The sequence below is a fragment of the Indolivaga capnocytophagoides DSM 22835 genome (assembly GCF_000426485.1).
In the GTDB taxonomy this organism is placed as follows: domain Bacteria; phylum Bacteroidota; class Bacteroidia; order Bacteroidales; family Dysgonomonadaceae; genus Dysgonomonas_A; species Dysgonomonas_A capnocytophagoides.
The window spans coordinates 173,014-230,684 of sequence record NZ_AUFL01000009.1 but is presented as its reverse complement, the minus strand read 5'-3'; the positions used below and the strand labels follow the sequence as shown (position 1 = coordinate 230,684).

The following is a 57,671-nucleotide window of genomic DNA, read 5'->3' as shown; positions in this document are numbered from 1 at the left end:
ATGTATACTGTAGGGCAAACCCTTCCTGATGTATTCGGAGCAACATCGCCTAAAGGTAATTATGCTGATTTGACTACCAAAGGATGGGAATTAAGCCTTACATGGAAAGATCAGTTCTCATTCGGAAATAAGCCTTTCAATTACAATATACGTGCAACTTTAGCCGATTATATTTCTACAATAGACCGATATAATAATACTACCGGAGACCTTAATGATTATTATGCAGGTAAACGGGTAGGAGAAATATGGGGATATGTGACAGAAGGCTTATTCGCCGACCAGGCAGATATAGATAGCCATGCTAAGCAGACTTTGATACAATCGTCATCAAAAAACATTACTTATCCGGGAGATGTAAAGATAAAAGACCTGAATGGAGACAATGTAATTGATTACGGTAATAATACTATCGATGATCATGGAGATAAAAAAGTAATAGGAAATATGTTGCCCCGTTATACCTATAGTTTTAACCTGGGTGGAGATTGGAATAATTTTTTTCTGTCAGTATTTTTTCAGGGAGTCGGAAAACAGGATTGGTATCCAAGTTCCGAAAGTATCTTTTGGGGACAGTACAATCGTCCATACAATAATTTACCGAAATGGCATTTGAATAATTATTGGACTGAAGACAATAAAGATGCTTATCTGCCTCGTTATGCTGGTTATAACAATTCATTGAAAGCAACCCCTCAAACCCGTTATTTGCAGAATGTAGCCTATATACGTCTGAAAAATCTTCAATTTGGATATAATATTCCTCAACAGATTATATCGAAAGCTAAAATCCAAAACCTGCGTGTATATTTTTCGGCAGAGAATATTTGGGCATGGTCTCCTCTATACAAACATACCAAAGACTTGGACGTCTCAAATATTTATGGATCGGATCCCGATCTTACAGATGCTAATATGTCATCAGGCTTAAACGGGAATCGGGGTAGTGGTGATGGAAACAGTTATCCTTTGATGAAAAGCTTTAGCTTAGGTTTATCTGTAACATTTTAATAAATATAACTATTAATAATAATATGAAACGAATAATATATTTCGCGACAGCCTTCTGCTTATTATATCTTTCATCTTGTTCTTTAGATGAAATACCTCAAGACTCTGTAACCAAGGAGACGATATTCAGTACCGAAAAAGGACTTGATACATACTCCTACTCATTTTATAACATGTTACCGTCTGTAGACGATGGATTCAGACAAGATGCAATGTGTGATTACGGGGCTGTTACGAGTTTCGACAACTTTTTGAGAGAAGGTGCTTATTCTGCAGAACTGAGTTCCGGTTGGTCGTGGACAGACCTTCGAAACATTAATTACTTTATCGAAAATTGCACAAGTGAGGCTGTTGATGAATCTGTAAGAAAACATTACATCGGGGTGGCACGTTTTTTTAGAGCTTATTTTTATTACAATAAGGTTGTCCGATTTGGAGATGTACCATGGATTGACCGTCCATTAGCTGTTGACGACGAATTATTGTATGCAGGACGCGATTCGCGAACAGTAGTTATGGATCATGTTCTGGAAGATCTGAATTATGCCTGTGAAAATATATCACGTACAAAAGACGATACTGGAACACTTATAACTAAATGGGTCGCTTATGCATTGAAATCGCGTATATGCTTGTTTGAAGCGTCATTTCGCAAGTATCATACCGAACTCGGATTAACAGATACAGCCAATAAGTGGTATCAGGAGGCTGCCGATGCATCAGAAGCTGTAATGAAGCAAGGCAATTATACGATTTATACAGGGGCAGGAGAAGATGCATCACTACGCTCATTGTTTATAAGCGATAAGCCTGCAACAGCCGAAGTAATGCTTGCCAGTTGCGCTGATGCCGGATTAGCTGTATTAGGGCAGGCTAATTGGTGGTGGACATCCGGAACATACGGTTCACGTTTCAGCATGACACGTACCTTTGTGAATACGTTTCTTAATATAGACGGCACTCCTTATACCGATCGTACAGGGTACCAAACCATGGAATTTTATGACGAGTGCCAGAATCGTGATAAAAGGCTTGCTCAGACAATCAGGACTCCGGGATATAAAAGAGACGGAGCCTATGCCGCTCCTAATTTCAATGGTTATTCCTATACAGGTTATCAGCCGATCAAATACACTCTTGATGCCTCTAAATACGATGCCGGAGCATTAAATACAAATGCAATACCATTGTTCCGATATGCAGAGGTATTACTTAATTATGCAGAAGCCAAAGCCGAATTAGGAACTATCACTGATGCCGATTGGGCGAATACAGTCGGAAAACTGCGTGCCCGTGCCGGTATTACCTCTGGTTTGACGACCAAGCCTACAAAAGTTGATACTTATTTACAACAGAATTATTATTCAAATATTACTAATCCTGTAATTCTTGAAATACGTCGCGAACGTTCTGTGGAACTTGCATTGGAAGGATTTCGTTTTACAGATCTGAAACGCTGGAAGTGCGGAGAACTGATGACTATGCGTTGGACTGGAATATATGTTCCTGCTCTGAATGTACAAATGGATCTTGATCGTGATGGCACTACCGATGTGATTTTTTATAAAGGAGAAAAACCTTCGGGATTACCTGCAAGTTGTACGCCTGTTGCTGTCGGTAATGGAACACAACAAGGATTAACAGGAAGCACCTCAGGGAATCTTACATGGTCTGACAATGACCCTCGTATCTGGTATAGTAACGGACGTCAATATTATTATCCGATCCCCCAATCAGCAATCAATAAAAATAAGAATCTGGCACAGAATCCCGGCTGGGAGTAATTTAATATTAAATAAAAATGAGAACTAAACTAAAATTATATTTTTCGTTTCTTTTATGCGTGATTGTGCTTTCTTCATCAACACTACCTGCTTCAAAAGAGAGTAAAACGAAACATGAGTTAACGATTGCTACTTTCAACTTACGGATGGATACTCCTAATGATGGAAAAGACGCATGGCCCAACCGTAAAGAGATGGTAAAGGGACTCATCAGATTTCATGATTTTGATATATTCGGAACTCAGGAAGGTTTTAAGCATATGTTAGATGGAATTGTAGAGCTTGAAGGATATACATATATCGGAGCAGGGCGTGACGATGGCAAAGATGCCGGAGAGCATTCAGCTATCTTTTATAAAAAAAGCCGTTTCAAGCTTTTAAGCAGTGGCAATTTCTGGTTCTCGGAAACTCCCGATGTTCCGGGTAAAGGATGGGATGTGACATGTTGCAACAGGATCTGTTCGTGGGGTAAATTCTATGACGAAACAAGTCGAAAAGAATTTTACTTTTTCAACGTTCATTATGATCATCAGGGAAAGGTTGCCCGTCGTGAATCCTCTAAGCTTTTATTATCTAAAATCAGGCAGATATCGGGAGAAAAATCGTTGGTTTTTGTAACCGGAGACTTTAATGCTGTACCTACTGATGAACCAATAACTATATTATCGGCTGATGGGTTGTTGAAAGATTCGTATACCATTAGTAAACAGCCTCCATACGGAACAACGGGAACTGCTAATGCTTTCAAAATAGAGGGCGAGAAGAATAGTCGAATTGATTATATCTGGGTAACATCCGGTGTTAATGTTGAAAAATATGGTGTGTTGAATGATATGCAGAACGGACATTTTCCTTCTGACCATTTTCCGGTATTAATAAAAGTGAACTACTAAACTGTCGGTTTATAACCATTTCAATTAAAATATATCCGGTTGCAACATTGTTTGCAATCGGATATATTTTAATGATTTGGGGTAATTATGTATGTGTCCTTGATAAAAAAGCACAGCTATGATGAAATAGCTGTGCTTTTTTTATAAATGGCTGACTTCAGTTTCAGTCAAATCCACATAACAAGCATATCATAATATCAATAAACATCAAACCAGAGTTTGGTAGTCAGCAAGTCAACACCCTGATTGGCTATTGCTTTCTTGTAGCTTTCTCCATTAAGAGATTGTTCTGTTGCCGGATAATAATATCTGGATGGTAATTTGCCTTCCAATACACTCGCAGGGCCTGCTGTTAATACGGGATAATCGAGGCGTCTCCATTCTGCAAAAGCATCTAAGCCTTGTCCGAAGAAAGCAATCCATTTTTGTTCACCTATTGATTTTTTATAATTCGAAGCATCATATTTTACTCCCGATTGAGCCAGATAAGCCGCTATAACGTCTGTATCGGTAATTCCGAACTGGTTCAATGAGGCAGTGATAGCTTTTTGGTAATATTCTTCGGCATCTCCGGAAATATATCCTCTTGCTACCGATTCAGCCAATCCGAATAATACCTCGGAGTATGAGAATAATACAGCGGGAGAGACATCTGTCAGGAAAAACGTTCCGGGTTTGGATGTTTTTCCGAATCCCTGATTATTTGCATCACTATTCGAAAGTCCGTTTGCCGCTCCTACATAAGTTCCAACCGATGTATCGGAAGGAAGTTGTGCATATACAGGCAGGCGAGGATCGGATAATGCCTTCAATCTGTCGACTATACTTTTTGATACACGATAATCATCACGGGTCTCGAAGCGGGCTGCTTGCGGATTCTGCTGAGGCGAACTTGAATATGTAAACTTAAATGTTTCGCTATTACTGCTTATCAGCCCGGCGGCATCATTAACGACACTTGTTATGGTCTCTTTGGCAAGATCACTTTCCCGATCGGCAATACGTAAGGCGATACGTAAGCGTAAGGAATTTACAAACTTTTTCCATTTATCGATACTTCCGCTATATACGACATCCCCTTCGATACTTCCCGATGCTGTGCTCAACAAACCTTGAGCTTCAGATAAATCAGCTAATATGCCTGTATAAACTTCTTTCTGGGTATTGTAGGCAGGAGTTATGCTTTTTCCTGTTTCCTCATAAGGAACATCCCCATAGGCATCTGTAAGTATAAGGTAAGTCCATGAGCGTAGAGCCAGAGCTACCCCTTTATAGTTATTGTTGGCTGTGCCGTCATCCGACAGGCTTATTATTTTATTCAGATCCGCAATAATTGTTGCATAGCCGGTATTCCATAGGGTTGTTACACTGGTACTGGTGTTTGCAAATTCATAACGGTCGGTTTCTGTATATTGGATCGATGCCCAATGCTGTACAAAGAGCAATGAAGTATTAAATCCTGCATCGGCTCCCCAATATAAGTCGGCGGCATGCTTAAGGCTTCCGGTCAGGAGATATGCTGCATTTGGATTTTCAGTTGCATTCGGATTCTCATTAATTTCGTCCAATTGATTGTTGCACGAACTGAATAATATCAGGGTAAGTGCCAATAGTGATAATATATTTTTTTTAAACATGATCTTCTTTTTTTTTAAGTGAGGAACTCATCAGAATCTTAGATTCACATTAAAACCATAGGTGCGTGTCGTTGGAAGAGACAAGCTTTCTACTCCTTGACCATTGCCTGTATTGAACGCTGATTCGGGATCGATATTCGGAGCATCTTTATAGATGAAGAATAAATTACGTCCGACAGCAGATACACTGGCTCCTTCCAAACCTATTTTTTTTACCAAACTGCGGGCAAATGTATATGTTACTTTTATTTCTCTGAATTTGATGTAAGATGCCTTATAAGTGAATGCTTCTGAGATATTATAAAGGGATTTGTAATAATCTTCTGCACTTGCGATAGTTGTATTTTTTTGACCATCGGCAGTAACTCCGTTTACTATAATTCCGTCTTCATATACAGTTTGTCCGTTTGGCGAAATTCCATCGGGAGCTAGAACTTTGCTGCTTCCATCTACGTAATAGTATAGACCGCCATGATCAGCGTCACGTCCTGGAAGGGTTGATTTCAAAACTCCGGTGTAAACTCCTGTTCTGTTTGTTCCCGAATAAATCTTGCCTCCGATACTTGCATCGATAAGAGCCGAAAGTTCTATGTTCTTATATGTGAAGGTATTGCTTAAACCTCCTGTCCATTTTGGGGTGTAATGTCCTAATATTTTATTCTGAGAATCTTTTACGGGTAAGCCTTTCGAGTCTACAACTATATTTCCGTCGCCGTCGCGCAGATAAGCACTACCATACAAAGTTCCGTATGCTTGTCCGACAGATGCGAGAACTTGAGTTGTTCCTGAAGATGCAATTTCGAAACTTGTTAATTTGCCTGCATCGTCGAGAATCTTTACTTCACTTTTATTTATCGCATAATTAAGTCCGATATTCCATTTAAAACTTTTTAGGTCTACAGGAACCAGATCTAACTGTATTTCGAGTCCTTTGTTGTTGATTTTTCCGGCATTCAGGATCTGGGTGGTGTATTCGCTTGATGCTGATGTTTTTACAGGTAGTATCTGATTGATACTGTTTGTATTGTATACCGCAACATCTAAATGTACGCGGTTTCCGAATAGACCCAGTTCAGCTCCGAATTCAGTAGATCTTGTTGTCTCCGGTTTTAGATCGGGGTTATTCTTAATCTTGGAAGATGTAAGAATCGGATTTCCGCCGAAATTTGTTTCTATATCATATACAGTAGCCAATTGATAAGGATCTGCATCACTACCTACCTCAGACCATCCTCCACGGATTTTTAAGAAGTCTAATACTGAACTTTTTATATCCAGAGCTTCGCTCAATACTAAACTTGCATTAACAGAAGGGTAAAAATAGGATCTGTTGCTGCGGGGTAGGGTCGAAGACCAGTCGTTACGGGCGGTAAGATTCAAAAAGGCAAATCCTTTGTAGCCTAATTGAGCTGAAGCATACGTACTGTATACCCGTTGTTTTGTATATGAATTTTTGGAGATTAGATCGTCTCTTGAATTTGTAAGTGTATATAAATCAGGTACGGCTAAGCGTGGAGCTTGTTGATAATTGTTCTCATACGTTTTATTTCTGATATTAAATCCGGCTAAAGCGTCCAGATTAAAATCAGCACTAAGCTCTTTCTTATAATTCAATATAGCCTCTGTATTATTCTCATTGATTGTATATCGGTCTTCTGCATAAGATCCGTAAGGAGTACCATTAGTTCCGTATTTGATTTTATATTTGCGGGCATCATTATAATAGTCAGTACCTGTGCGAAATCTGAAATCGAGACCCTCTGCTAAATTTACTTCGGCATGTATATCTCCGATTATCCGGTTTCTGTTTTGTTCTACGGTATTGTAGTTGGCTCGCCAGTAAGGATTACTGTAGTAACTGTTGTTCCAGTTATTTGTCCAGTCCTTTTTTAATTCTTTGGTATCAACTTGACGTCCGAACCATAAGAACTGCAACATAACACCCGCAGCCCTGTTACCCGAAGGTCCTCCGGGGAGATTGGGCACATCAGTTACAATGTAGTTGGCTGTTGCTCCGATCTTAATGCGTTTAGTCAACTGGTAATTGGTATTTAACGAAAAGTTGGTCTTTTTGATTTGAGTATTAGGTACTGTACCCTTCTGATCCTGATGGTTTACTCCTAAACGAAAATCGTACTTTTCGTCCGATCCGGCAATAGAAATACCATTGTCATAGGTAACACCAGTGTCGAAAAAATCTTTCACATTATCAGGATGAGCCACAAAGGGAACAGCTTCTCCGTTCGAAAAGAATTGGGGTATCAACCGTCCATCCATCTTTGGTCCCCAACTTTCATCCACACCATCATTTACGCCGCCGCCTTTACCGTCGACATAACTGAATTTTCCACTGGCACCTTGTCCGAATACATCCTGAAATTTAGGTAAAGTAGTCACCCTGGAAAAGCTGATACCCGAGTTAATGGTTACACCCAGACCTTTTTTACCTTTTCCTGACTTAGTCGTGATAAGTACTACTCCATGTGCTGCACGTGATCCATAAAGGGCAGCGGCATTAGGACCTTTCAAAACGCTCATTGATTCTATATCAGAAGGGTTCAGGTCGGCTATGGCATTTCTAAAGTCACGAGTTGCTCCACCTACCGAAAGCTGCGAGTTATCTACAGGAATACCGTCGACGATAAATAATGGATCATTACGACCTGCGATAGAAGTTTCACCTCGGATAACGATACGTGATGATCCCATATCTCCCTGAGAATTGGTAATACGTACTCCTGCCAGTTTTCCGGATAGGCCATTCAAAAGATTCGTTTCTTTATTACCCTCCAAGGCATCACTCTTAATCTCCTGAGTTGTATATCCCAGTGATTTTTTTTCACGGTTTATACCTAAGGCTGTTACTACAACCTCATTCAATACATTTACATTATCAGACAGAGTTATATCGAGTGGTTCTGCTGCATCATATACATCTACCTCTTGAGTACGGTATCCTAGAAAAGTGAAAACCAAAGTAACAGGCAGATTGTCTGTGATTTTTAAAGAGAAGTTTCCGTCAATATCTGTTACTGTATTTGTTTTAGATGAAGATTTCAGTATAACAGAAACTCCCGGCAATGGTTGTTTCTGACGGTCTACGACAACTCCCTTTATAATATTCTGGGAGAAAACTGCCAGGGGCAGTATGAATAGGATAAGGGTGAAGAACGCCCTGTACGCTATTCTGAATAGCGAATCAATAGTTATTTTCAGCATAATTATATAAGTGATTTTACTTGAACTAAATGGAGTTAATTTATTTTTTATTGAAAAAAAGATGGCAAAGCTTCAATACAGGACGATAATCACATGCACATTCGCATATTAGAGGAAGAAAGAATCAACTGACAATTTTTTAAATCTATTATTTCAAACGTGTCCTGATTGCCAAAAGGCAAATACGGGAGAATTTCTTTAACAAGAAAATAGGCTTTTTTACTTAATGCAAATTTCATAATTATAACCTTAATGTGTACGACTGTTCAAGGTCTCAGACCTGTTCGTTTACTATACAAAATCATTAAACACTAGCTGTTACTTAATATTCCTGTTTTGGATGTTTTAACTACAATGCAAAATAATCTAAAATTTAGAAACTAATACATACCGTACATATGGTATATTTAATGCCAGCCGTTTTGAAGAAGGAAGTATGGATGTGTAATGAGGTTTTGTCTGGACAGCTCAACAGAAGATTATCGAACTGTTTATTGCCATGCGGATTACTTTTCTAATCATTGGACAACATGCTTCCTTTAAGTATTTTTGTTATTTAATGTATAAAAAAAATACATACCTTTGAAGCATCTGAAGTATATAGGCTTAAGTTTATGAGACGGATTATATCAATATTTCTTTTACTGACAATGCTTGTTATGGGAGCACATCCTGTATTGGCTATGCATTTTTGTGAAGGTAAATTGTTTTCTGTCAATTTGACTGATACCCAACAGGGGCATTCATGCTGTGGAAGTATGTCCAAGATGGCAGAAGAAGACTGTGATAATAAATTACAAGCAAAGAAAGACATATCTTCAGTGTTTTCTTCAAATAAAGCAGGTTGCTGCGATTTCAGGCAAGTGAGGTTATCGACTGATGACTTTAATAACCAGCAGCACCAGTTTAACCTGAATAATATACAGCTGTCTTTTGACAATGTATGGATGGTTTTATATTCAGTTCTGAATTATTCCGGATCAGATTATTCGGTTACAACTCAACACATTTTTCCTCCCGGAGGTTTGAACAAGTTAAATATAGACTTGCTCACCTATATTTGCATCTATCGTATTTGATTTATTAGGCTAGGCTCTGGTAATATAGTTTATCAGTAAAAGTATTTAGGCTTTGACAGAACAGCTATTGTCGTTGTTTTGTTAAAGTTATATCTACTTCGCATATCCGTTTATGTTTGAGACATAAACATGAAATGAATTAACAAAATATTAAAAATACGACCAACTATGCTAAACAAAATTATTAAGTATTTTCTGAACAACAGGCTGATAACAATGCTATTGCTCGTTATTCTGATTGTTTGGGGATTATCAACAGCACCTTTCAACTGGCATGGAGGATTATTGCCTCGTGATCCGGTTCCGGTAGATGCGATACCGGATATAGGAGAAAATCAGCAGATCGTTGCCACCGAATGGATGGGACGTTCGCCTAAAGATATTCAGGATCAGATAACTTATCCTCTGACAACTTCTTTATTGGGTATCCCCGGTGTGAAGACTATTCGTAGTACCTCTATGTTTGGTATGTCTTTCATCTATATTATATTCGATGATAATGTTGAATTTTATTGGAGCCGTTCCCGTATTCTTGAGAAATTAAACTCTTTGCCTGCCGGAACACTTCCCGAAGGTGTTCAGCCCACTTTAGGACCTGATGCAACTGCTTTAGGTCAGATATTCTGGTATACATTGGAAGGGCGTAATCCAGAAACCGGACAACCGACAGGAGGATGGGATCCCGATGAATTGAGAACTATACAGGATTTCTATGCAAAATATTCCATATCATCTGCCGAAGGTGTTTCAGAAGTAGCATCCATCGGAGGATATGTTAAAGAATATCAGGTTGAAGTAAATCCCAATTCGATGCGAGCCTATAATGTATCCATTATGGATGTGATGAATGCTATCCAGAAAAGTAATCTGGATATAGGCGCGGAAACTGTAGAGATAAATAAGGCCGAGTATCTGGTGAGAGGATTGGGATATATCAAGAAAGTTTCCGATCTGGAAGAAGCTGTAGTCACTGTCCGAAACGGAGTGCCTGTTAAAGTTAAAGATGTAGCTTTTGTCAATTTAGGACCTGCTACCCGTAGAGGTGGTTTGGATAAAGAAGGAGTCGAAGCTGTAGGGGGTGTTGTGGTTGCCCGTTATGGTTCTAATCCGATGCAGGTTATACAAAATGTAAAGGATAAGATTAAAGAGATGGAAGCAGGTCTTCCACAGAAAACATTGGCTGACGGTGCAGTTTCTAAGGTAACGGTGGTCCCTTTTTACGACAGGTCGGGGTTGATACAGGAAACAATAGGTACGCTTGAAACGGCTCTGTCTCATGAAGTCCTTATTTGTATTATAGTGGTCATTGTGTTGGTTTTTAATCTGCGGGCTTCGGTTGTAATATCGAGCATACTACCCATTGCCGTACTTATGACGTTTATTCTGATGCGCTATCTGGGTATCGAGGCCAATATTGTAGCTTTGTCAGGTATTGCGATAGCTATAGGGGTAATGGTAGATGTCGGTGTCGTATTTGTCGAGAATATTATCCGGCATATGGAGGAAGAATCCAATAAAGGTGTAAGGAAAGGAAAAGCATTTATAGATCTTATATATAGAAGTGTAAGTGAGGTTTCGGGAGCACTGTCTACAGCAATGCTTACTACCATCATCAGTTTTCTTCCTGTATTTGCGATGGAAGCCCAAGAAGGTAAATTATTCAAACCTTTGGCTTATACGAAAACCTTTGCCCTATTATCGGCTTTCTTGCTTGGTATAGCTATGCTGCCGACATTGGCATATTATATTTTCTCATTCAAGATAAGTTCTAAACTTATTCGTAAAGCTGCGAATATAGCCCTTGTCGTGGGTGGAATAGTCCTGTTTATTCTGACTGGTATTGTGCCTGTTATAGGACTCAGCCTATTCGGATTGAACAATTTATTTGCCTATAAATGGAAGAATGATAAAATCCCGACTTACCTCAATGTCGGAATAGCTATTCTGATAGCAGTATATTATCTGACAATAGAATGGTTGCCGGTTGGTACTCAGGAAGGTATTCCCATTAATTTTATTTTTGTTGTTCTGGCTATTGCTGTTATACTGGGTATGCTGTGGGTATTGGTGCTTTATTATGAACGGATTTTACGATGGTGTCTTGCACATCGTTGGAAATTTATGATGATACCTGTTGTTACTGTTTTCTTTGGTTTGATTATCTGGATGGGATTTGACAAGACTGTCGGATTTGTAGCCAATGGATTTGAGGCTATAGGATGGAAAACATTCAGACAAACCGGTTTTTGGCAGGCTTCAAGCAACAGATTTCCGGGTATCGGAGAAGAATTTATGCCCAGTCTGAATGAAGGCTCTTTCCTTTTGATGCCTACAAGTATGCCTCATACCGGTATAGAGCAGAACCTTAGTTATATAGAAACGCTTGATAAACGTATTTCAAGTATTCCTGAAGTTGAAATTACTGTCGGTAAATGGGGACGTGTTAATTCGGCTCTTGACCCTGCACCGACTCAAATGTTTGAAAATACAATAAATTACCGTTCGGAATATATTCTGGATCAAAATGGGCATCGACAACGGTTCAAAGTAAACAGAAAGGGTGAATTCTTGCTTGCTAATGGCTCAACTTACAATCCCAAAAACGGATTCAGGCTTATTCCTGCGGATAGTCTTGTTATCGATAAAAACGGCGATTATTTCCGCCAATGGCGTCCTCAGATAAAGAAGACGGATGATATCTGGCAGGAAATTGTGAATGTATCACATATGCCCGGGCTTACTTCTTCTCCTAAATTACAGCCTATAGAAGCCCGTCTGGTAATGTTATCGACCGGAATGAGAGCGCCGATGGGTATAAAAGTATCAGGACCTGATCTCGAGTCTATAGAGAAAGGAGGTAAAGCTCTGGAAACAGCGTTGAAAGATGTACCATCGATACTTCCTTCCACTGTATTTTACGATCGTGCGGTGGGTGCTCCATATATTGAAATCAAACTGAACCGGGAGAATATGGCTCGGTATGGTATTACTGTTGCCGATCTTCAGGAAGTGATCGGTGCGGCTGTGGGTGGTATGCCTTTGACAACTACGGTAGAGGGACGTGAGCGTTTTCCTGTCAGACTGAGGTATCCCCGTGAACTGAGAGAAAACCCCGAAGAACTGTCCCGGCTTATTATTCCCACTGCCACAGGTGCACAGATACCTCTTAGCGAAGTGGCCGACATAGAGTATACCAAAGGTGCGCAAATGATACAAAGTGAAAATACTTTCTTGTTGGGGTATGTTATTTTTGATAAAGTTGCAGGTAAGGCCGAAGTTGAGGTCGTAAAAGAAGCAGATAAGTTATTGAAAGAAAAGATTGCTTCGGGTGAAGTGCAGCTTCCCAAAGGAGTTTCCTATAAGTTTGCGGGAAATTATGAACAGCAGGAACGTGCTGCAAATCGTTTGCTTATTGTAATACCATTGAGTTTGCTGGCTATTCTGCTAATCCTTTATTTCCAATTTAAAACGGTTACAGCGTCGCTGATTCACTTTTCGGGTGTTATAGTTGCTTTTGCCGGAGGATTTATTCTGCTTTGGTTGTATGGTGAGCCATGGTTTATGAATTTTTCGGTAGGAGGAAATAATCTGAGAGATATGTTCCAGATGCACCCCATTAATCTGAGTATAGCTGTATGGGTCGGTTTCATAGCTTTATTTGGTATCGCAACTAATGATGGTGTACTGATGGGGACTTATATACATGATACCTTTCTAGAAAGAAATCCTCATACTAAGGATGAAATAAGAGAAGCTGTTGTACATGCCGGATTAAGGAGGGTGCGCCCCGCAGCTATGACTACAGCCACTGCGTTGATTGCTTTACTGCCTGTGCTTACATCTACCGGAAAAGGAGCTGATATAATGGTGCCTATGGCCATTCCTACATTCGGAGGGATGCTTATCCAGTCTATGACTATGTTTGTCGTTCCCGTATTCCAGTGTTGGTGGAGAGAATCGGTTATCAAGAAACATGGAAGTATTAAAGAATAAAAAAACGAAGATTATGAAATATATCAGATTCAAATACTTAGCAGTATTACTTATAATGGTCATATCCGTTGCCAGTGCATTCGGGCAGGCGACAGATTCATTGAACTATTATCTGCAAATCGGAGCACAAAATAATCCCGGAGTGAAGGCCGACTTTTTGGCGTATAAAGCATCCTTGCAGAAAATACCGCAGGCAGGGGCTTATCAGGATCCTAATCTAGAGATGGGTTTCTTTCTCGAACCTATGGATATTATAGGCGGAAAGCAGGTTGCCGAATTTAAGCTGATGCAGATGTTTACTTGGTTCGGAACCAAAAAAGCTGCACAAACGGAGGCTGCTCATATGGCCAGAATGTCTTTCGAAAAATTCAGGGAAACAAGAGATAATCTTTATCTGGATATTTATACACAGTGGTATATCTTATGCAGCCTCCAGCAGCAACTGAATAATAATCGGGAGAACCGAGCTTTGCTGACTCAACTTGAAGAGTTAGCTATTCGTAAATTCTCATCACCTGTATCTGGTTCATCATCGGGGTATTCGCTTTCATCACCGATATCATCCACTGCCAATAATGTTTCTGGTGTGTCCGGAGGTGGTATGTCGGGAATGTCCTCGATGGGAGGAAGCGGTAATGTCTCCGCAAAATCTTCTCCGCAGGGTATGTCGTCTATGGGTGGAGGTTCGGCAGGAATGTCTTCCTCTTCTCCGGGTATGTCGGACGTATTGCGCGTTCAATTGGAAATAGTGGAAATAGATAATAATATAGCCAGTTTGCAGTCGGAGATAAAAGCCGAAAAAGCGAAGTTTAATACTTTGTTGAATCGGGATGTCGAAACCGAAGTTGAGATTCCCGAATCGTTTAAGCAAACTCCTTATCTTTTCGATGGAGAGTCTGTAATGGCTAAAATTGAAAACCAGAATCCGATGCTTGGCATGATAACCGAGGAGGGACTGGCTTACAAAGCAAAAGGAGAGATGGACAAAAAAATGAGTTATCCGATGTTCGGGATAGGAGTACAGTATATGCTTAATAAAAAGACGGATGAGTCTATGCTTGTGATGGGTGATATGAATGGTAAAGATATGATCATGCCGATGGTATCTGTCAGTATTCCCCTGTACCGAAACAAATACAAAGCTCAGCAAAGGGAGAGTAAATTGTGGTGGCAGTCGAGCCGTGAAAAATACGATAACACCCGCAATGCTTTGGAAGCTGAATTGTATAAGACCAAACATTTATTGGACGATGCAGGCCGTAAGGTAGATTTGTATAAAAAGCAGGAAGAGCTAGCCAAAACAACGTACAATCTGATTGTGCAGGAGTTTGTTTCGGGAAAAAGTGATCTTACCAATGTGATACAGGTACAAAGGCAGCTCCTCGACTATAAGTTGAAAGGAGCCGAGTCGATAGCTAGCTATAATACAATGGTCGCTTCTATTGAGAAATTAATTTCATCGAAAAAAGATACAGAACAATAAAATAACTACATATTATGGATACGAATAAAATAAAGGAAGTGTTCAGAAATAATTATATAAGATACGGGCTTATCCTCTTAGTTGGAATTCTCTTAGGATGGCTGATTTTTTCGGGAGGTTCTAAGGGCATGCAGGCTGCAGATCATTCGGAACATAGCCATGAGGCGACTACCGCCGAAAATGGAAAGCAAATATGGACATGCGCAATGCACCCACAGATAAAAATGGATAAACCGGGTAAATGCCCTATCTGCGGAATGGATTTGATTCCGTTGAAGACCACGGGATCGGGAGGTACAGCTGTTGATCCGGATGCCATACAAATGTCGAAAGAGGCGGTAGCCTTGGCGAATATACAAACGACTGTAGTTAGTAAACAAAATCCGGTGAAAGAAGTGAGACTCTATGGAACAGTACAGGCTGACGAACGTTTATCTCAATCTCAGACTTCTCATGTCAACGGGCGTATAGAAAAGCTGTTTGTGAATTTTACCGGAGAAAGCGTGCATCAGGGACAGACTATTGCCACTATTTATTCGCCCGAGTTATTGAGTGCGCAGCAGGAATTACTTGAGGCAGCGAAAATGCAGTCTGTCCAGCCTGTATTATTACAGGCGGCAAGAGAAAAGCTCAGGCTATGGAAACTTACCGATGACCAGATTTCGAGGATAGAGCATTCGGGAAATGTTTCGCCCTATGTGGATATAAAAGCAACCACAAGTGGTGTTGTCGTAGGTAAGAAAGTAAGTCAGGGAGATTATGTTAATCAGGGAAATGTATTGTTTGACGTTGCCAACTTTTCGAGAGTATGGGTTATGTTTGATGCTTACGAGTCGGATCTTCCTTTCTTAAAGGTAGGGGATAAACTTGAATATACACTTCAGGCATTACCCGGAAAAACATTGTCTGGAAATATTGCTTTTATTAATCCTATATTAGATCCGGTGACACGTACAGTCAAGGTACGTATCGAAACTGCTAATCCCGGTATGCAGTTAAAACCTGAGATGTATGCCAATGCTGTTATTAAATCGCCGCTGAAGCAATATAATAATCAGATCGTGATACCTAAGTCTGCCGTTTTGTGGACGGGTAAACGTTCTATTGTTTATGTAAAGCAGCCTAGAACAGAGACCCCTGCATTTATGTTGAGGCAGATAGAATTAGGGCCATCTTTGGGTGATTCTTATGTGGTTGTTGCAGGGATAAATGACGGGGATGAAATTGTTACCAACGGGGTGTTCTCTATTGATGCAAGTGCACAGTTAGAGGGTAAGCGCAGTATGATGAATGAAGAATCATCCCGTCCCGTAACAGGGCATGAAGGGCATAATATGAATGCCGGCGGAATGAAGATGGATGAACATGCACATCATGAGATGTCGTCGATGTCGGGTGGTATGTCTTCAAAAGCATCAGAGAAATCAACTCATACGATGATTTTGGTGCAGGGGAAATGCGAGATATGCAAAGACCGTATAGAGAAGGCTGCAAAGTCGGTGAAAGGTGTATCTTCTGCTAATTGGGATCAGAAAACCAAGCAATTGCATCTGAATTTTGATCCTGCTCAGACTTCAGTTGATGCTATAAGCAAAGCTGTGGCTAAAGCCGGACACGATACTGATAAATATAAGGCAGATAATGCAACATATAATGCGCTGCCATCTTGTTGTAAATACAGATAATAATAACTTTATAAGAATGTTTAAATTAAGACGAAAATGAAAAAGATTTTTATTGTAACAATGATTTTAGGAACTTTCCTGTTTGCCGCATGCGGTCAGGGAAAAACAGAAAAACAAGCTGAACAGGAAACCGCTTCAATGGAAACCGCAAAAGGGGAAGAACATGCTATGCTGGGGGTACAAGGCAAGTGCGAAATGTGTCAAGAACGTATAGAAACTGCAGCTAAAAGCGTGAAAGGAGTTTCTATGGCACATTGGGATGTGGATAAAAAGGAACTTCATCTGAATTTCGATCCTGCCCAGACTTCGGTTGATGCTATCAGCAAGGCTATTGCTAAAGCCGGACATGATACAGACAAAGATAAAGCGGATCAGGCAGCGTATGATGCTTTACCTGATTGCTGTAAATATCGGTCATGATGTATTGGATGTGGTAAAAGTAAAGGCTTAATCTGTCAGATTAAGCCTTTGCCATGTTATTTAAATCGAGAGACAATTCTTTGTTATAAACGGTAGTCAAACCAATCGAAATAAGCTTTGGCTTTGCTTGATTTACCGTTGGATGAAGTATATAACCCGATCATTACTCCCGTAAATCCTCCTGCGACCTCAGTACTTAGATAACGGGTATCTAACCGACCGAGTTCTTTTTCTTTTGAACTTTTCGGGTCTGATATATAAAAGGAGTATTGAGAAGGGGTACCTGTTATTTTCATCTGTATCTGATTACCTGATACTTTTTCTTCGGCTGCAATGTATGACTGAGATCCAAGGCGGACACGTAACTGAACAATAAACTCTTTGCCGGACTTCTTCAATATAAAATCATAATGATGTGTATTATTTTGTATCAGAGTCATTCCTGCTTCTTCATTATCTGTCGACGAATCCAACATTAGCAGGGTAGAAGCTGTGAAATCGTGTTCGGTCTGTCTTCTGCAAATCATAGATACAGATTCTGTTTGATCTAAAGTATAAGGTGACGAACTGATCCTTAAGTACCCTTTCTTTTCCGTCAATGAATAGTTGTCTTTTATGGGATTTCTGAGGTACTGCCATTCAAACCCGAGTTTGTCTCCGTTGAAATCAGTTCTTTCAGGTGCTTTTTCGACCGGAAAAAGCGGCAATGTCGGAACTTCCATATTTAGAGAAACAGTTCCGTTTCCGTTTACCTGCGGCCATCCGTTTTTAGGCCAGTCCACAGGAGCCAGAAATGTCTCCCGTCCTAAGATATGATAATATGCCCATTGGTGAGTCACTCGAAAACCAAGAAAGACCATCCACCACGATCCGTCTTTGGCTTGAACAAGGTCGGCGTGTCCGACACCCTGTATGGGGTTCGACTGCCCTTTTCTGTTGGCATGTGTGAGTATCGGATTCAGCGGGCATGATTCGTAAGGCCCGTAAATATTTTTGCTGCGTCCTATTGTAGCACTGTGCATATATTCCGTACCTCCTTCTCCTAATAAGAGATAATAATATCCATCTTTTTTATAAATGTGGGGAGCTTCGGGAAAACGTCCTCCTATACCGCCCCAAACAAGAGTTTCGGGTCCTATAACTTTTCCTGTTTTGATATCTATTTCGGTTACACGGATGCCTTCATCTCCTTGTGTCACAAAATAAGATTTGCCGTTTTCGTCCCAAAAGATGTCGGGATCGATACTTTTTATGTCTACCCAGATCGGTTCGCTCCAAGGACCGGCAGGGTCTGTGGCTGTACAATAGAAATTGCCGCCTGCCGAAACATTCGTGCAAATGACATAAAATAGACCATCGTGATACCGCAGTGATGGAGCAAACAATCCTCCCGATGAGGGCACCTGATGCAGCGGAAGTTGAGAATCACGGGTCAGGCAATGACCTATTTGTTTCCAGTTTATGAGGTCTTTACTCTGATAAATAGGTAATCCCGGAAAATATTCGAAGGAAGAGGTTACCAGATAGAAATTATCGCCTACTCTGCACACACTCGGATCGGGATTAAACCCCGGTATCACGGGATTTTTGTATCCGCTTTGTCCGTGTAATGAACCCGAAAAACAGCATATTGTTATAATGCTCATCAGCAGAATGATTTTACATAATCTCATTTGTGTTTCTTTTAAGTTAATAATATAATGTTATGTTTTATTATCAATGCCTTATCTTGGTGAAGATATCTCCGAAAGACAAACTTACACAAATAAAGTGATAATTTTATCCTCTCATTGTTGTTGCTGGTGGTATGTCTTTCGAATATAAAGTTTATTGTGAAAAAGGAATCTTATGGTGATTGTAAGTGTTTTATTATCTAGTATTTATGGGTAGTCCTTGCTTTTGTTGTCTTTAAGTTTTATGATATGAAATTATAATACTAAGTTTGATAGAGAATAGGAGAGTAAAGTCTTCCTTTGCATTTATCTTTAAAACTTAACTGTTATGTTTATTTTTACTTTGACTTATAAGAAACCGTTGTCGGAAGTTGAAAAATATTTGGAGGAACATTGTGTCTATTTAGACCTGAACTATAAAGCCGGAAATTTTATCGCTTCGGGGAGGAGAGAACCTCGTACCGGAGGTGTTATTATTTGTAAAGTCGAAACCAAAGATGCGGCTTTGGATATAATGAAAGCCGACCCGTTCTATATAAATGAGATTGCTGAATACGATGTTATCGAGTTTATACCTTCGAAATATGCCGATGGTTTTGAACAGTTTATCTGATTTCAGAAAGTACAGGTATTGATCTAAAATAAAAAAGGAAACCATCTGGTTTCCTTTTCTTATATGAAGTAATATGCAATTATTTTAACGTTAACACGCTGCGTTGAGCAGTTATAGATGCTTTAGCAGGTGTTGTTGATTTTCTTGTACAATAGTTAAACTCAGTCGATTTGTCTCCACTGAATGATTTCCATTTCAGTTTTAGCTTTACAGTTTTTCCTTTCGTGTCAGGAAGGGTGTTCAGGTTGAAAGCCACCAAACCGTCTCCTTCAACCCCGTAAGTATCGCCATACGCATTGTGTCTGAATTCGACTTCGTAAGGATTCTCCGGATTTGAAGTGCTTATTAGGTTGACTAAATGAGATTTACTGAGGTTTCCGTACACCGTTCTGAAACGGAGGGTCAGATAGCCGTCTTCTGCGATTGTCACCCAGTCGTTAATTATTTCCACGGGATCGGTGCCATATATGCTGTCATTTTTAGTTGCACCCAAATCGGGAGCAATAGGTTTAGTAAGTATACTGTCTATCCAATTGATATAAACAGCCTTGCTGTAGCCTTCTTTCTGATCGTTTGTTTCGCTGTAGTTGACAAGGGCTCTGGTCTCTTTGTTTCCGAAAGGAAGAGATTTCATATTTGTAGGCAATAGTGTTGTACTGTCATCTAACTGCAGAAAGAATGAGTTGTCATTGATCGGCTTTACAGTCACCAATGCGTTGGGATAACGGAGATCCCAGTTATTATCATCATCCAGACAAGATTGAAAGGTCATGGAAATGTATGTGACACTCATGATCATTAAAATAAATCGAAACGTCTTCATAGTTCTAATATCTAGTGTGTTTATTAATTATACTACTTATTTCTAAGATGAATAAAGTTTAATAAAAGTTGCACTGTTGTATGATAAAATATATTAAAATAGAATAAGTTAAATTTACTTTTATCCTTCGATAGTTACTTTACTGTGTATATCAGCTGCTTTCTTTCCCCACTCTGATATAGCATACAAAAGGGGGATGAGGGTTTTACCGAATTCGGATAGTTCATAATCGACTTTCAGCGGAGGTTTGCTGGTGTGTACCGTTCTTATTATCAGACCGTCTTCTTCCAGTTCTTTTAATTGGAGACTAAGAGTACGTTCTGTTACCATCGGTATGTCTTTTCTTAATTCGCTGTATCGTTTTTTTTCGATAAGATGAATTAATATCACAGTTTTCCACTTGCCTCCTATGTATCTCATAGCCAGACTCGTGCTGCATGGGAATTCTTTGTTGTCGATGCAATACATTATACTATCATTTTTGACCGTTCTTGCAAAGATAAAATACTATACTTATGTTTGCAACTATAAATAGTATAGTTTAATTAAAAATTATCAGATATGAACTTTTTAGATTTATCAAAGAGCCGCTACACAACGAAAAAGTATAATCCGGAGTTGAAAATTTCGGAAGAAAAGATTCAACAATTAAAAGAAATACTAAGGCTTAGTCCTTCGTCCATAGACAGTCAGCCTTGGAAATTCACATTCGTTTCCGACAAAGCCCTGAAAGCAAAATATGCGGAAGTATCTTTTTTTAATGAACACAAGGTAAAAGACGCCAGCCATTTGGTGATATTCAGTGTGATAGATGATATCTCGAAATTTGAAACGCAGATAGAAGAAAACCTTCCGGAAGGATCTGTCGGTTATTATAACAAGAATCTGAAACCCCAGCCCGAAAGTGCTGTTAAATCATGGATGGCACATCAGGTATATCTTTCTTTGGGATTTTTTCTTGCAGCTTGTGCTTCTATGGATATAGATTCTACTCCGATGGAGGGGATTGATATAGACGGATATACTAAAATTTTAGATGAATCCGGTTATAAACCGTTATTTGCAGTTGCTATCGGATACAGGAATCCTGAAGATAGCAACCAGCCATCAATAACACCAAAATCACGCTTGAATATTGATCGAGTGATCGAATCTCGTTGATATGTAAGAGGTTATTGCGATTCGTAATGCCTTTGTATGATTTGGGCTGCAATGGTCTTTAATTCTTCAGGGTAAGTGATCAGGGCTATGTCCATGTATGATAAGTACCAGCGAGCCAACCGCTCTAATGAGAAAGTCATGAAATGCAGTTCGGTTATCTTTTCTTTCTGAGTTTCAGATACCAGACCTTGATAGTATTTGCTGTCATCGATATGAGGCAGGTCATCAGTCTTGACACAGATGACCGCTTTGTGTAAATCGGTCTGATCTTTGAGGTCTTTTAAGAATGAATCCAAAGGAGGATGTTCTTTTTTTATCGGGAGCCCTGTCGGTTTGATCAATTTAATCCGATTTACTTTAAATGTTCTGTAATCGAGTCTTTCATTGCAAAAAGCTATAAAATACCAATTGGCCATCGAAAAGAATATTCCGATAGGGTCGACTATCCGCACCGTTTCTTCGTGTTTGCTGTGGGAGAGGTAGCTGAGTTCTATTTTTTCATGTTTTGAGATGCTGTCCAGTAACAGTTGCAATCGGTCTTGGGACGACAGGTATAGAGGTGTATTGAAATCGAGATGCCCGATTTTATCATCTATTGAGCTGATAGTTTCCTTTTCGGACAGACGCATTACTGCTCTGATCTTGCTGACACCCGATTGATAGCCTTTGCGTAATCCAGCATCTGTGAATTTATCGACAAGCCTTTCGGCCGCTAAAAATGCGAAAGCTTCTTCCTGTGTAAACATCAATGGGGGAAGTTTAAATCCGTCTACGAGTGAATAGCCCGAACGGGAGTCTCCAGCAATCGGGATTCCGGCTTCTTCCAATGCTTTGATATCCCGGTACATTGTACGGATGCCTATCCCGAAGCGTTGGGTAATCTGCTTGGGTTTTACTCCGACGGATGATTGCAGCATAACGAGTATTGCCGATAATCGGTCTATTCTGTTCATAAGTAGATATTTGAGACAAATATAAATATAAGATTCGGCAGAAAGCAAGGTCTCAGACCTTTTTATTACTTGTCAGTAAACAAGATAAATACTTTCTGCCCGATCTTAAGGTTTCAAATTTTTTTATAATCTTGCTTATGCAGAATAACCTTCGTCAGTAACCATAATAAGCCACGGTATACCGTATTTGTCGGTGATTTCTCCTATACCATCGCAGAAAAAAGTTTTTTCGAAAGGCATGGTAACCGTTCCGTTTTGAGCGAAAATGTCGAAAACCCTTTTACATTCGGTAACTTCCTGAAATACCAGAACCAGCTTGTTATTATTGCCTGCGATCACTTCCTGATCCGAATTGGCATCTTCTCCTGCAAGCTCGAAATGAGGGGTCTTGATAACCATATGAGAGATGCGATCTTTATCAGCATCGGCCACAATGGAGTCTTCTTCGTCTTTTTTATGGAAAACAAAATCTATCTTTCCATTCAGAGTTGTACTGTAAAATGTCAATGCCTCTTTGCATGTTCCCGGAAATACCAAGTGAATTTTTAGTTTCATACCTTTTTTTTGTTTTTATGTCTTTATATAATTAACGAGAGCAAATGTAGGGTGGGGTAGTGACAACCCTATGTCGCGGTTTTTCGGAAAAAGAAGATTTGTTGATCTGATTCCTTGTCTTTACATTTGTACTTGTTGCGGATGTGTAATTTAAACCTTAGATCGTATGTCACCGGAAAAAGCGTTACAGTTGTTCAGGGACGAAAATATTGAGCCCGTATTGCCTGTTTTAGAGGCTGTTTTGAGTAAAGAACTTTATGGAGTTTATCTTCATTTGATGGAAATAACTCAATCCGATTTGGATTTGCAGCCCGAATGGAGGTATTACAAAGATGGCAAAGCCTGGCTGTGTAAGTTTGTCTATAAGAAAAAGACTATTTTGTGGCTGTCGCTCTGGGAAACATATATAAAGGTGAGTTTTTATTTTACAGAAAAGACCCGTGATGGTATTTTTAATTTGAGTATTGATGAGTCTTTAAAAGCAGATTTTCGAAATACAACTCCTATCGGAAAATTAATCCCTTTGATTCTGGATATCCGTAAGGATGAACAACTTTCGGATTTTGGGGTAATTATAGAATATAAGAAAAGTTTAAAATAGTTTATGTTACGTGATTTTGCAGCCATAGATTTCGAAACGGCCAACGAACAGATGTGCAGTATTTGCAGTGTGGGAGTTGTAGTTGTGAAAGATGGGCATATTTCGGATCGTTTTTATCGTTTGATACAACCCGAACCCAATTATTATAAATACGGGAACAGTATGGTACATGGGTTGACCTACGAAGATACAAAAGATGAGGCTGTGTTTTCGAAAGTCTGGACAGAAGTGCAACCCCTTATCGAAGGTTTGCCCCTTGTCGCTCACAATAAAGGCTTTGATGAGTCGTGTCTGAAGGCGGCATTCAGAACTTACGGAATGGATTATCCCGATTATCGTTTTTACTGTACGTTGGCAGCTTCCCGCCGTTTGTTGAAGTATCTACCCAACCATCAATTGCAGACAGTTGCAGCCGACTGCGGATATATACTAACTAACCATCATCATGCATTAGCTGACGCTGAGGCTTGCGCCGAGATTGCCTTGCAGCTTTTATAATACACTTGCCCTATTTTTTCCTGATCTGCTCTATTATATTTTCTAACGAACCTTTTACTATTAGCTTGTGAAAGGGCTTTACCGGAAGAAAATAAGCTTTCCCCAATAAGTTATTGAATCTTACGACCGTTGTTATGCTTATTCTTTTATTATCGGGATTGGTATCAGGATCTAACAATAAAGACACTTTGAAATTGAGGTGTTTATCATTCTCTCCTAAAATGATTTCATTATCCGTCTTATCGAATATTTTGAAAATGCCGTGTTGGCTGCCCGGCTCATAATTTTCAGATTGTTGAGGTAGAGTGTCTTCGGATGTTTTGAGTCCAAATGGTTTTACTATTTTGTCTCTTAGGCTCATTAGCCATCCTGCCCAACCAGGCCCGCATGTTATAAATAGTTTCATGATTTCGTTAATGCCATACTCGTTGTCCGGATCCGAAAAACATGTAGAAAAAGAATCTATATAATTGAAAGGTTCATTTTGTTTTCTGAGAATAGAAGAATCCGGAATAGTCGATTTCTGGGTGATCATTTTGCTTGAGTTTACAGGTTGTTTGTAAAGATACAAAAAGGGGACTATATTTTGTTTATATAATCCCCTATTGGTTAAGAGCAAAAGAATCTTTTATCCGTTTATCCGTTTCATGGTAGCAATGGAATCAAGAACTTTACAAGAGAATCCCCATTCGTTATCGTACCATGCGACTACTTTTACAAAAGTAGGACTGATCTGTATTCCTGCTTTTTCGTCGAAGATGGCGGTATTGGAGTTTCCTATCATATCAGATGATACCACATCGTCGGCAGTATAGGCGAGATAACCTTTTAGCGAACCTTCGGATGCTTCTTTCATTGCTTTACAGATTTCGGCATAAGTAGTTTCCTTTGACAGGCGGGCTGTCAGGTCAACTACTGACACATCGAGAGTTGGTACTCTGAATGACATTCCGGTTACTTTTCCATTCAATTCAGGTATGACTTTACCTACGGCTTTTGCGGCTCCTGTTGTTGATGGAATAATATTTCCGGATGCGGCACGTCCTCCACGCCAGTCTTTCATGGATGGCCCGTCTACCGTTTTCTGTGTTGCGGTTGTAGAGTGAATGGTACTCATCAGAGCTTCTTCTATCCCGAATTTATCATTCAGAACTTTAGCTACTAATGCCAGACAGTTGGTTGTACATGATGCGTTGGAAATGATTTGAGTTCCTTTTGTATATTTATCATCATTTACACCCGGAACAAACATCGGTGTGTCGTCTTTAGATGGACCTGACATAACTACATATTTAGCTCCTGCTTCAATATGTCCCTGCGCTTTTTCTTTTATAAGGAATAAGCCTGTTGATTCGACAATATATTCGGCTTCTATTTCATTCCATTTCAGGTTTGCCGGATCTTTTTCTGCTGTAATACGTATTTCGTTGCCATTAACTATCAGTTTACCGTCTTTGGTGCTGATCTCTCCTGTAAACTGTCCGTGAATACTATCGTATTTTAACATGTATGCGATATATTCTACATCGAGCAAATCATTTATTCCTACTATTTGTATATCGTTCCTGCTTTGAGCAGCACGAAATACTAAACGTCCGATACGTCCAAAACCATTAATACCTACTTTAATTGCTTTCATAATGAATTGGTTTTTAGATTAAACATCTTAAGGTCTCAGACCTTTTTTATTATTTTGGTAAGTATAAAAGTCATAGTCTGTTATAAACTTTAAATATGTCATTAAATACTTGCTGTTACTTAGAGCTTGTTTAAATTTCAGCGAAAATTATCATTAAAGGCTCTTCAACCTAATTCTTAGCTGCTTTTTTCTGCTCTTGTGAGTCTATTTTTCTCTTTGTCTTCTTGGTTTAGCCCGCTAAACCTGTAAAAACAAAGCAAAAAATCCATCTCACAACTGCTATAAAAAAGCTTAGCTATAAAATTTAAACAGACTCTTAATTTTTTTTTGTTCAACAAAGGTACATTATATAATTGTTGTCTGAAATGACAAAAAATATGCAATTTCTGCCAATTGTGCTTATGTCCTAAAATTTAATATATATATTTAAGTGTTGAAATAGAAAAGATTATGGATAGGAGAATAGAAACTAAGCATATTGTAATACTCGTTCCTGCGGGTTCTACATTATTAACAACAGTCGGGCCTCTGGAAGTGTTCGCTAAGTCTATCGAACAATTTGATATTGTACGTAAGAAAGTGAATTTCAGATATGAAACTCATGTAGTGTCGATGGGACAGGAAAAAATGATTGAATCTTCTTCGGGATTATCCATTCTGAGTGAGGGCAGTTATGAGGAAATCGACTATCCTGTAGATACCCTTATAGTCACAGGATTGGCTCGATATATGGGAGACGAATCGAAAGAAAAGATGATCGAATGGCTGAGGCTTAAGTCGGGTTCTATACGCCGGATCTGTTCGGTTTGTTCGGGTGCGTTTGTTCTTGCTGAGACCGGACTGCTTAATGGTAAAAAAGCTACAGCCCACTGGTCAAAGAATGAAGAATTGAGCCTGATGTATCCTGAGATAGATGTGCAAATAGCCCGTATTTTTATCAAAGACGGAAAAATGTACACTGCCGCGGGTATTACTTCAGGTATGGATTTGGCTTTGGCTTTAATTGAAGAGGATCTGGGACAGGCATTTGCATTGCATGTTGCCCGTTGGCTGGTTCTGTTCTTGAAGCGTCCGGGCAATCAGTCACAATTCAATACTTATATGGATTGTAAAAAGATCGGAAATCCTGCTATCCGCCGGGTTTGTGAATGGATATTGGAACATTTGCGGGAAGACCTCGTTGTTGAGGATCTGGCTGAATATGCAGCCATGAGTCCTCGCAATTTTGCTCGTGTTTTTGTTCGTGAGCTGCGAATAACTCCTGCGAAATATATAAATCGCCTTAGAGTAGATAATGCTTGTCAGCATTTGATTGAAACACAAATGTCTCTGGATGAAATAGCCGATTGTTGCGGCTTGAAAACAGCCGAGAATCTTCGCCGCCAGTTTCTCAGCCTGCTGGAAATAAGTCCGGCACAGTATCGCAAGAATTTTCAATCATCGTGGTGTGATCTTGCCGTGTAAGGTTGTAGGCTGACGCACGCTTTCGCTTTCGCCACCCAACAAAAGGGTATGTGCCCCCGTCAGGCTCTCGACATCGGCGGAAACCCGGGGTGCCCGCTGCACGAAGAAAGCGTTAAAAGACAAATAGATATCAGCGATAATCATGTTTATTTGTCTTAGCTTTCGAGGAACTAGGTGGTACCTGGTAATAAAAGGGTCTGTGACCCTCGGGATGAAGACGCAATCTTGATTTTTGTTTCGTTTTGCATCAAGGAAAAATGAAAAATAAACCCCGAAAGGGTGCGTTAGGAAATAGCGAAACCTGAAAGTATAATCTTAAAGAATATTTTTTTACGGATTGCAAATGAGATACCAGCCTGTTTTCTGAAATTTTATCTATAAGGAAAAAACACTTTATAATTATGGCAAAATACACAGAACAACTAGGCAAGAAAATAGCAGACGCAATAGAACAGGATGAATATACATTGAGTGAAATCTGCGCGATGTACAGCATCAGCCGTAAAACATTTTATCAGTGGGTACGAAAGTACTCCGATTTCAAGGAAATGATAGATGATGCCCGTGCAGGTCGTGACGAAAGGTTGGCTCAAAAAGCCCGAAAAATCCTTAAACAAAGATTAGAGAACGGCTATACCGTAACTACAACCCGTTATAAATATGCCGTAGACGATTGTGGTGAGATATATCTGACCGGAAAAACGGTAACCATGAAAGAATATTCAGCAGACGAAAAGACCTTGAAAATGGCGATGGCTAAAGAGGGAGAAATTGAAGAGAAGGTAGAAAATATTCGTGTACCGTGGGAAATCATAGTTCTGAATCAAGAGGCAGCGGATCAACTTCAATTCTTACAAGACAATGGCAGTGGTAATTTCACGGAAGAAGAAATGAAAGAAAGACGAAAAGCACTCAAAGTCAAGTCTGATTCCCCGGAGGCGGAGACAGCCTTTGATGCTTACGATCCCACACTCGACAGGTGATGAGTCAATATGCTAATGCATTAATGAGAGAATAAAGTAACAATAAAAAGTACAAGTTAAGAGTAACTTTTGTTACCTTTTAAGGATAAGATATTATATTTGAGTTTAAGTTAAGCAGCATACATAAATGAACGTATTTAATGACGTATTTTCAAGTAATAACAGATTGTTGCTTTAATCAATAAATAGGTTTTGACCTTAAAAATTTAAATAAGCATATTATGGGAAAGATAGTATCCTTTTATATTTCCGGATTATTATTGATCATGCCATGCGTATTGTCGGCTAATACAGGTAATGTAGTAAAGATAGAGATGCAGCAGCCTGAACGGGTCATACATGGTGCAACCGTTTTGGGTGGTGGCTATGCTAAAGATGGAGCCCGTGTATATTATAAAGGAAAGGAATTGAAAGATGCTTCTGCTTCTTCGTTTGTATATCTGGGTGATGGCTATGCCAAAGACTCGTGGCGGGTATTTTATCGGGGATGGCAGGTCGAGAATGCTTCATCATCATCTTTTCAATGTATGGAGGACGGTTATGCCAAAGACTCATGGAGAACGTATTACCGAGGAGAGGTTTATGATAAAAGTTCATCGGTGAAACCGTTGGGCGGCGGATATAGTAAAGATTCATGGACTGTCTTCTATCGGGGACAGAAGGTTGAAGAAGCTTCGGCATCGTCATTTGAGTATCTGGATGATGGCTATGGTAAAGATCCTTGGAGCGTTTTCTATAAGGGGAGGAAAATTAGTGATGCTTCATCATCTTCTTTTCAGTGCATGCGTGACGGTTATGCCAAAGATGCCTGGAATACCTTTTATCGGGGTGAAAAAGTAGATGGTTCGTCATCGTCATCTACAAAAAATCTGGGAGGCAATTATACAAAGGATACCTGGACTGTCTTCTATAAAGGGCAAAAGATAGAGGATGCTTCTTCATCTTCTTTCGAATACCTTGGTGGCGGCTACGCCAAGGATACCTGGAGAGTATATTATAGGGGAATGGAAGTCAAAGGGGCTTCGTCTTCGTCATTCCAATACATGAGGGACGGTTACGCCAAAGATACATGGAATGTCTATTTCGAAGGACGGATTTCCTCAGACCGATTCTAAGGTCTCAGACCTATTTATTGACTTCGCAAGTATAAAAGTAACGGTCTGTTATTACTTGAAAATATGTCATTAAATACGTTCTGCTACTTAAGAAGAAGGTGAACCCAGATTCTCTTTTATAAACTCTTTGGGTGACATTCCGTAACTTTTAATAAATGCTTTGGTAAAATAAGACGCCGAGTTAAATCCGACCATAAAGGCAACCTCGTTGATACGGAGGTCAGTCTCTAATAAGATTTTACAGGCTTTTTTCAGACGGTAATCCCTTAAATAATCACCGGGAGTTACTCCGCAGATACTTTTGAGCTTGCGCTGTAGATTGGATCTGCTCATGCCTAAGATTTCCGACAGGGATTCGACCGAGAAGTTTTCTTCGGATATATGCTTTTCTATTTCTTCGTTTATTTTATTGAAGAATGTTTCGTCCCGCTTGTTTGAAGTCAGTAACGAATAGGAGGCAAAAGGCATTTTATTAAAGTTTTCGAGTAAACTTCGCCTGTTTTCGAGCATACTCGATATCTGAGCTTTGATATAAAGCATAGAGAATGGCTTTTCGATAAATACGTCAGCTCCCGACCGTAGACCTTCGACTTTCGTCCAGTTTTCGGTTTTAGCAGATAAGAGTATCAAGGGAATGTGACTGTAGTTTATGTCTTCCTTTAGTTTCTTGGTGAAAGCTATGCCGTCTATCTCAGGCATCATTATATCGGAGATAATGAGATCATACACAAGTTCTCCATCAAGAAGGAGAAAGGCTTCTTTGACATCATTTGCAATGTTTACTATGTATTCATTCTCAAGGGACTTTTTAAGGTATGCAGACATATCGGCATTGTCGTCAACAACAAGGATTGTATACCGGCTTTTGGGTTCATTCTGCCTGTTTAATGTTCCGGAAGTTTGATCGTTCTGATCTTTAGTTTCCGGCTTATCCGGAGTATTATCGATTTGTATATCCCGAACGGTAAATGTGAATATCGAGCCGCCACCCGAATTATCGGATACCCTGATCTGGCATCCTAATTTATCAGAAAGAAATTTGACAAGTGATAACCCGATGCCGTATCCGATGTTTTTGTCTTCTTTCGATATCTGATAAAAAGGATCGAATATGAGTTGCTTATTGTTATCGGAAATTCCTTTTCCGTTATCTACGACTAAGACATGGAATGAATTGTCTGTATTAGGTATTAGTTTCAGATCGATTCTGTTGGATGTGTATTTTAATGCATTTGTAAGCAGATTGTCTATTATCTTGGTCAGGGCATCAGCATCAAATGTCACATTGGTATTTACATTTGATGGAGGCAAAGACAGGTTGAACTCGATATTCTTCTTTTGGATAGTCTTTTTGAAGCGGTCATACAGTTCTGTCAGAAATTTATTGAGATTCAGTTTTTCGGCATTGATGATATATTGGCTGGGACTTACGTTCCTGAAATCAAGGAGTTGATTGATCAGAATATTTAGCCGTTCACAGTTCTTTTCTATGATCTCGAGGTTCTGTTTGGTATTGTTTTCGCTGTTGTTGGTATTGATAATTTCTTCCAATGGAGCGTTGATCAGACTTAGAGGAGTTCTGATCTCATGGGCAATATTAGTGAAAAACTCTATTTTGGACTTGAATGCCAATGTCTCCTGCTCATTCTTTATACTCTCAAGATAGTGCTTTTGCTTATTCTTGTTTTTACGGATGAAATAATTTATAGTTCCGTATATGCTAAGAAGGACGAGAAGAGTGTAAACAATGAGAGCGGGTATCGATAGCCAGAATGGTGGCAGTATCTTTATTGATACCGAAGTCCCTTCGTTGTTCCATATATTGTCATTATTAGACGCTTTTACCTTGAAGGTGTATTCTCCGGGAGGTAGATTTACATAGGTTACATTTTGAGTATTGCCGACATAGTTCCAGTCATTGTCTACTCCTTCGAGTTTATACGCATACTGGTTCTTGTTTTGAGAGATGTAGCTTAAGCTGACAAACGAGATTGTAAAAGATGCCTGATTGTATCTCAATTCGATTTTCTGCTTCATGTTCAATTTAGTCTGGAGCTCTTGAGCCAACTGTTCGTTTGTGTCCCCGAGTATATTTATCCGGGTTATTTCGACAGGAGGAATAATAGGATTCTTTATATTGATCAGATCTTGAGGGTAAAAGCAGCTAAATCCGTTTACTCCTCCGAAATAGAGTTTGCCGTCTCTCGATTTATAGCTCGACTTGAAGTTAAACTGATTACTCTGTAAACCATCTTCTTTTGTATACAGTTTATATTGTTCGGGATTAGCGGTGTTAGTGCATACCAGTCCTTTATTACAGCTGAGCCATAGGTTTCCGAAATGATCGTCGAGAATACCGTAGACAACATTGTTGGGGAGTTTATTTGATTCTGAAATATTCGAAAAACGGTCGGTTCTGTAATCATACAAAAATATACCCCGGCCTTCGCTCGAAAAAAGCAGACGCTTCTGGCTGTCTATATAGATGCCTGTGAGCTTACTGCCGACAATCGGATCATTGCCTTTTAGGATCTGGTCATAATATGTCCATTTCTTGCTTTCGTAATTGTATCTGATAACGCCGGTTCCGTATGTTGCTATCCATAGGTTGGAATAGTCGTCTTCTTTCATATCATAAATGAATCCGGGTACTTCGTTGACCCGTGTAAATGAATTCGATTCTTTATGAAAGAGATTAAGCCCCATTGTTGAGCCAGCATAAATGGTTCCGTTGCGTGTTTTATATAACGAGAAGATACAGTCATTATCGAGAGTATTTGCATCCGATATCGAATTTCGCAGATTTTTGATGCTTTTGGTTTTTGTATTATAAATGTCAATGCCTCTCGAGAATGTTCCGATCATCAGATTATCGCCGTCCAGAAGTAAAGCATGCGTATTGTGATAACTCGTCTGTAGCGGCTGGGTTATACGTTTGGTTGTTACATTAAAGTAATTAATACCTCCATCTTCCGTTGCGATCCATATATTACCTTGCGGATCTTCACAAAATTGGCTGACAGCTTTTCCCGAAAGGGTTCCCGGATATCTGTCAGGGTAATATGTTTCGATACTGGATATTGAAGGTGTGAGATAGTTGATCCCGCCGAAATATGTTCCGATCCATAAACCGCCTTCCGTGTCTTTGGATATAGAATATATGTTCTGGTCACTCAGGCTGTGGTGTAGCTGGGGAATATCTATCCGGTAATAATTGTAATTGTTTATATCGAGCAGATACAGTCCGTCGTCAGACCCAACCAGGATATTGTGTTCGGAATAACGAAACAGAGTCCGTATATGGGTTATGTAAGTCGGTGAGCTCTTTGTAAAAAACGACTGCAAGCCGTTATCTTGCTTATTGTAAAGCTTCAGACCATGATCCCATGTTCCCAGCCAAAGGTTGCCTTTGTCGTCTTCATATATTGATAGGGTTTCGTATTCGGTTTCGCTCTTACTGTCAAATAACCCTTTTACCGATTCGAATTGATATATATCTTTGTTGTACCTAAGGAGTCCCATACGTGAACCTGCCCAGATTGTCCCCGATTTGTCTTGATAAATAGTCCAGACTGAACTCCCATCCAGATTGGTTTTTAATACGGGAATCCTTTGGAGAATATGTCGTTTGGGATCATATCTGAAAATACCCTGATGCATACTGCCTATCCACACAAAGCCGTCTTTGTCTACAAGCAGAGAGTTTATTGCACTGGTCATCCGGATCTGTTCTTTTGTTGCAGTTGTTAGTTTGGTGAAAGTTTCGTCGTATGTATTCATCATATATACTCCGGCATCCGTTCCCAGATATATTGTATTGTCATTGACTTGAGCGATACTGCGGATAAAGTTGTTTCCTATAGAATGTGTATTGTCTTTACTATATCGGAATGTACGGAATTTGCTGCCGTCATACCGATTAAGTCCGTCTTTTGTTCCGAACCACATAAATCCTTTTGTGTCTTGCAGCACACAATATACCGAACTTTCGGATAAGCCCGTGTCCACACCTATTTTCTTAAATTGAAAATTGGTGTAATTCTGAGAGTTTGCTTTCGGTATAAATACCGGAAGTAAGAGTATAATGAATATTATGATTGAGTATCTGTTCATATTGATTGGTGCTTTTATAGCTGGGTTACCTTCTATATGTGATGTTAATCAGTTATTTAACCTCAAAAGGTAACAAAGGTTATATGCCAAATTCATTTTTTTTCGATTGTTTCCTTTTCTCATAACTTGTAACTGATAAAAAGGCAACGATTTTTAAGGAGCTTTTTCTGTATAGATAAAATTATTCATAACAGCTAAGGTATATGATGAAAAAAATAAATCAAATATACTAATCTTGGTTTTTATTGTAAAAATTAGGCAAATAATAGTCATTTTTATTATTCAGGACTTGTAGTCTCTGATATTACATCTTTTTGGCTTAAAAAGATTATTAATCTGAATTTTTGTTAAATAGTTTTGTCGTATATCCTTTAAGTAGCAGATAGTCTTTAATGATATATTTCTAAGCAATGACAGGCTTTTTGATATTTATAAGTCTGAGACCTTAAAAGATACCATGTTAAATTTTTATACCTATTAAAATCTGAAATCATGAAGTAGAACCTAATTTTTTCCCGGAAAGAAACTATAGCCTGAATTTAGGAATCCTACGTTTCTATATCCGGATTGTTTTTCTCAAAAGGTCTTAGACCTTAGTTAACCAATTTAGACAACTTAATTTAATGCTCATGTTAAAAAGAATCATTTTATTATCGGTTATATTTTGTACCGCATTTATATCTTCTGTATGGGGGCAAAATATAAAACTGGCGGGAACGGTTGTTGATGATCGAAACGAACCGCTGCCGGGGGTTACTATTGTCGTCAAAGGGGGCTCCCAGAATACCATGTCCGATCTGGACGGAATATTCTATATAGATGTTGCTCCGCAGCAGACACTTGTATTTTCTCTTGTGGGGATGACTCCTCAGGAAATAGCTTATACCGGACAAAAATCATTGAAGGTCGTAATGAAAACCGATGATAAACTCCTCGAAGAAGTAGTTGTTATCGGATATCAGACTATAAAGAAAGCCGATTTGACAGGGGCTGTCTCTGTCTTTAATACGAGCGAAATGAAAAATAAAACGGTTACAGGTACAGTGGGGGATGCCTTGGGTACTCTGCCCGGTGTTTTCGTGCGTACCGCCGGTAATCCGGGAGCGGAAGGTAAAGTCGAAATCAGAGGTACAGGTACTTTCGGAGACAGCAATCCATTATATGTAGTGGATGGTATCGTATCCGGTGCGAACCGTGACTTTAACTTTAACGATATCGAGAGTATCCAGGTCTTGAAAGATGCATCTGCGGCTGCTATTTATGGGTCACGTGCAGGCAATGGTGTTATCATTATCACTACCAAACAAGGAAAAGAAGGACCTATGAAGATAGATCTGTCTTCACAGATGACTGTGCAATGGCTTCCAAAATATGATCTGGTAGGACGTGACAGATGGATTGAACTGAATGATATGGCTTTTGCCAATGGGGGAAAAGCTCCCGCTAATCACTTCGATGGTAATACCGATTGGCAGAATGAAGTATTCAAAACCGGTATAGTACAGGATCATAATATTTCGATATCTGGAGGAGGAAAAACCAACAGGTATTTCTTGTCTGGTAATCTGCAGAGTAATAACGGTACTACAATCGGAACCGACAGTAAGCGTTTCACTCTGAGAAGTAATATGACCTCTTCGAGAGATTTTGGTGATGCAGTTACTTTTCGTATAGGTGAAAATATGGTTTTGAGCCATTATCGAGTTAATGAGTTGAATACGAATCCTATTGTCGATGTATATCGTATGCTGCCTACTATAGCCGTTCATGATCCTAATAATGATGCAAAAGGCGGATATGGTTTCGGTGATGGAAGCAGGGATGTTACATTCGGTACAAATCCTTTTGCCAAAGAAGATTTCGAAAATACAACTAACAGCAACCTGCGTGTAAGAGGAAATGCTTTTACAGAGTTGGAAGTGCTGAAAATGTTTAAATACAAATTCAATTTCGGTTTTGACTTTAGCAATGATAAACATAAGTATTTGCGTAAAGAAGGATATTGGACATATAACCAACCTTACGATCCTTCGTCTTTAAATAGAAATCAGGCTCAGTCCAGAAATCTGGTGTTTGACAATACGCTCGAATTTAACAAAGAATTTGGTAAGCATTCGGTAAGTGCAGTTGTCGGAACAAGTTATCAGGCTTCTAACTACGAGCAGTTGTGGGGTACTAAAAATGATGTGCTCATGAGCGGCGATTCTTATTTTGATCAGTTGGATGCAGCTCTTTCAGGTCCAAAGACAGGAAGTTACAGAAATCAGGAAAAACTGTTCTCTGTTTTCGGACGTGCTAATTATAATTTTGATGATAAGTACCTGTTCAGCTTTACAATGCGTAGAGATGAATCATCTAAGTTCAATCCGAAAAATAATGTAGGTTATTTCCCTTCATTCTCTGCAGGATGGCGTATCAGTAAAGAAAAATTCTTTAACGTAGCTTGGGTTGATGATCTGAAAATCAGGGGTAACTACGGTCGCTTGGGAACGTCAAACAACGGTAAGTACGATTATATTCCTCTTATCGGGGTATTCCCTCAGGTAGTCTTTGGTAATGATAATCTCGAGAATGCCATGACTCAGATTAAACTGGTTAATGAGAATTTGAAATGGGAGATCCTGACTCAGGTAAACTTAGGGTTTGATGCTGCATTCTTGAACAGCAGATTAGGAGTCTCTGCCGAATACTTTATCAAAGATTCAAAAGATGTACTTACCGAGATGCCCATATTATTATCAACCGGTAATAATGGCGGAAATCCATGGGTAAACGCTGCGACTCTTAAAAATACAGGTTTTGAAGTCACTCTGTCTTGGAGAGATAAGGTTGGTAAAGACTTTGACTATAACATAACAACCAATTTTTCGTACCTGAAGAACAGGATAGACAAATTGGCTTACGGATTGGATGAAATTAACCAATGGGATACTAAGTCTAAAGTCGGCCGTTCTATAGGTGAATGGTTCCTGATTAAAACAGATGGTTTATTCAGAAGTGAAGAAGAAGTTCTGGCTCATAAAAACAGTAAAGGTCAGCTGATTCAGCCTAATGCTAAACCCGGAGATATCCGTTATGTCGATTTCAACGACGATGGTCAAATCACTGATGCCGACCGTCAATACTGTGGAAATACAATGCCTAAATTCCAAATGGGAATGAATATGGGATTCCGTTACAAGGATATTGATTTACAGATACAAATGGCAGGATCGTTTGGTAACAAACTATTCAATGGTCCTAGAAGCGGTTATGATATGTTTAATGACAACTCGGGCTACCGTAAAGATTATGATCCATGGACACCCGAAAATCCGAATGCAAAAGATCCTCGTCCTATTTACGGCGATTCCCGCAACAGTAGAGGAGATCAGGACAGATGGCTGGAAAACGGAAACTATTGGCGTGTTAAACAGATTGCTTTAGGTTATAATCTGCCTAAATCATTGACACGAAACTTTTTCGATAATATACGAGTGTACGTTAATGCTCAGAATCTGATCACATTTACTTCGTACAAAGGTCTTGATCCCGAATTTCTGAATACCAATATCTGGGACAGAACTTATGATGGTGGAGCTTTCCCTAATCCTCGAGGAATCACTTTTGGTGCTCAACTTGCATTCTAAAGGTCGCAGACCTATTTTATTGATCAAATAAACAGTGTAATATCATGAAGAAATATATTTTAATACTAACCGTTGCCTTATCACTCGGACTTTTCTCAGCCTGTGATGTGGAACTGGAAAACCCGAATACCATAACTAAAGGAACGTTCTGGAAAACGGAAAAAGATGCACGTTATGGAGTGAATGCCGTATATAATATGTTCTATAAACCCGGAACTTTCAGTCGTTGGATCTGGTTTCGTTTAGATTTGACCTCTGATGAGGGATTCAGCCAAAGTCCGTGGGCGGAGCTGAAAGAATGGACTCAGTTTAATTATACGAACTATAACTTCTGGGAAGGTAATGCCTGGACATACCGTGATTTTTATGAAGCCATATTTCGTGCCAATCAGGTGATAACTTATGTACCCGATATTACTTTTCAAAACGAAGAAGATAAATCGAAGGTTTTAGGTCAAGCTTATTTCCTGCGTGGAATGTATTATTATTACCTGTCTTTGTTGTGGGGCAGTGATGCTAAGAGCCTTGCTATAAATCTGGAGCCGTCAACTCCCGAAATGAGACCTGCAGGACATACCGGAACCGAAGTGTATCAACAAGCTATAGACGATTTGACTCAGGCTGTAAGTATGCTTCCGGAATCGTGGAGTGGAGATGACAAAGGTCGTGCTACAAAAGGAGCTGCTTATGCTTACCGTGCAAAAGTATATATGCAGATGCATAAATGGGCTGAAGCAAAGAATGACCTGAAATGGCTGGTCGAAGGTGAAGGAAAATCATATTATGATTTGACAGCAAATTATTTCGATAATTTCAATAAAGATACCGAAAATAATATAGAATCGGTTTTCGAAATTCAATTCTCAGATATTCATAAAGCTCCTGCAGGAGACGGAGACTTCGATGTTGACCCAAACTTAGGTCTTAACAGAGGTCAGTTTTTTGCCCCTCCCGGAATTGGTTGGACAGATGGCGAGCTTCGTCCTTGGATTGTTACCGAATTTAAGAAAGAAAAGAATGCAGATGATAAATATGATATCCGTTTGAGATATACCGCTTTTTATGAAGGTATGGAAAACGATTTCGAAAATAATAGCAAGATATACAAGTTTACCAGCAATGCCGCGACTTGGGCTCAGAGTAATTATAAAGGACGTGTGTTCTATCGTAAATACGGATCTGATTATTACAGGGATTACGATGACTATCACAATCCTACAAACGTCCGTCTTGTTCGTTTTGCTGATATATTGCTGATGTATGCAGAGAGTATTGTTCAATCGGGCGGAACTGTTGCTGATGCTGCGAAATATGTGGATAGAGTGAGAGCCAGAGTATCTATGCCTCCGTTATCGAAAAATAACTCTGCGGCTCTGGGTAGTCCTGATTTATTTCTGAAAAGACTACAAACAGAACGCGCATTGGAATTGGCGACCGAAGGTCAGCGTTTGGCTGATATCAAACGTTGGGGATTATTGGATAATCAGGCGGGTATTGATGAACTGAAAAGCCGTGATGCGGACTTTAATGGTTTCAAAATCGGAAAACATAACTGTCTGCCAATACCATCGGATGAAGTGAAGAACAACGCAAATATTGTTCAGAATCCTAACTACTAAGTAACAGAAAGTTTTCAATTATGATAAAATCAGCTGTCTTGTTTATCCTTGCTCTTATTTGCGGTATTACCATATCATGCAGTAGTGACAATGGCAATGAAGACCCGCCGATAACAGGCGAGAGGTATAAAGTTCCGTTGGGAGACCCGTTTATCCTTTATTACAATAATATGTATTACGCATATGGAACCCAGTCTGATGATGGTATTGTTGTTTATACTTCTTCCGATCTGAAAACTTGGGAAAAACAGCCGAAACTTGCATTAAGTAAAGACGATTCTTATGCCGACCGTTGGTTTTGGGCTCCTGAGATATATTACATTAAGGAAAAGAACAAATTCTTTATGTACTATTCGGCAGACGAACATATATGTGTCGCTGTATCTGATTCGCCTTTAGGGCCGTTTAAGCAGGACGAGAAAAAGCCCATGTACGAAGGATTTGGTATAGACAACTCTCTGTTTATTGACGATGACGGCAAAGCTTACATCTCGTTTGTGAGATCTGTTGATGGAACCGGAACTCTCGGAAATTCGATCTGGGTAGCTGAATTGGAGAATGATTTGAAAACGATAAAAACAGAAACATTAACACCAGGCCTCCATGTGACGGAGGCTTGGGAAAATGTTTGGCCCAGAGTTACAGAAGCTCCTTTCATTGTGAAGCATGCCGGAAAGTATTACATGACCTATTCGGCTAACAGTTACGAAAGCCCGCTTTATGGTGTCGGTTATGCTATTGCTGATTCACCGATGGGACCGTGGATAAAATATGAAAAAAATCCGGTTTTACAGAAGAATGACGGATTGCAGGGTGTCGGACACAGTGCCATGTTTACAGATAAAGAAGGAAAACTGAGAATTGTTTTTCATGCGCATTTTTCAAATACCAGTATTCATCCACGATTGATGTATGTCAAAGATGTGACGTTTACATCTGATGCTATCCCTGTGATGCAGATTACGGGTGATCTTATAACTCCCGAAACTATCGGATGGAGTCTTTATCAGTAAGATTTTGAATCTTATATAAAAATAGTAAAGAATGAAAATAGGAAAATATATAACCTCATTGTACTTGCTGCTGTTTGCTTTTACCGGCTGTATGGCTCAGAATACATCAGGAGGAGAGATCGTCCCCTTGGGAGATCCGTTTATTATGCTCCATAATAATAAGTATTATGCATACGGAACTCATTCCGATTCGGGTATAGAAGTGTACACTTCGGATGACCTGAAAACATGGCAGAAACAACCTCAATTGGCTTTAAGTAAGGAAGACTCTTATGCCGACCGTTGGTTCTGGGCTCCCGAAATATATTATATCAAGGAAAAGAAGAAATTCTTTATGTATTATTCTGCCGATGAGCATATTTGTGTAGCCCAGTCAGATTCTCCATTAGGGCCATTCAAACAAACGGAAAAGAAGCCGATGCTCGATGGTCAGGCAATAGATAACTCGTTGTTTATCGATCGTGACGGTACTCCTTATATGACCTTTGTGAAATTTGTTGACGGAGACGGTGTTCCAGGAAATTCTATCTGGACAGTTAAATTGAAAGGTGATCTGGAAACAGTACAACCGAATACATTGATACCATCACTTCAGGTAACCGAAGCTTGGGAAAACATTTGGCCGAGAGTTGTAGAAGCTCCTTTTATAGTGAAGCATAAAGATAAATATTATATGAGTTATTCGGCTAACAGCTACGAGAGCCCTTTTTATGGGGTGGGTTATGCAATAGCCGATTCTCCCATGGGGCCATGGACAAAGTATGAGAAAAATCCTATTCTGCAAAAGCCTTCGAGGTTACAGGGTGTCGGGCACAGTGCCATGTTTAGAGATAAAAAGGGAAAACTGAAAATTGTATTTCATGCGCATCATTCCGATACGTCTATTCATCCAAGAGGCATGTATATTATGGATGTAAAATTCACGAATGATACTGTTCCTGTTATGACAATCGGAGGTAAGATTACCGAATGCAGACTTAAAAAATAACAATAGATGAAAGCAATAATAACGATTATCTTGTTTGTTTTTCTTTTTCAGGTAGATGGAAGGGGGCAGGCTGCTAGAGCCTGTCCTGCCGACCGCCCCCTAATTGAGTGGGATTATTCTACTATGAAGAAGCTTGCAGATACGGGAGGATATCCGAGGATGAAAAAACTTGCAGATGATTCTTTATTGATAATTTATCAGGACTATCTCGGTGATGTCGATTACAAACGCAGTTATGATGGCGGCAGAACCTGGTCGGAGCCATGCCGAATTTTCACACAGTTTGTATACTCAGATCTGAAAGGCGAAAGTACAGTCGTGAAAATTGCTAATCCGGAGATATATCAATTGAAGAATGGAGACCTTGTTGTTGCCTGCAATTACAGACCTGAAAAAGAAGAAATAGCACCTTATGCTATAGTTATAAGGCGAAGTATTGATAATGGCAAGACATGGCTGGCTCCCCAGCTGCTTTATAGTGCGGCTCCCCGTTTCAAGGACGGATGTTGGGAACCGTCTTTTTTACAATTACCCGACTCGGAATTACAAGTATACTTTGCCAATGAAAATCCATACAGGCAATCGGATGAACAGGAAATATCCGTACTGAGTTCGTATGACAATGGCAAAACATGGACGGAAAAGCCCCGTACCGTATCTTTTCGGAAAGACAGAAGGGATGGAATGCCCGTTGCTACAATTATTGGTGATGAAATAGTAGTAGTTATAGAAGATAATAACATTGATCGGTTTAAACCTTATATCGTACGGAATAAGCTTTCGGAGAATTGGAAATCTCCGGTTCTCGCAGATTCCGGACTGCGTGAATATTGTCTGATCGAACAAATGAATGATTCGGTATATATGGGTGCTCCATACATATTGAGATTGCCCCATGGGGAAACCCTTATTTCATATCAGACTAATGAAAATCGACAATCCGATTGGGAATTTTCTACAATGGAAGTTGCTATAGGTGATAAGTCGGGGCGGAGTTTCGGTTGTCGCACACAGCCTTTTCCCGTTCCTTTAGATAAAGAGGCAAAATGGGGTTCTCTTACATTGGTAAATGATTCTACAGTAGCCGCATTGACTTCTTCGAACAGAGATTCGGAGAAAATAGCACCGTGGATTATATTCGGGCATATTAAGTATGGCGATTAGTCAGACATAAGTAAGAGAAAGTGTTTAATGATATATTTTCAAGTTATAACAGGCTTGGGTTGTTATACTTGCTAAAGTAATAAATAGGTCTGCGACCTGAATGGAGGAATTATATATGAGTAAAAAGATTTTAGTGGTAATGGCTGCTGTATTGACGTATTTTTCGGTAAATGCACAACAAGTACAGCAGGAGTATAAGTTGACAATGAAGACGCCCGGTAATCCATCGGTTACGTATGACCTGAAAGAATCGAATGGTCAGTTGACTGCAGGGCAATCTTTGCCTTTGGCTATCAGTCGGAATGTAACCGTAAACGGAGCATCTCAAAGGATAGAAATAACTATCAAGGCAAATGAATTGGCATATTATAGCTTGGAAGAAATATATAAACTGGGCTCGTTCGGTCACGATGATTGTCTGTTTTATATGCCGGGATTCTGGTATCGCCGTAATCTGAGATCACCGAAAGAAGCACCATCGTGGTATGTCAGTGACAGTTGGCAGGTGAGAGAAGACCGCCTGAGTACTCCGCTGACAGGTATATATAATGAGAAAACCCACGAATATTATACTGTCCTAAGGATCGATAAATTCGACAATGAGAGCCAGCCCTGCCATACATCGGGAGAGGTGATTCTATCAGGAAAAACATCCTTGGGTTATACCGGATTCAGAAATGTATCGGGTAAATCGGCTTTAGTTTTCGGATTCCCATATAGTGAAGCTCCCAAAACATATATCCGTAAGCTGACGTTGGATCCTTCGGTTCAGGCTTTCGAAAAACTCGATAAAGGGGAAACCCGTAAATTGGTTTGGGAAATAACAAACGGTACGGCTCCCGATTATTCTGCTTTTGTAGCAAATGTCTGGAATTATTCGTATGATACATATAAGCCTGCTGCATTTCAGAATGCAATGTCTGCTGCTGAGGCGAAAAACGTATTGTCTAATTTTTTCAAAGAGAGCTATATGGATAAGTACGATCTGAAGTATTATTCGGGAGTACATATGAGAACCGATGATTGCGAAAGTACAGGTTCGGTAGAGGTCGGATTCGTAGGCAGGGTGCTGCTTAATGCCTTTAATGCTCTGGAATATGGCGAAACAATGAATCGTCCTGATCTGGTGCAAAATGCGAAGAATGTATTTGACAGTTATCTGAAATATGGATTCACACCGAATGGTTTTTTTCGTGAATTTGTTGATTATTCACATAACGATGAAACTAAAGTATACAGCATCCGCCGTCAATCCGAAGGGGCATTCGCTATCCTTAATTACCTTGAATATGAAAGGCGCAAAGGGATCAGCCATAAAGAATGGGATTCTAAAATGGTTCATTTATTAGATAACTTGCTGAAATTGCAGCAAGAAAACGGAAGTTTTCCCCGTAAATTTGATGATAACTTTGCTATTATCGATGAAACAGGAGGCAGTACACCTTCTGCTACATTACCGTTGACAATGGCATATAAATATTTCAAAAATAAAAAATACCTGGAGAGCGCACGTCGTACGGCTGTATATCTCGAAAAGGAACTGATATCGAAAGCCGATTACTTTTCATCTACTCTTGATGCCAATTGCGAGGACAAAGAAGCATCTTTGTACGCATCTACCGCCATGTATTATCTTGCGATGGTGAGTAAAGGGAAGGAGAAAGAACATTATATTGATTTATCGCAAAAAGCGGCATACTTTAGTCTTTCGTGGTATTATATGTGGGATGTTCCTTTTGCTCAGGGGCAGATGCTGGGTGATGTCGGTTTCAAATCGAGAGGATGGGGGAATGTTTCTGTCGAAAATAATCACATTGATGTGTTTATCTTCGAGTTTGCCACTGTACTCGATTGGCTTTCGAAAGAACGGAAAGAACCCCGATTTGCACAGTTTTCGGCTGTTATCAAGAGTTCTATGTTACAATTGATGCCGGTAAAAGGACATATGTTCAATATAGGCAAAGTCGGATATTATCCCGAAGTGGTACAGCATACTAATTGGGATTATGGTAAAAACGGAAAAGGTTTTTATAATGATATCTTTGCTCCGGGATGGACTGTCGCTTCTCTTTGGCAGATGCTGAGTCCGGATAGAGTTGAAAAGTATTTTAAATAAAAATAAGTATAAAATATATGATCAGGCAGTAGGCTGATATTTGTCCTGCTGCCTATTTTCCTTGAATTCAGATTTTCTTTCAAATGGGAGCCTAAAAGATTTTAAGTAACAGCAAGTATTTAATCATATATTGGGGGGGAAACAGCCTTTAGTTGTTTTACTTATCAAAGCAATAAAAAGGTCTGAGACCTTGAATATCTAAGACTGACATGCCATGAATAAAATATTTTTAACCTTTTCATTACTATTCTTTGCCGTAGGTTGTGTGTTTGCCCAAAAAACATATCCCTACAATGGTTTAGATTCTAATATGGGAAATCTATATAGATTGTCAAATGCAAAAACACGGTCTATCAGTCCCGAAAATTTTACCGGAGAAAAAGGTAAAGGAGGAATGGCTGATCCTGTAAAAGATAAAGACAAACGAAATATAGCAAATGCAGCTTATCCTGCACGGGATTTAGGACAAACCTGGAAGGTAAATCCATATATAAAAATAGCAGGAGGAGAAGTTTTTACTATAGCGGAGATGGACGGACCGGGGGCTATACAGCATATTTGGATGACACCGACCGGCAACTGGCGTTCAACAATTATCCGTATTTATTGGGATGGAGAGACAACTCCTTCGGTAGAAGCTCCTGTCGGAGATTTCTTTTGTATGGGATGGGGGCAGTATGCTCCCTTGTCATCGTTGGCAGTATGTGTAAATCCTGGTAGTGCCTTTAATTGTTATTGGACAATGCCTTTCCGAAAGAGTTGTAAAATTACAATGGAAAATATTCTGGATGAGGAAATGACCTTGTATTATCAAATTGATTATGCATTGACAGATGTACCTGAAGATGCCGCCTATTTTCATGCACAATTCCGCCGTACGAATCCAAATCTGACTTCTGATTATACAATGATAGACGGTATTAAAGGAAAAGGTCATTATGTGGGTACTTATATGGCTTGGGGTGTAAATAATAACGGATGGTGGGGCGAAGGCGAAATCAAATTCTTCATGGATGGAGACAGTAAATTTCCTACTATATGCGGAACCGGAACCGAAGATTATTTCTGCGGTTCATATAATTTTGACCGGAATGGGAAATACAATGAATTTTGTACGCCGTATGCCGGACTTCATCAGGTGATTCGTCCCGATGGTTTGTATACGTCGCAACAGCGTTTTGGACTTTATCGTTGGCATATAGCCGATCCTATCCGCTTTGAAAAAGAGTTGCGTATAACTATTCAGGATTTAGGATGGAAAAGCGGAGGGAGGTATCTGCCGCAGAAATCAGATATAGCCTCAGTTGTCTTTTGGTATCAGACCGAACCGCATAATCCGTTTCCTAAATTTCCTGATTGGTCTGAACTGGAAACAAATTAAACAGACCTTTAAATATAAAAACGACTTGAATATTTACATAAAATGAAAAAGATGAATATATTTTTGCTCCTTTCGCTCCTAACATTCTTTAATTGTTCGGATAAGAAAAATGAAACAGAGATAGATAATCCTCCGATCAAGGAAACATATTCTAATCCTATATTGAACTTCAGTATGCCCGACCCGACAATAATGAAGGCGGATAATGGCTATTTTTATTTGTATGCAACAGAAGATGTCAGAAATGTGCCGATATATAAATCGAAGAATTTGATAGATTGGGTCAATGTCGGTACGGCTTTTACGGAATCAACACGTCCTACATTTGAACCTAAAGGTGGAATCTGGGCCCCGGATATAAATCAAATAAACGGTAGATATGTTCTTTATTATTCGATGTCGGTATGGGGCGGCGAATGGACATGCGGTATAGGAGCAGCTGTTGCCGATAAGCCCGAAGGATCTTTCACCGATCAGGGTATGTTATTCAGAAGTAACGGTATCGGTGTGCAAAATTCAATCGATCCCTTTTATATTGAAGATGCAGGTAAGAAATACCTGTTCTGGGGTAGTTTTAGAGGAATATATGCGATTGAATTATCGGACGATGGCTTGTCTGTTAAGCAGGATGCTGAAAAACAAAAAATTGCAGGTACGGCTTTCGAAGGAACATATATCTACAAGAAAGACGGATATTATTATTTATTTGCTTCTATTGGTTCGTGTTGCGAGGGAGTCAATAGTACATACCGCTTGGTTGTCGGACGATCTCAGTCTCTGTTCGGTTCTTATACCGACAAGTCAGGTAAAAGCATGCTCGATAATAACTATGAACTTGTGATCGGACCGAATGACAGCTTTGTAGGTAACGGTCATTGTTCGGAGATAGTACATGATGATGCCGGTAACGACTGGATATTTTATCATGGTGTAGATAAAAAACGTCCAGAAGGTCGTGTCCTCTTGATGGATCAGGTAAAATGGGTAGACGGATGGCCTGTAATAAATAACGGTTCTCCTTCGTTGGAATCTCCTAAACCGATATTTAATAAATAATGACATTCAACAATAAATCAATAAATTATGAAAAAAGGATTATTTGCATTAGGCATAACAGCACTTATGTTGTCAACATCCTGCAAGGAACAGAAAGAGAGCCTTGCTTTACTTGACAAGGCTGCTTTTGAGCAGGAGTACAACGGTAAACAAATTTCGCTATATACATTACACGCAGGTGATATAACCATGCAGGTGACAAACTTCGGGGGACGTGTGGTTTCGCTATGGGTTCCCGATAAAGATGGCAAATGCGAGGATATTGTACTGGGGCATCCCGATATAAACAAATATATAGCAACGGAAGGTGAGCGGTTTCTGGGACCTGTAGTCGGGCGATATGCAAATCGTATAGCAAAGGGGCAATTTGTACTGGATGACATACCTTACCAGCTACCGATAAACAACAATGGACAAACTTTACATGGTGGTCTGCATGGACTCGATATGGTTGTTTGGAATGTAGATAAAGTGACGGATAATCAGATTGAATTGTCTTATATTTCTCCTGACGGAGATGAAGGTTTTCCGGGGCAGCTGTCTCTGCATATGACTTATGCCCTGACTTCCGATAACGAATTTAAGATAGAATATAAAGCAGATACTGATAAACCGACTATTATTAATCTGTCTCATCATGGATTATTTAACCTTAAAGGAGAGGGTAACGGTACTATATTGGATCATGTATTGACTATCAATGCCAGTAATACAACTCCTGTTGACAGCGTTCTTATTCCTTCGGGTGAAATTGCTTCGGTAGAAAATACACCTTTCGATTTTCGTCAGCCAAAAGCTGTCGGAGAACGGATTAATGAAGATAATCAACAGCTGAAAAACGGTTCGGGATATGATCATAACTGGGTGATAGATCGCAAGAGCGACAAAGATGTAGAATTTATTGCCCGCATTTATGAACCTGTGAGCGGACGCCAGATGGAGGTATATTCCGATCAGCCCGGATTACAGTTTTACAGTGGTAATTTCTTTAATGGAAAGGTTAATGGTAAATCAGGTAAAGCTCTGAACTATCGTGAAGCTTTTGCCTTGGAAACCCAGCATTTTCCTGATAGTCCCAATCATGCAAACTTTCCGTCAACCCGTTTAAATCCGGGTGAGATTTATACTCAGACTTGTATATATAAATTTTCGGTAAAAAAATAAGGATTTAGACTTCGCTTCAGCGATCTCAGTTAATGTGTTGATTATATTTTGGAAGAATGTAAAAGAGAATCTCTATTTTACCTTCAGGGTCTTTTATGTCTCTTTTTATAAGCAAATGAAAGTATTTAATGATACATTTTCAGGTCATAAGAGGCTCAGATTATTATACTTGCCAAAGCAACAAATAGGTCTGTGACCTTAAAATAGAATATATTATGAATAAATTATTAGCAACAACTATTTTAGTATTCGGATCTTTAGGGTGCTTATTTGCACAATGGAAGCCCGTAGGAGATAAGATAAAAACCGATTGGGCGGCAAAGATTGATGTAACCAATGTTTTGCCTGAATATCCGAGACCAATCATGGAACGCTCCGATTGGAAAAATCTGAATGGGCTATGGGACTATGCAATTTTACCCGCAGGAAAAGCTGAACCTCAGACATTCGATGGGAAGATATTAGTTCCTTTTGCTGTCGAATCCAGTTTATCCGGAGTTCAGAAAAATGTAGGAAAAGATAATGAATTATGGTATCATCAGACCTTTACAATACCATCGGATTGGAAAGGGAAAAGTATCCTTTTGCATTTCGGGGCTGTTGATTGGAAAACAGAGGTTTTTGTAAACGACGTAAAAATAGGAAGCCATACGGGCGGTTATACTCCGTTCAGTTTTGATGTGACTCCTTATTTGACTACAGGCAGACAAAAGTTGGTAGTAAAAGTTTGGGATCCTACAACAGACGGTTTTCAGCCGGTAGGTAAACAGCATACCAATCCTCATGGCATCTGGTATACACCTGTAACGGGTATTTGGCAGACTGTATGGCTCGAACCGGTAAGCCCTCAATATATTTCACATATTAAAGCGATACCCGATATTGATAAGAATCGGTTATCAGTAGCCATTGATGCCGAAAATGTAAAATCCGCAGATACTTGGGAGGTTACCGTAAAGGACGGAAGCAATGTTGTATCTAAAGCAAAAGGGGTAGTCGGACAATCGCTGGATGTCAGTATAAATAATGTGAAGCTATGGTCTCCCGAGTCTCCTTTTATTTATGATCTGGAGATTGCTTTGTTTTCGAACGGAAAGCTTGTGGATAAAGTGAAAAGCTATTCAGCGATGCGTAAAATATCAACCAAGAAAGATGAAAATGGAATTGTACGCATGCAGTTAAACAACAAGGATTATTTCCAGTTCGGACCTTTGGATCAGGGATGGTGGCCCGATGGCTTGTATACTGCTCCAACCGATGAGGCATTAGTATATGATATTAAGAAGACTAAAGATTTCGGGTTTAATATGATTCGTAAGCATGTGAAGGTAGAGCCGGCGCGTTGGTATACCCATTGCGACCGTATCGGGATTCTTGTGTGGCAGGATATGCCCAACGGCGATAAATCTCCCGTATGGCAGAATCACAATTACTTTAATGGTACCGAATTGAAACGTTCTCCCGAATCGATTGCAAACTATTATAAAGAATGGAAAGAGATCATAGACTGTTTGGTATCCTATCCTTCTATCGTTACCTGGGTTCCTTTCAATGAAGCTTGGGGACAATTTAATACTGTCGAAACTGCTGAATGGACAAAAGCTTACGATCCTTCGAGATTAGTGAATCCTTCGAGTGGAGGCAATTTCTATTATACAGGCGATATTTTGGACTTACACAATTATCCCGGTCCTGATATGTATTTGTATGATGCCCAGAGAGCGAATGCGCTAGGTGAGTATGGAGGTATAGGTCTTCCTTTGGATGGGCATTTGTGGCAGCCTGACCGAAACTGGGGATATGTTCAGTTTAAGAATGCTAAAGAGGTCACTGATGAGTATATTAAATATGCAGAACAATTGAAGAAAATGATCAAAGCCGGATTTTCCGCTGCAGTATATACCCAAACGACTGATGTTGAGATAGAAGTAAACGGCTTGATAACTTATGACAGAAAGGTTGTTAAGGTAGATGAAGATCGTATCAGAAAGATCAATCTGGAGATTTGCAACAGTTTGAATAAATAGATCAAATATTCTGATTTGATGAAAAATGTATCCCCTGAAAAATCGTTTTTCAGGGGATACATTTTTTAGCATCTAATTACAAAGTACTGTTTTTGTCTCTGTATTCTTTTGGCGTGCATCCGTGTTTTTTCGAGAAGTTTTTGAAAAAGCTGACTCTATTGGCGAATCCTGATTTGAAGATAATCTCATCGATTGTCATCATAGTTTTGATGAGTAGATTTTCTGCTATGTACAAACGTGAATCTCTTATCATATCGCTAATGCTTATATCTCCTATCTCTTTGAGTTTACGATATAGATTACGTGAGCTCATATTCATTTCCGTAGCAATAAACTGAGCCGAAAGCTCTTTATCGGTAATATGTTTATTTATAATTTCAAGTATATCGTTTATCAGTTTCTTGTGATCTTTATGTGTCAGTTTTCCATAAGTGAAATCATAAGCACTCAACGGCGATAAGAAATAGTCCTTCAATGCTTTTTTTCGATTGATCAGCTGTTTTACAGTGGTTTTTAAATATTCTGTATTGAATGGTTTCGTTATATACACTTCCGCTCCAGCATTTATAGCCTCTATCTGACCTTCTACTTCGTGTTGTGCTGATAATAATATTAGCGGGATATGTGCCGTCTTTGAATTCGATTTTAATTTGTATGTCAGGGATATACCATCAGTTTGAGGCATCATTACATCACATAATATAATATCGGGATAGACTTTCTGTAGAATTGAATCAATATCATCTGCTCTGTCCAGTGTGATAATATTGAAAGAATCAGCAAAGATGTCACTTATCAGCCATAGCATTTCTATTTCGTCATCAATTATCAGTATGGTAGGTAAAGACTCATGAAAGGTGTATTTGGGTAAGGACTTGATAACACTTGGTTCATTAATCCTTTTTATATCCGGGAGATTTGTTATTTGCTGGAACTTCGGACTGTTTTCCGGTAAATCAGGGAGAATCACTTCGAAAGAGGTTCTTGCATTTGGTTCGCTTTTTATTTTTATCTCACCTTGTAGCAGTTTTGCCATATTGTTGGATATAACCAGTCCCAATCCATTTCTAGACCAATTATTCGAATCATTTTGATTCTCAAAATTGTCGAGAATGCTGTATCTGTCAAATATTTTGGATATGTCTTCATGCTTGATTCCTTTTCCTGTATTTGATATACTTAGGTGGATAGTATCTTCCTGCTGGAATAATGTAACCTCTATCGATCCGTTGTTGGGTGTGTATTTGAAGGCATTGGATATGAGGTTGGTTGAGATTGTTATAAATAGGTTTTTATCGGTATTCCAGTTTAATGTCTCAGGTATAAGTTTATTTATTACTATCGATTTGGATTCTGTAATATCTTGAAAAGCATTAATTATTTGATTAAGAACCGATGTCAACTCTAATTTCTCGATTTGAGGTTCTTTATACCCGGTTTCGATTCTTCGGAACTCAATAAGGTCTTGGATTAAAGAGTTGAGCCTCTCTGCATTTTGCTGGATTATATGTGTGTATTTTGTTATTTGTTTATCTACATTTTTGATACTTAATATGCGGTTGCATGGTCCGTATATTAATGTGAGAGGTGTACAAAACTCGTGGGCAATATTTGTGAAGAACCGAAGCTTAGACTCGTATACATCTTCTTTATGCTTTTGCTCCAATTGTTGGAGCATGTTATTTTTTTTCTTCTTGGCTCTGATTCTAAACGAGCGGATTATAATAAATATAAAACCGAAGGCTGCGATACAATAGAAAATATATGCCCACACAGACAGATACCATGGAGGTAGCACTTTTATTTTGATTTTATATATCGGGCTGTCTTTGCCTAATATCCGATTATGGTATTTTACCGATAATACATATTCCCCCGGACTGAAGTTGGTAAAAAAGATCTTGTTTGAAGAGCCATTTTCTATCCACTGATTATTCGAACTGTCCAGTTGGTACTGGTAGCTGTAGTTATTGCCGTCTATGTAATCGATCGCAATGAAGGACAGAGAGAAAAAATTCTGATCGAAAGACAATATCAGTTTATCTTCATCATCGCTTCGGGTTATAAAATCATTAATATTATGTTCCTTTCCTAATATTGTCAGGTCGTTGAAATATACAGGCGGCATATAATCATGCTTGACTGCACTGTCTTTACTGATAGCTACAAAACCATTAATACCTCCGAACAAAAGCAAACCTGTTTTATCATCTTTAAATGCTGCACCGTCACTAAACTCAATAACGTCTAATCCACTGAGATTATCGAATACAGTGAAGGAGAAGGTATTGAGGTCATAATTTACAAGACCTTGATTTGTGCTCAGCCAAAATGTTTCGTCAGAATCTTTTAATATGCTGTGGATAACTGTTTGTGGAAATCCCGGGGTTTCTTTCTTTTTATACGAGTTGTTACCTTTATTGTATTCTATCAATCCAAAACTGGTTCCGATAAGATATTGATCTTTCTTTCCTCTTGCTACAGAATAGATTTCATTTAAAGATCTGTTCTTTAATTTACTTACAAAGACAATAGTGTCAATTTTGAACTTTGAGGTGTTTACTGTATAAATTCCCGAGCCCCTGTTTGCGAACCACAAGTCTGTAGGTGTATCAACAAATATCGAGAAAAAATAATTGGAAGATATAGCTCCGTTATTCAATATGATATGTTTATCGGGTGTCAGTATCGGATTATTTCCATGCCATTTGAGATGAGCTCGTATTATACCCATTCCGGCAGTAGCGATCCATAATACAGAATCTTGCTCATGTATATCATGTACATATTTTATTTGGTTCTTATTGTATTCGAGTTTGATAGATTTGATCTTGTTTTCATTCTCCGAATAATAATTAATGCCTCCTTCACTTCCGATCCAAATGCCCCCATGTTTACTCTTGCTGATAGTGTAAATGGAATTATCAGCTAAAGCACTGTTACTTGTTGTATATGCTTCCGTTTTGCAATTGGCCAGATTGGCATTGATATCATAATTATATATTTTTCTTACCCCGTCGCCTTTACTGCCTATCCATAGAGTGCTGTTTCTGTCCAAATACACGGTTCTGATAGGATGTCCCATGTTTAAAGAGGAATCATGTAATTTTACCGAGCGTATAGAGTACAGGTCATTGATATAAGTATAAACACCTTGCCCGTCTGTACCGATCCAGACAATATCCTGATATCGGTCTTTTATAATGCTGAAGACTCCGCAATTTATAGGAAGTTTCTCTTTATAAAACTCATTGCCTTTTGCTCGCAGAACGAGTAGTCCGTTTGTTTTAAATCCTATGAAGTAGTCCTTATGATATTGAGTTATAGTTGATATCTCTCCGTTTTGTTTTATCTCTTTACTCAAACTATAGACAAATCTGAATGATTGGCTTTGAGCTGAGAAAACATATAAATCAGAATTTGAATCGATAATATATGCGTCATTCCCTTCCTGAAAACATTGATTTATCGGGAATTTATGTTTCATCTCTTTTTCTTTAATGATAGATATCTTACCATTGTTTTCAAAAGGGGATATATTATAGCATAAGACTGTTCCGTTTTTATTGATTATCCACATCTTATTGTTGTTGTCGATAAACATATTCTGGATGTCATTAAATTTTATGCCTTTCAAGGCAATCATTTCGAACTGTTTAGTTGATTCTGAATAAAAATAAACAGCATTGTCGGACTGTATTACGAATAGTCTATTGTAGCAGTCTGTATCGGTAAACAAAACTTGATTCTGCATATTGAAGTGTTCTAGTTCCATCAGAGTCAGGTTAACCTTATCAAATCCGTAATATGTCTGTACCCATAATATATTTTCAGTTGTTTCACTTATTTTATCGATAAGGTTTCCCGATAGGACTACTTGTTTTTCCTTGTTGCCGAATGTTTGCACATATCTGCCGTCGTATGTATTGAGTCCGTCACAGGTTCCGATCCACATCAATCCTTTTTTTGATTGGAACAGAGATGTAATAGAACTATTTGATAAGTTGTCCTTATTATTAATCTGCCTCAGATTGTATCCGTATATATGATGGTTGTATAAACAAACTATAATAAATAATAATATGGAATATTTTTTATGATATACCTTTTTCATCTTTTTGTTCTATGTAAATGTGAAAATATCTAAAACAAGAACTTGCTCTTTTAGTATTACAAAGAAATAAGTAAAAAGCAGTTATTCCTATATTAGTGCCTGAAATAAACGGTTTAGGTAGTTAATATATGCGACATTGTAGTTAATATATGCGACATTTTATGTAAAAACAGAAGACATATTATTCCTAAAAAATATAAAAAACTACATTTGAAAAAAATCTAAACTATTTGATGGATGACTATGAAACATACAATTCTTTTTTTTCTGATAAGCCTTATGTCTATGTCTGTAAAAGCAGATGTGGATTCGAAAATGCCTGTCGATTATGTTAACCCTTATATAGGGAATATTAGCCACCTTTTGGTTCCAACTTATCCTACAATACATTTGCCGAATAGCATGTTACGTGTGTATCCCGAAAGAGAAAATTATACAGGCAATAAAATAAACGGGCTGCCTATTATTGTTACAAGCCATAGAGGTAGTTCGGCTTTTAACTTGAGCCCCTTTCAAGGAGATGTTTCCAACCTGAAAAAAGTAATTCCGTTTGGATATGACAATGAGATTGTCAAACCATATTTTTATAGTGTTGATCTGGATGATTATGGTATAAATGCAGATTATGCAGTGTCTCATCAGTCGGCTATTTATGAGTTGTCTTTTACGAATAGCACCCTTCCCCCGTATTTGATGTTAAATTCAGGAAACGGGGAAATGAGTGTTGATGGTAATATTGTTAAAGGATACCAGAAATTACAGAATAATACGATTGTATACCTTTATCTTGAAATAGACAGGAACCCCGAGGATACAGGTGTAATATCAGATAATAAGTTTGATAATTCCAAGAAAGCATCGGATGGTGAGAATGCCTGTGTGGCGTTGAAATTTTCCAAAGGAGTAACCAAACTGAAAGTGAGATATGGAGTATCTTTTATCAGTTCAGAACAGGCTGCGAAAAATCTGCATCGAGAAATAAAGGATTATGATTTGAAAAGTGTTGAATCTAAAGGACGTCGGTTGTGGAATGAAACATTAGGGAAAATACAGGTTAATGGAGATGATGAAGATCAGAAAACGATTTTCTATACATCTTTATACAGAACTTATGAACGGATGATCTGTATTTCGGAGGATGGAAATTATTTTAGTGCATATGATGGAAAAGTGCACAACGATAATGGTATTCCTTTTTATACAGATGATTGGATTTGGGATACTTACCGGGCTACTCATCCGTTACGGATAATAATAGAGCCTCAGATGGAAAGTGCAATGATTAATTCGTATGTGGCAATGACTCAGCAGATGCCCCGTCCATGGATGCCTAACTTTCCCGAGGTAACCGGAGATAGCCGCCGAATGAATTCGAACCATGGTGTGGCTATGGTTGCCGATGCTTATGTGAAAGGGTTGAGAGGTTTCGATTTAGCTGAAGCATATCAGGCATGTAAGGCAGCTATTACCGAAAAGACGTTAGCTCCATGGTCGTCTAAACCTGCGGGTGTTTTAGATAGGTTTTTCAAGGATCATGGTTATTTTCCGTCATTGGCTCCGGGTGAAAGTGAAACTGTTTCCGAAGTACATGGATGGGAGCGTCGTCAGCCTGTAGCCGTAACACTAGGAACGGTGTATGACGAGTGGTGCTTAGCTCAGATTGCTAAATCTCTCAAAAAGAATGATGAATATAAATACTTTTCAGGCAGAAGTCTCAACTATCACAAAATATTTAATACAGAAACGAAGTTTTTTCATCCAAAAGATACATTTGGCAACTTCATGCCCGATCTGGATTATCGTTTTCCTCCCGGAATTGGAGGACGTGACGCTTATGACGAGAATACAGGTTTTGTTTATAAATGGGATGTACAGCATAATATAGGAGATCTTGTAGCAATGATGGGCGGCAAAAAAGCTTTTGTAGATGAACTCGAAAAAATGTATGATACTCCGTTGGGTAAAGGTCGCCCCGATTTTTATCATATTTATGCAGATCATACGGGTAATGTCGGACAATTTTCAATGGGCAACGAACCCAGTATGCATGTGCCATATTTATATAATTATGCCGGACAACCGTGGCGTACCCAAAAACGTGTCAGATCTTTATTGAAGCAATGGTTCAGAAATGATCTGATGGGTATTCCTGGTGATGAAGATGGTGGAGGGTTAACGGCTTTTGTTGTGTTTTCGCAGATAGGTTTTTATCCTGTAACACCCGGTTTACCGATGTATGTAATAGGAAGTCCGGTCTTCAGATCGGTAAAGCTGGATATCGGTAATGGAAAAACCTTTGAGGTTGAATGTGTAAATTATTCACCTGATAATAAATATATTCAGTCAGCATCACTGAATGGTAAAATTTGGAATAAATCGTGGTTCAGTCACGATGATTTGATGAAGGGCGGAAAATTGGTGTTTATTATGGGTAAACATCCTGATAAAGATTGGGCTGCTTCTGATGATGCTCTTCCTCCATCTTTTAGTATGCCGGGAAGCAGGTGATGGGTAAACTTTACAAACAAACTTATTAAATACAATTAATTAATCTAATCTTATTGATTATAAGGGAATAGAGCAGGGATAACTTCCTCTGCAGGCCATTCCTGTGTATTGTCGAATCGGTTTATGTATTAGATATTAAGGTAAATAACAATAATAGAATAGTTAAAATGGCATTGAAAAACAACTTAAAAAAAGCTTTTACAGTCCTTCTTTGTACGATTGCTTTGTCTTCTGTATCTGCTCAAAAGACAACGGAACCAATAGATTATGTGAGTACACTTACAGGTACATTGTCGAAGTTCGAGTTATCCACGGGAAATACATATCCTGCAATAGCGTTACCATGGGGAATGAACTTTTGGGTACCTCAAACAGGGAATATGGGGGACGGATGGACATATACTTATACAGCTGATAAGATCAGAGGTTTTAAACAAACCCATCAGCCCAGCCCATGGATGAATGATTACGGACAATTTTCGATTATGCCTGTCACCGGTAACTTAACTTTCGATCAGGACAGGCGAGCAAGTTGGTTTTCTCATAAATCAGAAGTAGCAAAACCTAATTATTATAAAGTTTATTTGGCCGACTATGATATAACAACCGAAATAACCCCGACAGAACGTGCAGCCATATTTCGTTTTACTTTTCCTGAAACCGATAAGGCTTATGTTATTGTTGATGCTTTTGACAGGGGATCATATGTGAAAATAATTCCTGAGGAAAAGAAAATAGTTGGTTATACTACCCGTAACAGTGGAGGTGTCCCCGAAAATTTTAAAAATTATTTTGTAGTGGAATTTGATAAACCTTTCACATACACAGCATCTGTTGCCGGAGGTATGATAAATTCTAAATCGCTAGAGAGTAAAGATAGCCATGCTGGAGGTGTAATCGGCTTTGCTACAAAACGAGGCGAAATTGTACATGCCCGTGTTGCGTCTTCATTTATCAGTCCCGAGCAGGCCGAATTGAACTTAAAAGAATTGGGTGCGGATTCATTTAATCAAGTGGCAGAGAAAGGTCGTAAAGTATGGAACGATGTATTAGGACGTATTTCTATCGAAGATGATAATACCGATCGTTTGCGTACATTTTATTCTTGTCTGTACCGTTCGGTTCTGTTTCCCCGAAGTTTTTATGAAATAAATGAGAAGGGTGAGACTGTGCATTATAGTCCTTACAACGGGCAGGTATTACCCGGATACATGTTTACCGACACCGGTTTCTGGGATACGTTCCGTTGTTTGTTTCCTTTTCTGAACCTGATGTATCCTTCGATGAACGAAAAAATGCAGGAAGGTCTTGTCAATGCTTATAAAGAGAGTGGATTTTTGCCTGAATGGGCTAGTCCGGGTCATAGAAACATTATGGTCGGAAATAATTCTGCTTCAATTGTATCGGATGCATATATCAAAGGTTTAAGAGGATATGATATCGAAACTCTCTGGGAGGCTTTGAAACATGGGGCAAATAATATGCATCCGAAAGTAT

38 protein-coding genes (2 of these 38 only partly in view) are annotated in these 57,671 nt (G+C 39.1%); 27 read left to right on the top strand and 11 right to left on the bottom strand.

Annotation, left to right across the window (positions count from 1 at the left end):
* The 3 genes in view from K322_RS0104985 to K322_RS0104975 are tightly spaced (at most 23 nt apart) and all read left to right on the top strand, a layout consistent with a single transcriptional unit that may run on beyond the window.
* On the top strand, window positions 1-1,011 hold the 3' portion of the coding sequence (locus K322_RS0104985) for a SusC/RagA family TonB-linked outer membrane protein (RefSeq protein ID WP_260202538.1). 2,310 nt of this gene lie to the left of the window's left edge; only the last 1,011 of its 3,321 coding nucleotides appear in the window; the start codon falls outside the window, past its left edge; its stop codon occupies window positions 1,009-1,011.
* Window positions 1,012-1,034: 23 nt separating this feature from the next.
* Window positions 1,035-2,795 (top strand): RagB/SusD family nutrient uptake outer membrane protein, encoded by a 1,761-nt coding sequence (locus K322_RS0104980; protein ID WP_026625892.1) that lies wholly within the window; start codon window positions 1,035-1,037, stop codon window positions 2,793-2,795.
* Between the two features lie 17 nt (window positions 2,796-2,812).
* A complete protein-coding gene (locus K322_RS0104975; protein ID WP_026625891.1) occupies window positions 2,813-3,688 on the top strand; it encodes an endonuclease/exonuclease/phosphatase family protein in 876 nt (291 codons plus the stop codon).
* Window positions 3,689-3,885: 197 nt separating this feature from the next.
* Here the strand turns inward: K322_RS0104975 and K322_RS0104970 are convergent, their stop codons facing one another.
* Both K322_RS0104970 and K322_RS0104965 read right to left on the bottom strand, forming a co-directional pair.
* Complete coding sequence (locus K322_RS0104970) at window positions 3,886-5,325, bottom strand: SusD/RagB family nutrient-binding outer membrane lipoprotein (protein WP_026625890.1); 1,440 nt, start codon at window positions 5,323-5,325, stop codon at window positions 3,886-3,888.
* Between the two features lie 30 nt (window positions 5,326-5,355).
* Window positions 5,356-8,544 carry a SusC/RagA family TonB-linked outer membrane protein gene (locus tag K322_RS0104965; RefSeq protein WP_035331346.1) on the bottom strand — a complete coding sequence of 1,063 codons (3,189 nt, stop codon included), beginning with the start codon at window positions 8,542-8,544 and terminating at the stop codon, window positions 5,356-5,358.
* Window positions 8,545-9,158: 614 nt separating this feature from the next.
* Between K322_RS0104965 and K322_RS0104960 the strand changes: the two genes are divergently transcribed.
* From K322_RS0104960 to K322_RS0104940, 5 genes are all read left to right on the top strand, one after another.
* Window positions 9,159-9,623 (top strand): hypothetical protein, encoded by a 465-nt coding sequence (locus tag K322_RS0104960; RefSeq protein ID WP_026625888.1) that lies wholly within the window; start codon window positions 9,159-9,161, stop codon window positions 9,621-9,623.
* A gap of 168 nt (window positions 9,624-9,791) precedes the next feature.
* The gene (locus K322_RS0104955) at window positions 9,792-13,616 is read left to right on the top strand and encodes an efflux RND transporter permease subunit (protein ID WP_026625887.1); all 3,825 of its coding nucleotides are present in this window, start codon (window positions 9,792-9,794) and stop codon (window positions 13,614-13,616) included.
* 13 nt (window positions 13,617-13,629) lie between these two features.
* Window positions 13,630-15,099 carry a TolC family protein gene (locus K322_RS0104950; RefSeq protein ID WP_026625886.1) on the top strand — a complete coding sequence of 490 codons (1,470 nt, stop codon included), beginning with the start codon at window positions 13,630-13,632 and terminating at the stop codon, window positions 15,097-15,099.
* Window positions 15,100-15,113: 14 nt separating this feature from the next.
* Entirely contained in the window at window positions 15,114-16,784 is a 1,671-nt protein-coding gene (locus K322_RS0104945) for an efflux RND transporter periplasmic adaptor subunit (RefSeq protein WP_026625885.1), read from the top strand.
* 36 nt (window positions 16,785-16,820) lie between these two features.
* Window positions 16,821-17,204 (top strand): heavy-metal-associated domain-containing protein, encoded by a 384-nt coding sequence (locus K322_RS0104940; RefSeq protein WP_026625884.1) that lies wholly within the window; start codon window positions 16,821-16,823, stop codon window positions 17,202-17,204.
* An 83-nt stretch (window positions 17,205-17,287) separates the two neighbouring features.
* Here the strand turns inward: K322_RS0104940 and K322_RS0104935 are convergent, their stop codons facing one another.
* Window positions 17,288-18,877, bottom strand: a complete 1,590-nt coding sequence (locus K322_RS0104935; RefSeq protein ID WP_035331344.1) for a glycoside hydrolase family 43 protein — start codon at window positions 18,875-18,877, stop codon at window positions 17,288-17,290.
* Window positions 18,878-19,205: 328 nt separating this feature from the next.
* Here K322_RS0104935 and K322_RS0104930 point away from each other — a divergent pair, with 328 nt between their 5' ends.
* Complete coding sequence (locus K322_RS0104930) at window positions 19,206-19,490, top strand: YciI family protein (RefSeq protein WP_026625882.1); 285 nt, start codon at window positions 19,206-19,208, stop codon at window positions 19,488-19,490.
* Window positions 19,491-19,569: 79 nt separating this feature from the next.
* Here K322_RS0104930 and K322_RS0104925 read toward each other — a convergent pair whose 3' ends face one another.
* A complete protein-coding gene (locus K322_RS0104925; RefSeq protein WP_026625881.1) occupies window positions 19,570-20,313 on the bottom strand; it encodes a NigD1/NigD2 family lipoprotein in 744 nt (247 codons plus the stop codon).
* A gap of 120 nt (window positions 20,314-20,433) precedes the next feature.
* A complete protein-coding gene (locus K322_RS0104920) occupies window positions 20,434-20,781 on the bottom strand; it encodes a winged helix-turn-helix transcriptional regulator (RefSeq protein WP_026625880.1) in 348 nt (115 codons plus the stop codon).
* A gap of 93 nt (window positions 20,782-20,874) precedes the next feature.
* On the opposite strand from K322_RS0104920, the gene K322_RS0104915 reads away from it, so the two are divergent.
* A complete protein-coding gene (locus tag K322_RS0104915) occupies window positions 20,875-21,474 on the top strand; it encodes a nitroreductase family protein (protein WP_026625879.1) in 600 nt (199 codons plus the stop codon).
* An 11-nt stretch (window positions 21,475-21,485) separates the two neighbouring features.
* Here K322_RS0104915 and K322_RS18615 read toward each other — a convergent pair whose 3' ends face one another.
* Window positions 21,486-22,427 carry a helix-turn-helix transcriptional regulator gene (locus K322_RS18615; RefSeq protein ID WP_051290642.1) on the bottom strand — a complete coding sequence of 314 codons (942 nt, stop codon included), beginning with the start codon at window positions 22,425-22,427 and terminating at the stop codon, window positions 21,486-21,488.
* A 135-nt stretch (window positions 22,428-22,562) separates the two neighbouring features.
* Window positions 22,563-22,982, bottom strand: a complete 420-nt coding sequence (locus K322_RS20145; RefSeq protein ID WP_026625878.1) for a VOC family protein — start codon at window positions 22,980-22,982, stop codon at window positions 22,563-22,565.
* 166 nt (window positions 22,983-23,148) lie between these two features.
* Between K322_RS20145 and K322_RS0104900 the strand changes: the two genes are divergently transcribed.
* Together K322_RS0104900 and K322_RS0104895 are read left to right on the top strand one after the other, a co-directional pair.
* Window positions 23,149-23,583: a DUF3788 family protein gene (locus tag K322_RS0104900; RefSeq protein WP_026625877.1), complete on the top strand. Its 435-nt coding sequence runs from the start codon at window positions 23,149-23,151 to the stop codon at window positions 23,581-23,583.
* 3 nt (window positions 23,584-23,586) lie between these two features.
* Window positions 23,587-24,081 (top strand): 3'-5' exonuclease, encoded by a 495-nt coding sequence (locus K322_RS0104895; RefSeq protein ID WP_026625876.1) that lies wholly within the window; start codon window positions 23,587-23,589, stop codon window positions 24,079-24,081.
* Between the two features lie 10 nt (window positions 24,082-24,091).
* Here K322_RS0104895 and K322_RS0104890 read toward each other — a convergent pair whose 3' ends face one another.
* Both K322_RS0104890 and gap read right to left on the bottom strand, forming a co-directional pair.
* Window positions 24,092-24,616, bottom strand: coding sequence for a DUF2867 domain-containing protein (locus K322_RS0104890; protein WP_026625875.1), 525 nt, complete (start codon window positions 24,614-24,616; stop codon window positions 24,092-24,094).
* 93 nt (window positions 24,617-24,709) lie between these two features.
* Window positions 24,710-25,720 (bottom strand): type I glyceraldehyde-3-phosphate dehydrogenase, encoded by a 1,011-nt coding sequence (gene gap / locus K322_RS0104885; protein WP_026625874.1) that lies wholly within the window; start codon window positions 25,718-25,720, stop codon window positions 24,710-24,712.
* 450 nt (window positions 25,721-26,170) lie between these two features.
* On the opposite strand from gap, the gene K322_RS0104880 reads away from it, so the two are divergent.
* The 3 genes from K322_RS0104880 to K322_RS20140 all read left to right on the top strand — a co-directional run bounded on the left by K322_RS0104880 (window position 26,171) and on the right by K322_RS20140 (window position 29,282).
* Window positions 26,171-27,184 (top strand): GlxA family transcriptional regulator, encoded by a 1,014-nt coding sequence (locus tag K322_RS0104880; RefSeq protein ID WP_026625873.1) that lies wholly within the window; start codon window positions 26,171-26,173, stop codon window positions 27,182-27,184.
* A gap of 401 nt (window positions 27,185-27,585) precedes the next feature.
* A complete protein-coding gene (locus K322_RS0104875; protein ID WP_026625872.1) occupies window positions 27,586-28,167 on the top strand; it encodes a terminase small subunit-like protein in 582 nt (193 codons plus the stop codon).
* A 221-nt stretch (window positions 28,168-28,388) separates the two neighbouring features.
* Complete coding sequence (locus K322_RS20140; protein ID WP_051290641.1) at window positions 28,389-29,282, top strand: DKNYY domain-containing protein; 894 nt, start codon at window positions 28,389-28,391, stop codon at window positions 29,280-29,282.
* A gap of 87 nt (window positions 29,283-29,369) precedes the next feature.
* Here the strand turns inward: K322_RS20140 and K322_RS0104865 are convergent, their stop codons facing one another.
* Window positions 29,370-33,395 (bottom strand): hybrid sensor histidine kinase/response regulator transcription factor, encoded by a 4,026-nt coding sequence (locus K322_RS0104865; RefSeq protein ID WP_026625871.1) that lies wholly within the window; start codon window positions 33,393-33,395, stop codon window positions 29,370-29,372.
* A 629-nt stretch (window positions 33,396-34,024) separates the two neighbouring features.
* Between K322_RS0104865 and K322_RS0104860 the strand changes: the two genes are divergently transcribed.
* The 10 genes from K322_RS0104860 to K322_RS0104815 all read left to right on the top strand — a co-directional run bounded on the left by K322_RS0104860 (window position 34,025) and on the right by K322_RS0104815 (window position 49,552).
* Window positions 34,025-37,024, top strand: a complete 3,000-nt coding sequence (locus K322_RS0104860; protein WP_035331342.1) for a SusC/RagA family TonB-linked outer membrane protein — start codon at window positions 34,025-34,027, stop codon at window positions 37,022-37,024.
* A gap of 44 nt (window positions 37,025-37,068) precedes the next feature.
* On the top strand, window positions 37,069-38,643 hold the full coding sequence (locus K322_RS0104855; RefSeq protein WP_026625869.1) for a RagB/SusD family nutrient uptake outer membrane protein: 1,575 nt from the start codon (window positions 37,069-37,071) through the stop codon (window positions 38,641-38,643).
* 20 nt (window positions 38,644-38,663) lie between these two features.
* Window positions 38,664-39,656, top strand: a complete 993-nt coding sequence (locus K322_RS0104850) for a glycoside hydrolase family 43 protein (protein WP_035331340.1) — start codon at window positions 38,664-38,666, stop codon at window positions 39,654-39,656.
* Between the two features lie 91 nt (window positions 39,657-39,747).
* Window positions 39,748-40,644 carry a glycoside hydrolase family 43 protein gene (locus K322_RS18600; protein ID WP_260202546.1) on the top strand — a complete coding sequence of 299 codons (897 nt, stop codon included), beginning with the start codon at window positions 39,748-39,750 and terminating at the stop codon, window positions 40,642-40,644.
* Between the two features lie 6 nt (window positions 40,645-40,650).
* Window positions 40,651-41,808 carry a sialidase family protein gene (locus K322_RS0104840; protein ID WP_026625867.1) on the top strand — a complete coding sequence of 386 codons (1,158 nt, stop codon included), beginning with the start codon at window positions 40,651-40,653 and terminating at the stop codon, window positions 41,806-41,808.
* 115 nt (window positions 41,809-41,923) lie between these two features.
* A complete protein-coding gene (locus K322_RS0104835) occupies window positions 41,924-43,924 on the top strand; it encodes a hypothetical protein (RefSeq protein ID WP_026625866.1) in 2,001 nt (666 codons plus the stop codon).
* 214 nt (window positions 43,925-44,138) lie between these two features.
* Window positions 44,139-45,305 (top strand): glycoside hydrolase family 172 protein, encoded by a 1,167-nt coding sequence (locus tag K322_RS0104830; protein ID WP_084158510.1) that lies wholly within the window; start codon window positions 44,139-44,141, stop codon window positions 45,303-45,305.
* Window positions 45,306-45,347: 42 nt separating this feature from the next.
* Window positions 45,348-46,361, top strand: coding sequence for a family 43 glycosylhydrolase (locus K322_RS0104825; RefSeq protein WP_026625864.1), 1,014 nt, complete (start codon window positions 45,348-45,350; stop codon window positions 46,359-46,361).
* A 27-nt stretch (window positions 46,362-46,388) separates the two neighbouring features.
* Window positions 46,389-47,525, top strand: a complete 1,137-nt coding sequence (locus K322_RS0104820; RefSeq protein ID WP_026625863.1) for an aldose epimerase family protein — start codon at window positions 46,389-46,391, stop codon at window positions 47,523-47,525.
* A 215-nt stretch (window positions 47,526-47,740) separates the two neighbouring features.
* Window positions 47,741-49,552: a glycoside hydrolase family 2 protein gene (locus K322_RS0104815; RefSeq protein WP_026625862.1), complete on the top strand. Its 1,812-nt coding sequence runs from the start codon at window positions 47,741-47,743 to the stop codon at window positions 49,550-49,552.
* A gap of 76 nt (window positions 49,553-49,628) precedes the next feature.
* Here the strand turns inward: K322_RS0104815 and K322_RS0104810 are convergent, their stop codons facing one another.
* Window positions 49,629-53,666: a hybrid sensor histidine kinase/response regulator transcription factor gene (locus tag K322_RS0104810; RefSeq protein ID WP_026625861.1), complete on the bottom strand. Its 4,038-nt coding sequence runs from the start codon at window positions 53,664-53,666 to the stop codon at window positions 49,629-49,631.
* 243 nt (window positions 53,667-53,909) lie between these two features.
* Between K322_RS0104810 and K322_RS0104805 the strand changes: the two genes are divergently transcribed.
* Window positions 53,910-56,174 (top strand): GH92 family glycosyl hydrolase, encoded by a 2,265-nt coding sequence (locus tag K322_RS0104805; protein WP_026625860.1) that lies wholly within the window; start codon window positions 53,910-53,912, stop codon window positions 56,172-56,174.
* A 167-nt stretch (window positions 56,175-56,341) separates the two neighbouring features.
* On the top strand, window positions 56,342-57,671 hold the 5' portion of the coding sequence (locus K322_RS0104800) for a GH92 family glycosyl hydrolase (RefSeq protein WP_051290640.1). 971 nt of this gene lie beyond the right edge of the window; the window shows 1,330 of its 2,301 coding nt (coding positions 1-1,330); its start codon is at window positions 56,342-56,344; the stop codon falls past the right edge of the window.

Bases quoted from the DNA above. Each gene is read 5' to 3' on its own strand.
- K322_RS0104980 (WP_026625892.1), top strand. From the start codon at position 1,035: ATGAAACGAATAATATATTTCGCGACAGCCTTCTGCTTATTATATCTT.
- K322_RS0104975 (WP_026625891.1), top strand. From the start codon at position 2,813: ATGAGAACTAAACTAAAATTATATTTTTCGTTTCTTTTATGCGTGATT.
- K322_RS0104970 (WP_026625890.1), bottom strand. From the start codon at position 5,325: ATGTTTAAAAAAAATATATTATCACTATTGGCACTTACCCTGATATTA.
- K322_RS0104965 (WP_035331346.1), bottom strand. From the start codon at position 8,544: ATGCTGAAAATAACTATTGATTCGCTATTCAGAATAGCGTACAGGGCG.
- K322_RS0104960 (WP_026625888.1), top strand. From the start codon at position 9,159: ATGAGACGGATTATATCAATATTTCTTTTACTGACAATGCTTGTTATG.
- K322_RS0104955 (WP_026625887.1), top strand. From the start codon at position 9,792: ATGCTAAACAAAATTATTAAGTATTTTCTGAACAACAGGCTGATAACA.
- K322_RS0104950 (WP_026625886.1), top strand. From the start codon at position 13,630: ATGAAATATATCAGATTCAAATACTTAGCAGTATTACTTATAATGGTC.
- K322_RS0104945 (WP_026625885.1), top strand. From the start codon at position 15,114: ATGGATACGAATAAAATAAAGGAAGTGTTCAGAAATAATTATATAAGA.
- K322_RS0104940 (WP_026625884.1), top strand. From the start codon at position 16,821: ATGAAAAAGATTTTTATTGTAACAATGATTTTAGGAACTTTCCTGTTT.
- K322_RS0104935 (WP_035331344.1), bottom strand. From the start codon at position 18,877: ATGAGATTATGTAAAATCATTCTGCTGATGAGCATTATAACAATATGC.
- K322_RS0104930 (WP_026625882.1), top strand. From the start codon at position 19,206: ATGTTTATTTTTACTTTGACTTATAAGAAACCGTTGTCGGAAGTTGAA.
- K322_RS0104925 (WP_026625881.1), bottom strand. From the start codon at position 20,313: ATGAAGACGTTTCGATTTATTTTAATGATCATGAGTGTCACATACATT.
- K322_RS0104920 (WP_026625880.1), bottom strand. From the start codon at position 20,781: ATGTATTGCATCGACAACAAAGAATTCCCATGCAGCACGAGTCTGGCT.
- K322_RS0104915 (WP_026625879.1), top strand. From the start codon at position 20,875: ATGAACTTTTTAGATTTATCAAAGAGCCGCTACACAACGAAAAAGTAT.
- K322_RS18615 (WP_051290642.1), bottom strand. From the start codon at position 22,427: ATGAACAGAATAGACCGATTATCGGCAATACTCGTTATGCTGCAATCA.
- K322_RS20145 (WP_026625878.1), bottom strand. From the start codon at position 22,982: ATGAAACTAAAAATTCACTTGGTATTTCCGGGAACATGCAAAGAGGCA.
- K322_RS0104900 (WP_026625877.1), top strand. From the start codon at position 23,149: ATGTCACCGGAAAAAGCGTTACAGTTGTTCAGGGACGAAAATATTGAG.
- K322_RS0104895 (WP_026625876.1), top strand. From the start codon at position 23,587: ATGTTACGTGATTTTGCAGCCATAGATTTCGAAACGGCCAACGAACAG.
- K322_RS0104890 (WP_026625875.1), bottom strand. From the start codon at position 24,616: ATGATCACCCAGAAATCGACTATTCCGGATTCTTCTATTCTCAGAAAA.
- gap (WP_026625874.1), bottom strand. From the start codon at position 25,720: ATGAAAGCAATTAAAGTAGGTATTAATGGTTTTGGACGTATCGGACGT.
- K322_RS0104880 (WP_026625873.1), top strand. From the start codon at position 26,171: ATGGATAGGAGAATAGAAACTAAGCATATTGTAATACTCGTTCCTGCG.
- K322_RS0104875 (WP_026625872.1), top strand. From the start codon at position 27,586: ATGGCAAAATACACAGAACAACTAGGCAAGAAAATAGCAGACGCAATA.
- K322_RS20140 (WP_051290641.1), top strand. From the start codon at position 28,389: ATGGGAAAGATAGTATCCTTTTATATTTCCGGATTATTATTGATCATG.
- K322_RS0104865 (WP_026625871.1), bottom strand. From the start codon at position 33,395: ATGAACAGATACTCAATCATAATATTCATTATACTCTTACTTCCGGTA.
- K322_RS0104860 (WP_035331342.1), top strand. From the start codon at position 34,025: ATGTTAAAAAGAATCATTTTATTATCGGTTATATTTTGTACCGCATTT.
- K322_RS0104855 (WP_026625869.1), top strand. From the start codon at position 37,069: ATGAAGAAATATATTTTAATACTAACCGTTGCCTTATCACTCGGACTT.
- K322_RS0104850 (WP_035331340.1), top strand. From the start codon at position 38,664: ATGATAAAATCAGCTGTCTTGTTTATCCTTGCTCTTATTTGCGGTATT.
- K322_RS18600 (WP_260202546.1), top strand. From the start codon at position 39,748: ATGGCTCAGAATACATCAGGAGGAGAGATCGTCCCCTTGGGAGATCCG.
- K322_RS0104840 (WP_026625867.1), top strand. From the start codon at position 40,651: ATGAAAGCAATAATAACGATTATCTTGTTTGTTTTTCTTTTTCAGGTA.
- K322_RS0104835 (WP_026625866.1), top strand. From the start codon at position 41,924: ATGAGTAAAAAGATTTTAGTGGTAATGGCTGCTGTATTGACGTATTTT.
- K322_RS0104830 (WP_084158510.1), top strand. From the start codon at position 44,139: ATGAATAAAATATTTTTAACCTTTTCATTACTATTCTTTGCCGTAGGT.
- K322_RS0104825 (WP_026625864.1), top strand. From the start codon at position 45,348: ATGAAAAAGATGAATATATTTTTGCTCCTTTCGCTCCTAACATTCTTT.
- K322_RS0104820 (WP_026625863.1), top strand. From the start codon at position 46,389: ATGAAAAAAGGATTATTTGCATTAGGCATAACAGCACTTATGTTGTCA.
- K322_RS0104815 (WP_026625862.1), top strand. From the start codon at position 47,741: ATGAATAAATTATTAGCAACAACTATTTTAGTATTCGGATCTTTAGGG.
- K322_RS0104810 (WP_026625861.1), bottom strand. From the start codon at position 53,666: ATGAAAAAGGTATATCATAAAAAATATTCCATATTATTATTTATTATA.
- K322_RS0104805 (WP_026625860.1), top strand. From the start codon at position 53,910: ATGAAACATACAATTCTTTTTTTTCTGATAAGCCTTATGTCTATGTCT.